The organism is Bernardetia sp. (genome assembly GCF_020630935.1).
Classification (GTDB): Bacteria; Bacteroidota; Bacteroidia; order Cytophagales; family Bernardetiaceae; genus Bernardetia.
Map to the genome: position 1 here is coordinate 1 of NZ_JAHDIG010000021.1, position 57,671 is coordinate 57,671.

Consider the following 57,671-nt stretch of genomic DNA (forward strand, 5'->3'; position numbering starts at 1 on the left):
AGACTATTTAGAACAAGTCGTCTTTGCATAAATCTTTCATGCGTTTACCCTAAAAGTTTATTAAAATACTTGGCTGTAGATTAAAAGTGACAATTAATTATCGTAATATTGCAATAAATTAATACTTTAAATACTAAATACTAAATTCAATGAGTAATTTTGAACGCTATCTAACACTTTGGGTAAGTATCTGTATCGTTGTAGGAGTACTTTTGGGAAAATTTTTTGGAGAAGGTATCTCCGTAATTAGCAACTTAACAATTGCTACTATTAATATTCCTGTTGCTATTTTGGTTTGGCTAATGATTTATCCCATGATGGTGCAGATAGATTTTGACTCTCTTAAAGACGTAAAAAAGAATATAAAAGGTTTATGGCTTACCCTTACCATCAACTGGCTAGTAAAACCTTTTACAATGGCGTTTTTTGCTTGGATATTTTTTGATTATCTCTATCAAGCTTACATAACTCCTCAAGAAGCTACCGAATATTTTGCTGGTGCTGTTCTTTTGGGAGCTGCACCCTGTACTGCTATGGTTTTTGTTTGGTCTTATCTTACTCATGGAGATGCAAATTATACGCTTGTACAAGTTTCGGTAAATGATTTAATTTTATTAGTGCTTTTTATTCCAATCGTACGTTTTTTATTGGGAGTTAATAATATTGAGATTCCTTATAATGTTCTGATTACCTCTGTTGTTATTTTTGTCGTTCTACCTTTAAGTGCAGGCTATTTATCAAATAAATACCTCATCAAAAATAAAGGAATAGAATGGTTCAAAGATGTATTTTTAGCCAAGTTAAAGCCTATTTCTATTGTAGCTTTACTGACAACCCTAGTTTTATTGTTTGCTTTTCAAGGAGAAAAAATTATTCAAAACCCATTCGCTATTTTGCTTATTGCAGTTCCTCTGACTCTACAAACATATTTTATATTTTTTGTATCTTGGACTATAGGCAAATGGATAAAACTACCTCATGCTATCTGTGCACCTGCTGCAATGATTGGAGCTAGTAATTTTTTCGAACTTTCAGTAGCAATAGCAATTTCTATTTTTGGTTTGGACTCTGGAGCATCTTTAGCAACTGTGGTGGGGGTATTGATAGAAGTTCCAATTATGCTTTCTTTAGTAAAACTAGCTAACAAATGGAGTTTTTAATAAAAAAACTACTAAAATAGAAATCATATTTGGATATAAAATTTATTAATCGTAATATTGCAATACAATAATTAATTAAAATGATTTTTGAATATGGGACTTACCAAATCTGATATTTTTACAGAAGAACAAAACAGATTAGCAGACCTTGCTAAAGTTTTGGGACATCCTGCTAGAATAGCCATCTTGCAGCATTTGATAAAAGTAAATGCATGTATTGGTGGGGATTTGGTAAATGAAATTGGACTGGCACAACCTACCATCTCTCAACACCTAAAAGAACTCAAACGAGTAGGTATTATACAAGGAACAATTGAAGGAACAAGTGTTTGCTACTGCATACACCCTCAAAATTGGAAGGAAATACAGCTCTTATTCAATATTTTTTTTAATGACTTTAACTCAAAGATAGATTCTGATTTGTGTTGTTAGAAGAGTAAAGTGCTTTATCACTTATTTTTTATATTATTTAATCGTTAAATTGCAATAAACAAATGAAAAATTCATCAGAAAAAGAAATCAAAAATATGGTTCGTGAGCGTTACGAACAAGTTGCTCTACAAGACAAAAAAGCTAATGCAGCTTCTTGTTGTGGAACTACCGATAGTTCGACAGAAGTTTACAATATCATGTCAGAAAAATATGACAACCTAAATGGTTATAATTCTGATGCAGACTTGGGCTTGGGTTGTGGACTTCCTACACAGTTTGCACAAATTCAAAAGGGAAACACGGTTCTTGACTTGGGTTCGGGAGCAGGGAATGATTGTTTTGTAGCACGAGCAGAAACAGGTAGTGAAGGAAAAGTTATTGGAGTAGATTTTTCTCCAACAATGCTTAAAAAGGCTCGCCAAAATGCTGATAATTTAGGCTATAATAACGTAGAATTTAGAGAAGGAGATATTGAAAATATGCCTGTTTCTGATAATTCAGTTGATGTTGTTGTAAGTAATTGTGTATTAAATCTTGTCCCAAACAAAAAAGCCGTTTTTAGTGAAATATATAGAGTTTTGAAGAATGACGGACATTTCAGTATTTCTGATATTGTACTTTTAGGAGATTTGCCAACAGCCTTACAAAAAGATGCTGAAATGTATGCAGGGTGCGTTTCGGGTGCAATTCAGAAAGAAGAGTATTTGAACTTTATAAAAGAAGTTGGCTTTGAGAATATTACTTTACAAAAAGAAAAGACGATTTTTATCCCAGATGATATTCTTCAGAAATATCTCTCAAAGAAAGAGATAGAAGAGTTGAGGAATGGAGAAACAGGTATTTTCAGCATTACTGTTTTTGCTCAAAAGAATCCTACTCAATCACCTAAACAAACTTTACAAAAAGAGGCTACTTGCTGCCCTCCGAATAGTGGTTGTTGCTAATTTTATTTTTTTTCTATTCAACATATCTCACAATGAAAACTTCAAAATTATTTATTCTCTCATTTTTATTTCTTAGTTGTATGTCTTTCAAATCATCATTTCAAACGGATAAAAATACTTTGTTTCCAAGACTTCAAAGCTATTCGGATGGTTTAGCTTCTAATTTTGAAACCATTGACAAAGAACGCAAGGAAAAACTAAAAGAAATTGGAGACTATATTACCAAAATAAAACAAAAGCAAAACAATGATTCTGAAACGATTGATTTTACTATCATTTGTACTCACAACTCACGTAGAAGTCATCTCGGACAAGTTTGGTTACAAATTGCTGCTTATTATTATGGAATAGATGGTATCCAAACCTTTTCTGGAGGAACAGAAGCAACTGCTTTTAACCCTAGAGCTGTGGCTGCACTTCAAAGAGCAGGTGTAAAACTAGAAAAAACAACTGCTTTTGAAGGAGATGAAAATCCTGTTTATTCTATGTCAGTAGGTAAAAGTTATTCAAAAACAGTTATGTTTTCAAAAAAATATACACATAAACAAAATCCTAAAAAAGATTTTGCTGCAATCATGGTATGTAGTGATGCTGACAAAAATTGTCCCTTAGTATTGGGGGCAGATGCTCGCTTTGCTATTCCATTTGAAGACCCAAAAGTTTCAGATGGTACGCCTAGCGAAACTCAAACTTATGATGAGCGTTGTAAGCAAATCGGAACAGAGTTTTTCTTTGTGATGGATTATGTGAAGAAACAATTATACCAAAATAAAAACTAAACGACACCTAAAAATCGCATCAGTACTGCCCTACGAGAGCAGACTGATAAAAAAGGACAACATAGTTATATTGGTATTAGATAAAAAATAGCTTTCAGAGTTTTCAGTAGATTCAATAAGCACTTTATTTCTATTATTTTCAGAAATAGAGTGCTTTTTCTTAATAAGCAAAAAAACAAAAACATAAAACCTTCATTGTCCGTATCTATAAAATAGAACCTTTGGTTTATTCTAAGAGGGTAATAAGAAAAAATGTAGAAATGAGTTTTTTTAAGAAAAAAAGGATACATATTTTACTTTTTACACAAAAAAATCTTATTTTAAAGGATTAATTCAAAAGACTTATACATAAGTCAGTGTAAGACTTAACATTCAACAAATTTAACTTATCAACTTGTATGAAAGATCACTTTCAGATTGTAAAAGATTATTTATTAGAACTTGGCTACGACATCACAGCAGAAGATGCTGAAGAAGAGCTATTCATTATCAATGATGAAGAAGAAGGCATTCGTAATTTGGTGGTTGACTGTGAAGACCCTATTCTAATTATTGAGCAGTATATCCTTGAACTCAAACACATTGACGAGAAAACGCTCACTCATTTGCTTCAAAAGAACCGAGAAATTGTACATGGCGCTTTTTCATTGGATGAAACTGGAAAAAAACTTCTCTTTAGAGACACACTCCAAATCGAAAACCTAGATTTGAATGAACTTGAAGGTTCTATCAATTCCCTTAAACTACTGATGGCAGAGTATTCAGAGAATCTCTTAGAATTTGCCAAAGCAGGAGCAAGCGCAGTAAAAGCTACTGTTTAAATCTAGTATTCCCAATAGAGAGAAATAAAAATATTACAGAACTTTAAAAAGCAAAATATAATATGTCTATATTCAAACGACTTTTCAGCATGGGTAAAGCAGAAGCCCATAGTGCAATAGATAAATTAGAAGACCCTATCAAAATGACTGAACAGGGTATCCGTGATTTGAAAGGAAACCTCAATGAGAGTCTTCAAGGATTGGCAGAATTGAAAGCATTGGCAATTCGTGCTAAAAGAGACCACCAACAGTTTCTCTCTCAATCTAAAAATTATGAGCAGAAAGCTGTTTTACTTTTACAAAAAGCACAAACTGGAGAGCTAGACCCATCAGAAGCTGACCGTTTGGCATCTGAAATGCTTCGTAAGAAAGAAGAAGCACAACAGCAAGCTGACCGTACTGGAAAAGAAATGGCGATGCACGAGCAAAGTGTTGCTAAGATGAATCAAAACATTCAGACACTAAAATCAAAAGTAGGTTCTTATGAGAACGAACTTCGTACTTTGAAAGCACGCTCTAAGGTAAGTACAGCTACTAAGAAAATCAACAAGCAAATGTCACAGATTGATTCTAGTGGAACGGTAGCAATGCTTGAGCGTATGAAAGAAAAAGTAGCTCAAGAGGAAGCACTAGCAGAATCGTATGGAGAAATTGCTTCTATGAACACATCTGTGGATGATGATGTAGCGAAGGCACTAGGTACAGGTTCAGAGGCTTCATCTTCGGCTTCTCTTTTAGAATTGAAAGCAAAATTAGGTTTGGCTCAGAATGCTTCTCCTAGTTCGGATGCAAGTACAGATTCTTCAACTCCTCCTCCTCCAACACAAGAAGGATAAAACTAACAGTTAGAAGTTTCAAAAAAACCTATTTATTTCTGAAAATAAATAGGTTTTTTTCGTTTTACTACGCAGAAGTTGTTTAAGACCTGAAAGTGAGCGAAGCTAATAGAGAAAAAACAAATTACATTACAATCTGCTCTAACGAGACTGACCTAATAAATCAAGGTCAGACTGACAGGTCAGTACCGATAACTGTACAAAAATACATTCTTAAACAACTTTAGCACACTACATTTTATTCTCCTCCTTTTTTCTTACCCAAACCTCCCCAGTTTTTGAGTTTGTTTTTCAATTCTTCCTTAGCTTTATCTACTGGATTAGTAGATTTGGTAGAATCTGTTTTTGTAGTTTTAGTAGAATCACTCTCTTTATTTCCAAAAAAGTCATTTAAAATTTCTTTTCCTGTTTTGGTAGCTTCATCTTGAAGAGTTTGTTTGGCTTTCGATTTGATTTGTGCTTTTATAGCAGAATTATCCATTGAAATATTAGGACTGTTATATGTTCCTCCAATATTGAAAAGAAGTGGTATATTCTCATTCTCAATCTCTTCTGGCTTTATTTTTATAAAACTACTTACTAAAGAGAGTGCCTCTTCTTTTGGAACATCAACTTCCATGTGAAAATCAATTCCACCATCTAACGATGTTGTTCCACCAACTTTAGATATATAACCTGCAAAATCAAGATTAAATGGTTGAATATTCATCTTTCCATTTTCAATTTTAGTTTGCATCACGACATCTTTGAGGCGAGTATTCTTAAACTTAGGCATATTGGTAAGATTTGCCAGTTTATTGACAGACGGATTTTCCTTCATCATAGCATCTACAATTTTCATGATTCCACCTCCAGAAAGAGTTGCCATATCTGGCATCATATCCGATTTCAAAATACCTGTAACATTGAAGTTGTTGAGTGAGAATTTTCCATCTAGGTGTTCTGCAAGTGGTGCGAATGCTTGAGCAGTAGAGAAAGTTTTAAATGCCTCTCCCAAATTAGCTTCAATAATATCTAAGTCAAATGAAAATACTGGACGGTCTATTTCTTTGCTACTATATAATCCACTTGTACGGAATTTTCCACCCACAGCATCAAAAGTAAGATTATCCATTCTGACTTCTCCATCTTTTACTCTGACAAGTCCACGCATATTGTTGAGTTCCATATTGTCATATAAAACTTTTTCAATATTGGCATTGAATGTAAAATCTATATCTTTCGGTACTTCTACTACTCCAGTTTCGTCTTCTACTGTTGTTGGGTCATCTTCTTCGGTCATCCACTCATCTACATTAAACTGATTGGAAGTCATGTTCATATTTCCACGAATTACAGGAGTTCCATCTTGGAAACCTGCCATTGCAAGAGCATAAGCGATATAATTTGAAAGTCCACCAGTGAGAGCTATATCACTTTTACCTAAAAAACCTTGAAACGAATCCAAAATCATTTGTTGAGGTGTAAAACTTACCTTTGCATTTGTGATTTTCATTCCTTGTGGTAAATCTACGCTAGAAAAAACAAGATTTTGAACAGATAAATCTCCACTTGTAGGAAGCTCTCCATATTTTTCAGCGTCTAAGGCAGCCGTTGAGCCTTTGGTTTCAATGTCTGCTTTTATCAGTCCTGTAACAGTCATATCTTCCAAGGGAACAATTTTGGTAATGGTAGCCAAATCTAATTCGCCTTTTATAGCCAAATCATAAACTAAATTTTCTATGCCTTCGGTATGTCCAACAACTGAAAAAGGTTTTCCATCTACTTGCATCGTAATTTTTTCTAAGTCCACACGAGTATTTTCCATTTGTCCCGTATTATTTTTGGCGTGAGCTTCTACTTCTAAGTTTTCTATGGGAACAGGATAAGCCAATGATTTGACATAACCATTTTTGAGCGTCATATCTGCATCAATGGTAGGAATACGGTTTTGAGCTTCATCATAAATACCTTTTGCCAATAACTTTAAATTGTACATTCCTTTTATTTCTAGGCTGTCCATTGGATAGATTTCTGCTAACTCAGCAAGATTGACAGTAGCATTTATGTTGGCATCAATATCATATTTTTCTAAACCTTGCACTCTAACTTTTCCATTGACAGGATTTTTACCGAGGTTCATTCCAAAAGTCTTGATGTCTATGACAGTATTATTAAGGTCTGCTGTAGTATTGATAACCTGCATATCTACATTTACATTATCAACGGCTGTTGGAAGTTCTGGATATTTAAAATAACCATCTTTTACCAAAAGAGAAATATCAAATTGAGGATAGAGTTCTTTTTCAGAATTAAATTCTCCTTTTGTCATCCCCTTAAATACAAATTCTCCTTTAGCATCTAGTCCTTTATAGTCTTTCAAAAATACTGGAGGAATAAGAGAAAGAAGGCTTTTAAAGCTGGTTTCTGGTGTAGAAAAATTCAAATCCATCAAGATAGATGCTGTATTTTCTGGCATACTTAACCATCCATCCATTTTCAAAGGCAAATCATTGACTTTAAATTCATTTTCTTTGAAGGTAAATTTCATTGCCTTCATATCCATTTCAAGAGTTGCATCTGCCGAAACTGGTCGGTGATCTAAATAAGCTACGTTTTCAAAATTGATATACAAATCTTTGATAGTCGTATTGGTACTCAAATCATATTTATCTGAAGTAATATTTCCACTTCCTGTATGGTTTAGTTCATCGATAATCGCAATCATCTTTAAAGTATCATCTTGATAACGGATTCTGCCATCGGAAATATTCCATTTTTCCAATCCGATTTCGAAGGCTGCTGTGTCGGTTGTTGTGGTTGCTTCCTCTGTACTTCCTTGATAAATATCATAACTTGCTCTGCCATCTTTCAAAACACGTACATTAACAAGAGGCTTGTCAGCATAAATACTATGAATTTCTACTTTATCTTTAAAAACAGACATAAAATTGAGGGCAAGTTCAAAATTTTGTGCTGCTAAAAGTGTATCTCCCTCAAAAGGCTCACGATTGACTACACTAATATTTTCTAACTGTACTGTTAGTTTAGGAAAATGACTCAAAATGGAAATATCAAAATCTCCAAACTTTACATCTGCCAAAACTTGTTCGCTGGCAACTTTTTCAACTTTAGCTTTTAGCTGGTCTTTGAATAAAACAGGAACAAGCAAAACTGCTCCTATCAACAAGACCAACAAAACAATTATAGCAATGGATATTTTTTTTAAGATTTTCATAGTTTTAAAAATGGGTTATCAGTAAAGATACCAATTAGAAAGGTTTGATTTTTTGTAATGATAAGACTGAGCTTATCTGCTTTAAAATTGTATTTTAAACGAAAAGTTTAATCAGAAAGATAAGAAAAAGATAATCAATTTTTTATCAAAATAGTTAGTACAACATCAATATTTTTCCATTTCCAAGAAAATAAGTATAGTTTTGTAGTTTAAAAATTATCAGATTTTCTTGTCAAGCAAACCCAAATTATGGCACTTTTATTTTTTTACGCTTCTGTCTCCATTTTTTTCTCATTTATGTGTTCGATTTTGGAAGCTGTACTTTTGAGTATCACTCCCACCTTTATCAATGTCAAGAAAAAAGAAGGGAAACCTTATGCAACTATCTTAGAAAATCTTAAAAAAGATGTTGATAAACCTCTCATCGCTATTCTTACACTCAATACGATTGCACACACCGTAGGTGCAATTTTGGTAGGCGTTCAGGCAGAAAAATTGCCTTTTCAGATTGATATTTTGGGGGTAAATATAGTCGGCATTGTTTCTACTATCATGACATTTCTGATTTTGGTAGTTTCTGAAATTATTCCTAAAACTATTGGAGCAACCTACTGGAAACAGCTTGCCAACTTTACATCAAAGTCTCTCATCATTATGATTGCACCTTTAAAATACACGGGTATTTTATGGCTTTTACAACTTACTACAAAGGTAATTGGAGGCAAAGGGCATCACGGCTCAGTTTTGAGTAGAGAAGATTTTTCGGCAATGACAGAAATTGCAGAAAAAGAAGGTGTTTTTGAAGAGTCAGAATCTAAGGTGATTAAAAACTTACTCAATTTTAAAAAAATTCAGACTAAGGATATTATGACACCTCGTTCGGTAATGAAAATGACAGCCGAAGGACAAACGATTGAAAACTTTTTTAATGCCAATCAGAATCTGCGTTTTTCACGTATTCCTGTCTATCAAGCCAATTCGGATAATATTACTGGGCAAGTTTTGAAAGATGATATTTTTAAGGAAATGGCAAATGGTAATGGTTCGAAAAAGTTATCAGACATAAAAAGGGCTATTTTCTTTACTGAAAGAGACCGAAGTATTCCAGATTTGTTCGAACAGCTAATAGAAAATAGAAATCATTTGGCGATTGTAGTAGATGAATATGGTTCGGTAAGTGGACTTGTTACGATGGAAGATGTTATCGAAACGCTTCTAGGGTTAGAGATTGTAGATGAGTCAGATGGAGAAGATGATATGCAAGAACTTGCAAGAAAAAACTGGGAAAAGCGAGCAAAACGTTTAGGAATTATAAAAGAAGAAAGAAAGCAGGAAGAAGAAAATATAAATCAATCATCAGAAAATGAATGAAAATGAAATTTTTCCAAAAATTTCTAAAGACAAAAGATTAGAAGTACGTTATGTAGGATATGAAGAACCTAGTAATGGCAGAATGCTTTGGAGAGTAGCTGTTTTTTATGAACAAACAAATTTGAACGAATTTATTTTTCCAAATGGCTGGAACTATCTCAATTTTGATATTTTTGATTGGGAACTAGAAGACCCACAAAATCGTTTTTTCTACCTTCCAGTAGAAACACAAAGTGTCTTAATCAATTCTGAAACACTACAAGTACATAGGCTCAAAAAGCAAAACCTGTCGACGGCTCGCTATGTGTGTAATTTTTTTGAAGATGATTTCTTAGTAGAAATTTATGGAGATACTACAGTCAAAACCAGTTTAAAAACATTGGTTTCGGAAGAGATTAAATATTAGCAATTCGAACCAGTTTTTCCTTGTTCAAAATTCGGATTTCTTTTCCTTTAAGTTCGATAATTTTGTCTGTATTGAGTTCTGAAAGATAACGAATAGCACTTTCTGTGGCAGTTCCGACAAGGTTTGCAATTTCTTCTCTACTCAATCTGACATCAATCATATTAGGTTTATCTTTGTCTTGATAGCGATTGTGTAGGAGCAAAAGCACTTCTGCCAAACGCTCTCTAACTGATTTTTGCATCCAGTTGGTAAGGCGTTTTTCCATATCTTGTGTGTCTTTTGCCATAACTTGCATCATTCGGCGAGGAAATTCATTGTTCTCATTAATCAAATCAGAAAATGTAGAAGTGGGTACAAAACACACAATGGCATCATCTAAGGCTTCAGCCGAAACATTATAAGGCTGTCCACTAAGTAAGGAATTATACCCTAAAATTTCGCCATCTGATGCTATCTTTACAATTTGTTCTTTGCCATCAATACCTAACTTTGTCAGCTTTACTTTTCCTTCATAAATACAATGCACACCAATAGCACGAGAGCCTTCATAGAATAAATTTTGCCCTCGTTTATAAAAATTACAACCTTTGTTGGCAGACATTTCAGCAACTTGCTCTTCCGATAAATCACAAAAAACCGAAGAAACTCGTTTTGGACACGTTTCACACTTTGGAAATTCTACTTTTTTCTTTTTCATAATAATAGTTTTGCTACTGACAGCATAAGTATAGCTTATTTTACTATTATAAAAATAGAAAACAATTTCTGAAAAACCAAGCTAGTGACAATTTATAGGAGCGTTTTGCCAAGCAAAAATCCCCATTCCAAAGAACCAAATCCCCATAACTATAAAAGCATAAGGGTAGATAATTTTTAGTTTTTGAAATATAAAATGCTTTGTATTTATTTTTCTAGAAAGATTTTTTGAGAAGAATAAGGAAGCTAAAAGGAGAGGAAGCGTTCCGATGCCAAAACCTATCATAAAAATTCCTCCTTCAAGTGTTGTGCCTGCTGCTACTGCTCCTAAAAGAGCAAAATAAACTAATCCACACGGCAAAAGTCCGTTCAAAAGTCCAGCAAAAAATAGTCTATAAGGCTTTTCATCGAAGAGAAATTGTCCTATCAAAACAGATACTTTCTGAGAAAGCCATTTTAAAACTGAAATTTTATCTGTAATTCTGTCTAAATTAAAACTAAAAAGTCCAGCCAAAATAAGTGTTCCACCCAGCAAAAAAGCTGCATAACTTTGCCAGTTGGAAAAAAACAAAGCCTGCCCAACATATCCGACTCCCATTCCTAAAATAGAATACATCAAAATTCTTCCTAGTTGGTAGAAAAATAGTTTTTGCACAAACTTTTGTCCTTGCATAAATGCAAATGTAAGAGGAGCGCACATTCCAACGCAATGCAGGCTACCTGTAAGACCGAGAAATAGAGCTGGGAAAAACATTTTTCTAATGAATAATTAAAAATGGACAATGGATAATTCTGAATTTATGCTATGTAGCGACTAGGCTTACCTTATCTGATTAATATTTCATTTTTCTAAGAAAAAAGACGTTGTAGCGTATCTAAAAATGGTTTTTGATGTTCTTGATTAGGATGGTTGTTAAGTTGTGTTTTTAGATTTACAATAGGAATACGCATTGCCTTTTGTGTAAAGTCAGTTAGTATTTTTGTAATGAGCTGTTGATTTTTTTCATCTAATTCTGAACTATATTTGTTCGAAATATTATTTTTAAGGTCTTCTAAAGCTGTTTTGAAAGGGTGTAGCATCAAAATATATTCGTATTCTGTTTTCCAGTTTTGAAAATTTTCTCTTTCCTCTTTCAAAATTTCATATACAGCAGACAACGCCCCTATTCTTTCTTCTCTGACAGCTTTTGTCTGTTCTTTTAAATCATCAATATTATAGACTTTTAAAAAGTTAGTCAGTTTGTGTTCTACACTTCTAGGCATAGAAAGGTCAATAAAACACTGACGACAACTCACATTCCTAACATTTATAGTCAGAGAATTAAAGAAATTAGGCAACGAAACAGAGCTAATGACAATATCAGCTTTTTCTGCTTCTTCAAAAACATCTTTAAAGTCTATCACTTCATAAGCATTTTCAGTCGCTAACATCGCCGATTTTCCAAGAGTTCGGTTGGTAATCTTGACATTTTGGATACCCATTTTTCTTAGATTACGTACTGTGTCTGCACCAATCTTTCCCACACCAACTACTAAAATAGAAGGCATAGAAGAAGGATTGTTTTTTACAATTTTACGTACTAAATCTGCCGTTGCAAAAGAAACAGAAGCTGCTCCACTCCTAAAAACGGTTTGAGACGTAATTTTTTTACTTGCTTTCAAAACAAAGCTGATAAGTTTGTGAAAATATGTGCCAATAGTTTCTAGTTCGTCTGCAAGTTGATAGGCTTGTTTGACTTGATGCGTAATTTGCCAATCGCCAATAATTTGAGAATCTACGCCCACACTTATCTCAAAAAAACGCTTAATAACTTCATCCGAATGAGTGAGTTCTCTAAAACCAGCTTTTATCAATCGTTCAATAGAAACAGATTTTATCTGTGCAAATTTTTCTTTGACAATAGAAATAGCATTTTCTTTTCCATACCAATAGACTTCTGTCCTGTTGCAGGTAGATAAAATAAAGACTTCTTGAATTTCTGTAATGGCTTTTAGTTCAAGAAGTAGTGTTTCGGTTTCTCTTTCTGATAGCGAAAAACGTTCTCTTGTCGGAACACTAGCTTCTTTGTAAGTGATGTAGAAAGTACCAAATGAGTTTTCCATAATTGCTATTATTTTACGATTAGTTGGATGCAACTAATACAGTTTCTTGAAAGAATTTTTTATCATTTTCCGACCACGAGAGTTTTATTCTCCAAAGTCCTTGTTCTATTTTTTTTGTGATGAGTTGTTTGTTTTCTTGTTCTAAATCAATAGGAAGGGTAAAATCTAAATCCTTATCAGAAGGACGAAAAAACGCAATTTCTCCATTTACTTTGCGCTCGCTTTCAGCAGTTGGAAATTTGAGTTCTATATTTCCATTTTCTAATTGTTTTATGGTTGGTTTTTCTGTAAGAGTCGCTACATTTTTTTGCTCTTCAATTTGTGTTTGAAAATCAACTCCTTTTGAATAATAATTTTCTGTAACAAGTTCGATTTTCTGCTGATGCGACATCACTACAAGTGATAACATAAAAATCACAAAAGCTGCATAAAATAAAAATAGCCCTGTTCCCCAATTAAATTTTGCCCAAAGTGTGGTTAATGTATTCATAGTTTTTTGAGTTATTTTTTTACTGTTGTCGGTGAGACACCGACAACGGCAGAGTTATATTTTTTATGAACCGTCGTTGAGGTCAAGACCGTCAACGAGGATTATTTAATTAGCCACAAATGGTGATAAGAATTTGGTTTTTACAGTTTCAATTTTTTCTCCATTAGAAAATATTTGTAAGTGAATATCTTCTCTTTTTGGAGGTAGATTATCTTTCGGAAAGTCTATCAAGACTACACCTTTCATTGTCTGTTCTGGTAATAATTGATAACTTTCTGCTCCAATCATTTGAATTGTGCCGTGTTTTTCTTCTAAATCTATGCTCATATTTAGCGTATCGCTAGTTTTATTGATAAGCAAGACCGTAAACATATTTCTAATATCTCCTTTTTCTGTAGTTTGATACGTTGTTCCTTGCGCTCTCAAAACAATCGTTTCTACCTGTGTTCGGATAGCCAAAAGACTAACCATAGCTGTTATGAGTAAGAATAAAACAACAGAATATGCCCTCATACGAGTTGTGAACTTAAACTTTTGTTTTTTCTCAATTTCATTTCTTGACGCATAACGCACCAGTCCACGAGGTAAATCAAACTTATCCATTATCGAATCACAAGCATCAATACAAGCTGTGCAATTGATACATTCTAACTGTGTTCCATTTCTAATATCAATTCCTGTCGGACAAACCTCTACACACAAACTACAATCTACGCAATCTCCTCTTGGATCTTTTTCTCTTTCTATTGGGTCTTTTTCTCTTTTTCCTCTTCCTCTTGGCTCTCCACGCACTTCGTCATACGCTACTACAATAGAATCATTGTCTAATAAAACACCTTGTAAGCGTCCGTAGGGACAAATTGTAGTACAGACCTGTTCTCTCAAAAAAGCAAACACTCCATAGAAAAGTCCTGTAAAGACAAGTAAAGCCACAAACAAACTCAAATGCTCTGTTGGCGTATCTTCAAAGAGTTGCCAAAGCTCATCTACCCCAACAATGTAGGCTAAAAATGTATGACTTATCAGAAATGAAATCCCAAAAAATATGGAATGTTTGGCTGTTTTTTTACCTATTTTTTCAGCGTCCCACGCTTGTTTGTTTAACTTTTTTTGCGCTACTGCATCGCCTTCAATCAGATATTCAATTTTGCGAAAAACCATTTCCATAAAAATAGTTTGAGGACAAACCCAACCACAAAATAAACGTCCAAAAATGACTGTAAAAATCACTACAAAGACAATAAAGAGAAGCATTCCCAAGACAAACAAATGAAAATCTTGAGGTGTAAAAAGTTGTCCAAAAATCACAAAACGCCTAGAAAGCACATCAAACAAAAGCAATGGATTGCCATTTATTTTGATAAAAGGCGCACCAAATAAAAATGCAAGTAGAAAGGCTGCAACTACTTTCCTGTATAAATGAAACCTACCACTTGGAGCTTTCGGATAAATCCAAACACGCTTCCCAGAGGAGTCTATTGTCGAAATCGAATCTCTAAACCCGTCTTTGTCGTAATCGGTAACTTTATATTTTTTTTCTCTTTTTGGCTTTGGCGTTTCCATAACTTTAATGTATGATTTAATAGTAAGGAAAAGGCGTGCCTTTTCCTTACTATATTTTTTACTATTCTTTTATAGGTTCGTATTTCTCGCCTTGTGGGTCTTTTGCATTCGGTGGGTTAGAACCCTGCAATGACAAAACAAAACTAGCTACTTGCTGTATTTCTTGAGGTGAGAGCTGGTCTTGCCAAGCTATCATACCTTTTGAAGTAACACCATACTTGATAGTTTTATATACCGAACGAATATCGCCACCGTGCAACCAATACTCATCGGTAAGGTTAGGGCCTGAAAGTCCTTCTGCCTTTCCTCCGTGACAGGTTTTACATTTTTTGGCATAAATGCTCATTCCTTTTGTAACACCTGCTACATCAGCCAGCTCTACATTATTTTCATTGATGGCATTTGCCATGTCTGCCAAATATTGAGCTTTCAAAATATTTCCTTCTTGTACGGCTACCTCATATTCTTTAGGAGAATCTAGAGCAATTCCATTTGCATAGACATAGAGATAAATAACTCCCATGACGATAGTCAGATAGAAACCATATTTCCACCACGGTGGTAGGTCGTTGTCTAGTTCTTGAATACCATCGTAATCGTGATTCATCAGAACGGCTCTTTCAGGTTTGGCAGCATTAAACTTTTTCCAAAACCATTCAGTAAAGGACTCTGTTTCTTCTTCCACCACTTCGCCTTTAGCTATTCTATCTAGCCTAAGAACATATTTACTATGATTATATATAGAAATACTAGCCATCAAGACCAATATGACTATAAAAAGTGTAATCGTTGTTAGGATGACAACACCTAGTTCTAAAGGAGTGAAATCAGTAGAAATTCCACTTGTGTCTTGTGAAAAACTGTTTTGGGACATTAAGAAAAATACCATTGTTAGAAAAGCAAGTTTCTTTTTGGGTATATTTTTTTGATTGAATAGATTATATATTTTCTGTTTCATTTGTATGGGTATTTGGAGTAAATGAATTAGAAGTAGCGTCTTCTAAGGGAAGGCTTTCCCAGTGTGCTACATTTGATTTTTTAGCCGAATAGACATTGACAAGCATTATCACAAAGACAGAAAAGAAAATTATCACGCCCATAATTGGATAAATATCAATACCTTCAATGGCTCTTGCTACGTCTTTATACATTGTTTTTATATTTTTTATCCTCAACGACGCTTTCAAGCTCGTTGACGGTTGTGTAAAATAGGTAGAGGTAAACCGTCGTTGAGGCTCAAAATGCAGCCGTCAACGAGGGTTTTTAAAATTATTTTTTAGGCAAATATTGAGGAGCAACTTTCTTTACATCTGTCCCCAAACGTTGCAGATAGGCAATCATTGCAATAATTTCTCGGTCAGATTTGACTTGAATATTATCTTTTGCCAATCGTTCCTGTATTTCAGCTGCCTGTTTTGCCATATCCTCATGAACTTCTTTTTCAAATCCTTTTGGATATGGTACGCCCAACGCTTGCATAGCTTTTATTTTTCTCTCGGTAAGAGATGTATTTAACTGATTTTCAATCAGCCAATAATAGGCTGGCATAATCGAACCAGGTGAAGTAGATTGAGGGTCGTACATGTGGTTGAAGTGCCAAGAGTCTGGCATTTTTCCACCCTCACGCTGCAAATCTGGCCCTGTACGTTTAGAACCCCACAAGAACGGACGGTCATAGACAAACTCACCTGCTTTAGAGTAATCTCCGTAGCGTTCGGTTTCATCTCTGAAAGGTCGTATCATTTGAGAATGACAAACAGCACAGTTTTCACGGATATACAAGTCTCTTCCTTCCAATTCTAAAGGCGTGTAAGGCTTCACGGCTGCAATCGTCGGAACATTTGAACGAATCAAAAATGTAGGAACAAATTCTATAATTCCACCAATAAGAATCGCTACTGTACTCCAAAACAAAAGTTGTATTGGACGTTTTTCAATCCAAGAGTGCCAGTGTCCTCCTTTTTCTTTTTCTTGAACCTTGATAGCTGGAGCAGAGGCTTTTTCTTCTGGAACAAATTTTCCTTGTTGAATGGTCTGATAAATATTATAAATCATAATCAAGACACCAATTACATACAACAAGCCACCAAATGCACGCATATAATACATTGGTAAAATCTGAGTAACGGTTTCTAAAAACTCATATTTCAAGAAGCCAGCAGGTGTAAACTCTTTCCACATCAAACTTTGTGTCCAACCTGCCCAGTAAATCGGAATAGCATAGAACAAAATTCCTAATGTACCAATCCAGAAGTGAACGTTAGCTAGTTTTTTAGAGAAAAGATTAGTACTAAATAGGCGAGGCATCAGCCAATAAATCATTCCAAATGTAAGAAAGCCGTTCCAACCTAATGCGCCAACGTGTACGTGAGCAATTGTCCAGTCTGTGTAATGACTAATTGCATTTACATTTTTAAAAGAAAGCATTGGTCCTTCAAAAGTAGCCATACCATAAGAAGTAAGAGCGACTACCATAAATTTCAATACAGGGTTTTCACGTACTTTATCCCAAGCACCACGCAAAGTAAGAAGTCCGTTGAGCATACCACCCCAAGACGGAGCAATGAGCATCAATGAAAAGACTGTTCCTAACCATTGCGCCCAGTCTGGCAACGCTGTATAAAGCAAGTGGTGAGGACCTGCCCAAATGTAGATAAAAATTAATGCCCAATAGTGAATAATGGAAAGACGATATGAATAAACAGGACGGTTAGCTGCTTTAGGAACGAAGTAATACATCAAACCCAAATACGGTGTTGTGAGGAAGAACGCCACAGCATTGTGTCCGTACCACCATTGAACGAGTGCATCTTGAACTCCTGCGTAAAGCGAATAACTTTTAGTAAGTGAAACAGGATATTCCATTGAATTTACAATGTGTAGAACTGCTACTGTAACGAAAGTAGCTATGAAGAACCAAATCGCTACGTAAAGATGTTGTTCTCTACGCTTGATGATTGTTCCCATCATATTGACACCAAAAACCACCCAAATAAGCGCAATCGCAATATCTAAAGGCCATTCTAATTCGGCATATTCTTTTGCTGTATTGTAACCTAAAAATAATGTCAAGGCAGCAAAAACGATAATCATTTGCCAACCCCAAAAGTGAATTTTACTAAGCAAATCACTAAACATACGAGCCTTACACAGACGAGGAAGTGCATAATATACGCCCATAAAAATACCATTTCCTACAAAAGCAAAGATTACGGCATTTGTATGCACAGCACGAACACGCCCAAAGGTAAAGTATTCGGTAAAATTGAACATTGGATGAGCCATTTGAAGGGCTGCCAGTAAGCCAACAAGCATTCCGACAACACCCCAAAACGTAGTCGCATAAGCAAAATTTCTAACAATCGTATTGTCATAAGAAAAATGCTCTAGCTCTAAGCCTTCCCATTTTTTCTTTTTAGGAGGACTTTCTTGTGTGATTTGATTGGAGGTTTGATTTTCCATAGAGATAAAGTATATATAGATTGAAATACAAAATGTAAAGTTTTCCTGATTGAATAGATTTTAGTTGAGATGTTCGGTTGTGTTATTTTCTCCTGTTTCGGAATCGCTATATGTATCGTCAAATAAAATTCGCATACTTGGTGTGTAAGTGTCTTCGTATTGGTTGTCTTTGACTGACCAAAAAAAAGCAGCCAAAAAGCCTAATGCCACGACCAAACTACACACGACCAAAATTATCAGCACTTGCATATTTTTATTGATTTTAGAGTGATTAAGACAGCAAATGCCATCTTTTTTGGTTTTCTATGTTACAAATGTAGAGGATGAGGAAAGCGAAAAACAGGAGAGTATTCAGATAAAAAGATGACTTTTGACAGGTTTTGGAAATTATTATTTAGCAATAAAAAAAACACCTTCCATTTTTCTGAAAGGTGTTATGATATAAGTCGTCGTTGAGGCACTGACAAGAGCAGAGAATATGAAGCCAACAATGTTATAGCTTTTGAGAAGGTATTTTTTTACTTTCTCAACTTCTGTACTTTTTGAACAATACGTGCAAACGTACCTGTTTGTGTATCTGAAATAACATCTGTATCATTCACAAATCGAATGTTTTCAACAGTATAGAAAGCGTTGGGGTTATGCTTTTGAATGAGCTTGATAAACTTGGTAAGTTCCTTTCGTTTGACCACTGAAAAAAGAATACTTACTTCGCCATGTTTTCCTTCTGCTTCCACATGTGTAAAACGATAATTAGAGTTTTTCAGAGCTTCTGTTAAATTAGTGGCTGTTCGGCTAGTAATAATTCTGACCATTGCCATTCCTAAGGCTATACGCTGTTCCAAGTAAATCCCTAGATAATTTCCCATTGCAAAACCTGTTGCATACGCCAAGTACGACATTACATTATTTAAGTTTTGCATAATTTGTCCGATAGCCAAAAGCCATATAAACGCCTCTACAAAACCAATTATGGGAGCAATATTGCGCCTGCCCATTGTTACTAGCACAATACGTAAGGTAGAAAGACTAACATCGGTTAGCCTCGCCAAAAAAATCAAAAAAGGCAAAATAATATAACCAAATATCCAGTCCCAGTTTTGAGAAAACCAGTTTTCCATAACAAAATGAGTGTTTCTTCAAGTAAAAATTTACGGCAAAGGTCGGTAATTGTCTTTTATTAAAATACCTCAAAAGCTGACAAAGTTCATTTTTTAAGGACTTTTTTAGATATAATTTTGTCATTATCTAAAAACTATCACGTTGAAGTTATGGCAACACTAGCAGCACCTCCACCAGCAGAAGCAGCTCAAAAGGCAAAAGAAGTAAAAGAAAACCACGCTTGTTTTCATTGTGGCGACAAATGTCCTCCTAAGCCTATTTTATACGATGAAAAGGCGTTTTGCTGTTCGGGCTGTCAAACGGTGTATAGTATTCTTTCTCAAAACGGACTAGAAAGTTATTATGCTCTTGAAAAAGCTGGAATTTCTCCCAAACTCAATCAAAATCCAGAACAATTTGCGTATTTAGACAATCAAGAACTGATTGCCCAGTTAGTAGATTTTACCGATGGAAATTTTACTCGTATTACATTTAATCTACCTCAGATTCATTGTGCTTCTTGTGTGTGGCTATTGGAAAAACTACCTCATCTTTTTGAAGGCGTACAGGATTCTAAAGTCAATTTTTTGAGAAGGGAAGCGAATGTTAGTTTTTATGCTGATAAAATTTCCCTTCGAAAGCTCGTCGAAGCTCTTTCTTCGTTGGGCTACACGCCAGATTTAAAATTAGAATCTAAAAACAAGAAGAAAAAAAACACACTACCTCCTAATTTTTTACTGCGTTTGGGAGTGGCTGGATTTTGTTTTGGAAACTTGATGCTACTTAGTTTTCCTGAATATTTGGGTCTGCCGATTGCAGAAGACGAGTTTCCTCGTTTTTTTGGTTACTTGAATATTTTACTTTCTCTGCCTGTGTTGCTTTTTAGTGGGGCAAATTATTTTAAAGATGCTTTTTATGCTCTACGACACAAAACATTAAACTTTGACGTACCGATTGCACTTGGTATTTCGGCTCTTTTTGGGCGAAGTATCTATGAGATTTTGAGCCACACAGGCGCAGGATATTTAGATTCTTTGGCTGCTCTTATCTTTTTACTTCTGATAGGACAATGGTTTCAACGCCGAACCTTTGATAGTATTTCTTTTGAAAGAGATTACCAGTCTTATTTTCCTTTGGCTGCTCTTTTAGAAACGGAAGAAGACCATCAAAAAATTATAAGGTCAGTTTCTTTGTCTGATTTGAAGATAGAGGATATTGTTATTGTAAAAAACGGACAGCTTATCCCAGCTGATGGAGAACTTTTGGAGGGAAAGGCACAGATAGATTATAGCTTTGTGAGTGGGGAAACCAAACCCATAGAGGCAAAACAAGGCGAACGCCTCTATGCAGGGGGAAGGCAGTGGGGCGAACCGTTGCGTATAAAACTTCTCAAAACCGTTTCACAAAGTTATTTGATGCAACTTTGGAACAATGAAGCCTTTGACAAAGACAATAATCATTTACTCAAAAACCTAACACAGCGTTGGGGTAGAAATTTTACCGTTTTTGTACTTGTAGTGGCGTTTTCTAGTGCTGGATATTGGCTTTATGCAGCAGGTTGGGAGGCTGCAATTAATGTTTTCACTTCGGTCTTGATTGTGGCTTGTCCGTGTGCATTGGCTTTGAATGCTCCTTTTGCCTTCGGAAATGCTAGACAGATTTTGGCAAAACATCTCTTTTTCTTAAAAAATACAGATGCCATTGAAGGATTGGCAACGAAAAAAGCTCATTTAGTTTTTGATAAAACTGGAACACTTACTACCTCTACACCAAAAGCCATTTGGAAATCATTAGAACCATCGACAACAGACTTAGAAATAGAAGAAAAACAAATTTTGGCAGCTCTTTCTTCAGCTTCTTTGCATCCAGTCAGTAAAGCAATCTATGAAGCTGTTTCTGATTTTGGAGAGGGAATAATGTATGACTTTGAGGAAAAAATAGGCTTTGGAATTGAAGCAAAAACAAGACAACAGAATCAAGAAACTATATGGAAAATTGGAAATGCAGCTTTTGTAAATTATGAAGCAGAACATCAAAAGGATAAAAATTCAAAAGTTTTTGTAAGTAAAAACGATATCGTAAAAGGCTATTTTGAGCTTTCTAATCCTTTGCGTAAAGATATTTTTGTTTTGTTGGATGATTTTAAAAAACAAAATTTCAATCTCTCTTTACTTTCTGGTGATAACGACTTTGAAAAACTTCGTTTTGTAGATATTTTTGGAACAAAAAATCTTCATTTCAATCAAAAACCAATAGACAAACTTAGTTTTCTTAGAAAATTAACATCTCAAAACACAGAATCTGTCTTTATGATTGGCGATGGCTTAAATGATGCAGGAGCGTTGAAACAATCTGACTTTGGTATTGCGATAAGCGAACACCAAGAACAATTTTCTCCTGCTTGTGATGCCATTTTGAGAGCTGAAGCCTTACCAAAACTAGCTAGGTTTATGAAATATGCTCGCCAAACAATAAATGTGGTGCGTTTTGGGCTTGTAGTTTCGCTATGTTATAATTTGGTCGGACTTAGTTTCGCTGTAAGTGGTACACTATCTCCTTTAGTAGCTGCTATCTTGATGCCTCTTTCTTCTGTGAGTGTGGTGGGTTTGGGAGTGTTTCTGACTTGGTTTTTGAGTAGAAAGCTTTAAATTACAATTTAATTTAAAAACCATCCAAATGTACAAAACTATTCTAGCAGTTCTGCTCACCATTCTGTTATCTAACATTTCACTAGCACAGGTAAATGAGAAAGAAATTGAAGCTGATTTACAGCAGATGATAAATGATATTTCAGATTATTATGTTTATTTAGAAGATAAAAATATAGAATTATCGTGTATAGAAAAAAATTATAAAGAAAAGATTAAGAACATCAAAACTAAGACAGATGTCATCTTGCTGTTTGAGAATTTGTTGAATGAGTTCTACGATAGTCATCTTATTTTAAATACAAACACAAAATCTTCTTATCGTTTGTACTCTCCTATTTACGCTACTTTTCAAAACGAAAAAGCGATTATTACGAATGTATGGCAAACTGAATTAGAAAATATACCTAAAGATATAATTGAAACTCAAATACAAAAAATCAATGGTATTGAGATAGAAAAAGTAATAGCTAGTTTTCCTACTCATTGCCAAGACAAAAAGAACCCTAAGGTAAGAGAATGGATACTCAATAAAATACTAGCAGGAAAATACAATGAACCAAGAATACTTACACTACAAGCAAAAAATAATTCTATCATACATCTTGATTTAGATACACTTCAAACAAAAAAATATACTACTCTAGCAGATAGTTACAAAAAAAACAACATAGGAGTTATCAAGATAAATAACTCGTTAGGCAACAATAATCTCATTGAAGTATTTGATAGTTTGATCAATCAATTAATGGATACAGACGGTCTAATTATAGACCTTAGAAATACTGTTGATGGAGGAAACTCATACGTTGCTCGTGCTATTATGGGAAGATTTATCAATAGTTCACAACCTTATCAAGTGCATGAGTTGGAAGAGCAGTACGATGGCAAAACAAAAGTAGATAGAAAATGGGTAGAATATGTAAACCCAAGAGAAAACCAGTACAAAAAACAAGTTGTAGTTTTGGTAGGAAGATGGACAGGAAGTATGGGCGAAGGCATTACAATAGGTTTTGATGCTATGCAGCGAGGAAGTATTGTGGGAACAGAAATGGAACGTTTGGCTGGGGAGATGTCGTATTTTCCTTTTCAAGATCAAAATTTTGGATACAGACTATCAGTAGCAAAGTTATCTCATACAAATGGAACTCCTAGAGAGAATTATGTTCCTACAAAATATGTACGACAAACCACAACACAAATAGATGAAACGCTGCAAGAGGCAATAAAACTTCTTAAAAAGTAAACTACCTTGATTTCTGATAGAAATCAAGGTATGAAAACATTCTATCAAGTAATTTCTTAGAAAGTATAACCTACATTAATATTCAAAACGTGTTTGAACTGAATGGCTCGTTTGGGTGCTTCTTCGTCGTCCTGTGGAATCAAAACGTCGTGGTCGTAGATAAGCTGTGTAGCAAAACTGGTAGTAAGATATTTATTTATTTTAAAAACAATTAGATTCTCCCAGTTTACGTCTATTTGTGTGAGTGTTTCATAGTTAGCAAAAAGATTGAGAGTAGAGGTAAGTTTTACATTTTCCATCACATCGTATGTCAAGTTGGCATCGAAGTTAGAACCAAATTCTGAGCGAATATTTTGTCCTTCTTCTACTCCAAAAGCTCCAATATTTGCCAAAGAATCATTCATCACAAAAGTAAACTTAGCAGCTACTGGCGAATAACGCATACTAAAAATTTTGGTTTCGTAACGAATACCTGTCGCAAATAGCAAATACCCAGGAGAAAGAAGATTTGAAATGAGCTGTCCTTGTTGTTCTTTTCCTAAAGAATCTCTATCAAAAAAATAACCAGGAGCCATTTGAGTACGGAAACTTACTGATGTTCCACTACTCCAGTTTTTACCTAAGTTGTAGTTATATTTTGAATCAAACTGAAAGTTATCATCTGTTTTCTTAAAGAGATTGAAATCACTTTTTCCAACTCTTGCCATTCCATATTGCACCAGAAGGTTGTTTTCCCAAGACGACTTTTCTGTTTTGCGAGTAGCATTGAAATTAAAAATTCCACCTAAAGCAATAGAACTTTGTCCACCTCCTGCCCAGTTACTCAACCCTACGTTTGAAAACGTAGCAGAGATAGAACCACTTTTTTTCCAAATTTCTACTTTTTTTACAGGAACAGTAGCAATGCCGTCAGTTGTTACATTGGTAGTATCTTGTGCAGAAACAGAATAACAAATAAAGAGAGAAAGTAAAAATACGATAGAGAGCGTGTTGATATATCTCATAAGGAATAGTTAAAATATTAGAAAAATACAATAAAATCATTCTAAGTTTAAATAAGTAAACTAAGAACGTTATCTCAACTATCAAAAACAGTACAGTTTTTTACTTTATTAAGAAAAAATTATTTCTTTTTGCTTTCCGACTGAACTTCAATGACAAGTTTGTCTAAAAATTTGACAAGATTCTCTATATCCTGTGGAGTTTGATTATAAAAAATTTGCTTTTTAGAGCTTTTCCCTTTTGCAATCTCTAAAGTCGTCATGGGAATATCAAACGGACGGTTGAAACCCACAGCATCAGTTTCTAAAAACTTACTTTCAGTGATAAGCTGTTGAAGTTCTTGATAGGCATCATCTGGAAGTCGCATCTGAATGAGTCCAACAACAGAAGTATATTCTTTTCCATTAAAGACTATCATTTGGTTTTCATCAATCTTTAAAGTATAGACAGGACAGCGACCCTTACACGCCGATTTTGAGTAGTTCAACTCAAAGAAATTATCTTTTTTAGAGGATTTACAAGAAAAAAATAAATTACTACAAAGAAATAGTGAGAAAAATAAACTGAATATAAAAAAATAGTTTTTCATTGATTATTGAATTAGGGTTGAAAATTATTCCAAAAAACTATCAGAAGTTTTTTCCAAAGATACAGAAAATCGTTTTTCCAAAAGTGTGTACAGCCAATAAACTAGCCAAGCCATCAAAATTCCTGCTACTGCGCCAGCCAAAATATCACCCACATAATGTACTCCCAAATACACACGAGAATATGCTACAAGTGCAGCCCACACAAGAGAAGCATAACGCAAAACCTTAACCCATTTTTTTTTAGAAAAACGCTTTAACGAAAGAAATACAAACCAAGCAATGCTAAAGGTAGTAGAAGCATGAGAAGAGATAAAACCATACTTTCCACCTCTATAATCTCTCAAAATATGCACTAAGTTTTGAATTTCTGGACTATGAGAAGGACGAAAACGCTCAAAAAACGGCTTGCAAAGCCCTGAAGCAAAATAATCAGATAATCCCACAGCGATAAGAATCCCTACCACAATTTTCCAAAAATGTTTTACACCAAAAAGTTTATAAAAAATAAAAATAAGTCCTAAATAAATAGGAATCCATGTGTATTTTAGAGAAACGTACCACATCACATCATCTAAAAAAGGGTGGTGTAGTCCGTTGAGAAAAAGTAAAAGTTGTTTGTCTAGTTGGTCTAGTTTTTCTAGGAAGGTCATATTTTATATTACGAGTAATTTTTATATAGACTGATTGAATAAGTTAGCTTTAATAGAGTTTGAATTTCTTTTCTGTGCTGTCGTTTATCTTCATTATCAAGACACTGTTATCAAAACGAATAGAATCAATACTTTCTCCGTTTAACAACTCGTCAGATTCATTTTCCTCTTTGTTCATTGCTTCTGAATAACTAAACTTTCCTTTTGAAAGTAAGAATGGAGAATACACTTCATATATTTCGTACTGATTGTAGGCTGGCATTATTCCATAATATGAATGAATTTCGTAATCTTTACTCTCATAAACTGGAAGAGACGTAGAAATAAACAACACAAAAAACCACTTGATAAAATTACCTACTATTGGCACAAAAGACAATATTGGAAAAATAACATACAAAGAAAAATAAGCTGTAATGAAATTAAATGACCTAAAAAAAGCGACTAACCCCACCAATCCACTTCCATAAAAAAGAACTTTTAATCCTATTCTGACATAACTATTCAGTCCAAAGTTGAAACCTATCGTAATGATAAAGTTTACAACTAAAATAAGAAGGATAATAAAATGAAACTTGACAAGCCGATTTTTCATAGAAGTTTGGTTTACTACTACAAAGATAACGCTTATAAAACGTTTACTCGTTGAAAACCGTATCAAACTTTGCTTGGATTTTATCTAATGACAAGTTTCCAATGCTTCCCTCATGCGTATGTTCTACTTTGGTTTGAGCTTCAAATTTTCCTTCCAAAATTTGTTTTCCCAACACTTGATACGCCTCTCTAAAACTCATTCCTTGCATTACGAGTTTGTTTAGATTCTCCACGCTATACATATATTCATACATTGGATTTTCTATGCTTTTTGTATTGATGATAATATTTTCCATCATAAAACGCATCGCTTGGAGGTTTTCCAAACTAACTTCTATGGAATTGATGAGACTTTCCTTGAGTTCTTGAAAATCACGATGATAACCACTTGGTAAGTTGTTGGTAATCAGAGCAATTTCTTGTGGCAGAGCTTGAATTTTGTTGCTTCTAGCACGGATAAGCTCCATTACGTCAGGGTTTTGCTTGTGAGGCATAATACTTGACCCTGTCGTTAGTTCTTTTGGAAAAGATACGAAACCAAAATTTTGGCTCATATACAAACACACATCCATCGCACATTTAGACAGTGTAGAAGCCAATGAAGAAAGAGCAAAAGCAACTGTTTTTTCTAACCTTCCTCTGCTCATCTGTGCAGCCACCACGTTGTAGTGCATCGTAGAAAAACCTAATTCATCAGTAGTCATTTGTCTGTCGATGGGAAAAGAAGTGCCATAACCAGCAGCCGAACCCAATGGATTTTGGTCTGCAATTTTATAAGCTGCATTTAGGAGAATCAAATCATCAATCAGTGTCTCGGCATAAGCTCCAAACCACAAGCCAAACGAGGAAGGCATCGCCACCTGCAAATGCGTATAACCAGCCAGTAGAACGTCTTTGTGCTTCTCACTCAAACCCATCAAAACATCGAAGAGTTGTTTTACTTCGCTTTTTATGTTCCCAAGTTCTGCTTTTACATACAAATGTAAATCGACAAGCACTTGGTCGTTTCTTGAACGAGCTGTATGGATTTTTTTACCAATATCTCCTAGTTTTTCCGTCAAGAGAAATTCAATTTTGCTATGCACATCTTCAAACTGCTCTTCGATAGTAAATTCTCCTTTTTCTATTGTTTCTTGAATGTGATTTAATTCAGTTACTAACTTTTCAAGTTCTGGTTCTGTCAAGATGCCAATTTTGCAAAGCATTTTGGCGTGAGCAATATTTCCCAAAACATCGTATTTAGCGAGTTTCAAGTCTAAAACTCTATCTCTTCCTGCTGTATATTCTTCTACAAACTGATTGATGTTATAGCCTTTGTTCCAAAGTTTCATGGTTTTTTCTATCTAAGTGTAATTCAGACTTCTAGTCTGAATAAAAAATTTTTATTTCATTCTGTAAGTCCAGTCTGGAAGACTGGTGTACGAAAAATGTTAGGTCAAAATATTCCCCAAAAGCTTGATATAATCTTTCAAGCCGTTTTCAAGTTCGTGTAAATAAATAAATTCATCAGCTTGATGCGAACGCAAAGAATCTCCAATTCCTAGTTTTACAGAAGGACAAGACAAAACAGCTTGGTCAGAAAGCGTTGGTGAACCGTAAACGGTATGACCATCTTTTATTCCAGCCTGTACAAAAGGATGTTCTTTCGGAATGCTAGACGAGTTTAATCTAAACGAACGTGCTTTGAGTTCACTATTTGTATTTTTATCAATAATTTCAAAAACTTCTGTGTTCTGATACATTTCATTGATTCTGACATCTACTACAAAATGACAAGACGCTGGTACGACGTTGTGCTGACTTCCTGCATTTATCTGTGTAACACTCATTTTTACTTTTCCTAAAAACTCTGATTCTTTTGGGAATTGATAACTTTTAATCCATTCAATATCTTGTAAGACTTCATAAATGGCATTTTTTGTATTGTTGTGTGCTGCGTGTCCTGCAATGCCTTTTGCGTATCCATCTATTACTAAAAGTCCTTTTTCTGCAATGGCTAACTGCATTTGAGTTGGTTCGCCTATAATGGCAAAATCAATAATTGGTAAATATTTTATCAGTTCACACAAACCATTTTGCCCAGAATTTTCTTCTTCGCCTGTGGCTGCTACGATGAGATTATATTTTAGATTTTCCTGTTCGTAATAATGAACAAAAGTAGCCAAAAGAGCCACCAAAGAAGCTCCTGCATCGTTACTTCCTAAGCCAAATAATTTCCCATCTTCGATAGTTGCCTCAAACGGATTTCGTGTATAGCCTTTGTTCGGACGAACAGTATCATGATGAGAATTTAGCAAAATGGTAGGCTTACTTTCGTCGAAATGCTTATTTTTTGCCCAAATATTATTATATAATCTTTCGGTTTTGATGCCAAACTCTTGTAGCCATTTTTGAATGTGTAGAGCTGTTTCAGCTTCTTCTTCTGAAAAAGACTGGGTTTGGATAAGATTTTTAAGTAAATCAAGTGTTTTTTCTTGTAAAGATTCAATCATAATTTGAGTAGTGTATAAGTTGAATTGTTGAGAGAAAGCATAGACGTATTTCCAATCATCACACGAGTTACGCCCTGCTGCAAGGCTTCAAAAGAGTTGGTAAGTTTTGGAATCATTCCAGTTGAAATAATTTCTTTAGCTTTAAGTTCTCCAAAATCTGTTTCTGAAATAATTGGAATTACAGAATCGTCATCATTAGCATCTAACAGAACACCCTTTTTTTCAAAGCAGTACATCAAGTTTACTTCAAAATTTTCAGAAAGTCCTACGGCAAGTTCTTTGGCTATGGTGTCGGCATTGGTATTGAAAAGCTGTCCGTTTCCGTCGTGCGTAATGGCAGAACAAACTGGAACAATTTTATTTTCCAAGCATAAAGTCAGAAATTCTGTATTTACTTTTTCTACATCGCCTACAAAACCGTAATCAATTTCCTTGACAGGACGTTTTTTAGCTACCAAAATATTTGCATCTGCTCCAGTAAAGCCTAGTGCATTTATTTTTTTTGCTTGTAATTTGGCTACTAATTCTTTGTTCACTTTCCCTGCATAGACCATTGTTACGATTTCTAGTTCTTCTTTTGAAGTGATGCGTCTGCCTTCTATAAGTTTTGATTCAATGCCTAATTTCTCACTAAGCCGAGTGGCTAATTTTCCTCCTCCGTGAACAAGCAATTTAGGAAAAGGCAGTTTTTCGAAATGATTGATAAAACCTTCCATTAGCTCAAGATTATCAACTACATTTCCTCCTATTTTGACGATGTAAAGTTGTTTTTTCATTGTCTTGTTTAAAAAAAATATTTGTGTTCTATTGGTCAAAAAAGATGGTTTAGCATTTTTTATTGTTAGGGAAAAGGCATGCCTTTTCCTTACAGTTAATTATTTTTGATTTAAAATATGGTACAAAACAGTCTGTGCTGAATAAATACGATTTTGGGCTTGTGCCAACACTAAAGAATTTGAAGAATCCAACACTTCATCACTTACCACCACATTCCTACGAACAGGCAAACAGTGCATAAATTTAGCTTTATTGGTCAGTTTCATTTTTTCACCATTAATAATCCAATCTTGATGCTGCGTTCTAATTTGCCCATAATTTTCAAAGGAAGACCAATTTTTAGCATACACAAAATCAGCATTTTCAAAGGCTTCTTTTTGATTATGAATAACAGGCGTATTTTTTAAAATACTTGGGTCTAGGTTAAATCCTTTTGGGTTGGTTACAATGAGTTCGGCATCAGTTTGAGAAACCCATTCTACAAAAGAGTTTGCCACAGCTTGAGGCAAAGCACGAACGTGAGGCGACCACGAAAGCACCACTTTTGGCATTTTGATTTTCTTGTGTTCGGCAATCGTAATGCAATCTGCAAAGGCTTGTAAGGGGTGTCCTGCTGCACTTTCCAAAGAAATAACTGGGACAGAAGCCGACTGAATAAACTTTTTCAAAACAACTTCATTGTAATCTTTTTCTTTGTCGTTAAGGGAGGCAAAAGTACGCAAACCGATAATATCGCAATATTGAGAAAGAACTCCAGCAGCTTCTTTGATGTGTTCTTGAGTGTTACCATTCATCACAGCACCGTCTTCTAATTCCAACGCCCAACCATCTTGATTGAGGTTCATTACCATTACGTTCATTCCCAAATGTTGAGCAGCTTTTTGTGAGCTAAGACGTGTTCTTAGGCTAGGATTCAAAAAAACTAAACCTAATGTTTTGTTTTTACCCAAATGATTAAACTCAAAAGGATTTTTTTTGATAGAAATAGCTTTTTCTACCCATTCATTGACGCTTGAAATGTCGTTAGCAGAGATAAATTGTTTCATTTTTTAAAGTAGTATTTTTTGTAAGGCTTCTACAAAAGGTTTGATTTCTTGTTTGTTGATAGACAAAGGAGGTAAAATTCGAAGTAAATTCGGATTGGCAGAAGAACCTGTCATGATATGAAATTCCTCTAAAAGTTGCTTTCTAATTTCTTTGATAGGAAATTCTAGTTCTACGCCTAACATCAATCCTTTTCCTTTTATTTTTTGAATGGCAGGAATAGATTTTAATTCTTCTCTTAGAAAATCAGAGATTTCTTTAGCATTTATCATTAGATTATCTTTCTCTAAAACTTCCAAAACGGACAAACTAGCCACACTTGCCAAATGATTTCCTCCGAAAGTCGTCCCCAACATTCCGTGTTTGGCTTCAATATGAGGAGCGATAATTACACCAGCGACAGGAAAACCATTTCCCATTCCCTTCGCAGTCGTAATAATATCTGGTCTTATATTTGGATTGCTCTGATGAGCAAAAAAATTACCTGTACGACCAAAACCACTCTGAATTTCATCTAAAATGAGCAAGGCATTGTATTTTTTACAATAGGTTTGTAGCAATTCTAAAAAATCATCAGAAGGATAATCTAAACCTCCCACACCTTGCACACCTTCCACAATGACAGCGCAAATATCATCGTAGGTTTCAAAAGCATTTTGGAATTGTTTTTCATCATTCAAATCTAAAAATACAACAGGAAAATTATCGTATTGTAGAGGAGAATGAATTTTACAGTTGTCTGTAACACAAAGAGCTGCTGCCGTTCTGCCGTGAAAGCTGTTTTTAAAAGCGATTACTCTTCGTTTTTGGGTATGAAAAGAAGCAAGTTTAAGAGCATTTTCATTTGCTTCTGCACCACTATTACAGAGAAATAAATTATAATCTGTGTAGCCACTTAACTCTCCTAGTTTTTGAGCTAGTTCTTCCTGCAAGGGCATTTGCACAGAGTTAGAATAAAAGGCTATTTTTTCAAGCTGCCTTTGTAAAGCATTTACATAATAGGGCTGTGAATGTCCAATAGAAATTACGCCATGTCCACCGTATAAATCTAAATAAGGTGTTTCGTTTTCGTCATAGACATAAACGCCTTTTGCTTTTTGCAGACTAATATCAAATTTGGGATATACTTCAAATAAATTCATAATGATAAATGAGTTGTTGGTGGAGACACCAACAACGGCAAGTTATGCCATTTTTGGTCTCCTGTTATATTTTCGCCGTTGTCGGTGTCTCCACCGACGACCAGCCCATTAAAAATAAGAGGCTTTAAGCTGTAAACCTGTTGTTTGAGGTAAGCCTAATTGTAAATTCATGTTTTGAACAGCCTGTCCTGCTGCGCCTTTCAGAAGGTTATCGATAGCAGAAGTAACCAGTACCATGTCGCCTTTTTTCTGTACTTGAAGCAAACAATAATTTGTATTAACTACTTGCTTTAAGTGAATATCTGCATCGCTAATTTTCACAAAAGGTGAATCTTTATAAAAATCTTGATATAATTTTTTCAGTTCTTTTTCTGAAAGCTCTGTTTGTGTATAGACAGTTGCAAAAATTCCTCTTGTGAAATTTCCACGCATCGGAATAAAATGTAGTTCTTTTTCAAAATCGTTTTGCAGACTGTTTAAAGATTGTTTTATTTCTGTAAGATGTTGATGTTCAAAAACTTTATAGACAGAAATATTTTCATTTCTCCAACTAAAATGCGTTGTGGTTTGATGGCTTTGTCCTGCTCCCGTTGCTCCTGTGATAGCATTGATATGAATATCATTTTTTATGCTTTTAGCCTTTGCCAAAGGAAGCAAAGCCAGTTGAATAGCTGTAGCAAAACACCCTGGGTTGGCTATGTACTTTCCGTTTTGAATTTTATCTTTATTAAGTTCTGGCAATCCATAGACAAACTCTGAATCGTTGTAATTCGCATCTTTTTGAAGTCTAAAGTCTGCACTCAAATCAATAATTTTAGTAGAGTTTGAAAACGCATTTTGTTCTAAAAAACTCTTTGCCTTTCCGTGTCCAGAACATATAAAAATGACATCTACATTCGGATTTATTTGATTTGAAAAAACAGTTTCTACTTCAAACAAGTCTTGATGGATTTTTTGAACTTTCTCTCCTGCATGAGAATGACTTTGAATGAAGTCTAGTTCTATATTTGGATGATGAATGAGCAAACGCAAAAGCTCTCCAGCTACATAGCCACTTCCACCCACTACACCAATTTTGAATTTTTTGTTCATAAGAATTTTATTTTTTGTTTTTTATCGTCGGTGAGGACACCGACAATGGCAGAACAATATCCTAAACGACGGCTTTAGTCCTCGTTTACGGTTGGAAATAAATTTTATTTTTGATTGAGTTGATTAAAAATATGAAGTGGATTAGCTAGTATTTTGGTAAAGCCTTTGACATCATCACCCGACCAAGCTGTATTTTTCTCTCCGTACTGTCCAAACTTACTTTTCATCATATCAAAATCTGATTCAATACCTTGCACAATGAAACGATAAGGGTGAAGTTCTACCATTACCTTTCCTGTTACATTTTGCTGTGAATCTTCTAAAAAGGATTCAATATTTCTCATAACAGGCTCAAAATATTGTGATTCATGAACAAACATTCCATACCAGTTACTTAGCTGTTCTTTCCAATACTGCTGCCACTTTGAAAGAACATGTTTCTCCAACGTATGATGAGATTTGATAAGAATTGTAGCTGCTGCTGCCTCAAAACCTACTCTTCCCTTAATTCCAATAATCGTATCTCCTACGTGTACATCACGACCAATAGCATATTTATTGGCTATTTGTTCTAGTTTTTGAATGGCTTCTAAAGGCTGCATTTTTTCATCATTAATTCCTACACATTCGCCTTTTTCAAAATATATGGTTATTGTTTTCGGCTCGGTTTCAGAAAGCTGACTTGGAAATGCTTCGTTAGGAAGTGCTTGGTGTGAAGTAAGTGTCTCTGCTCCTCCTACGCTTGTTCCCCAAAGTCCTTTATTGATAGAATATTTTGCTTTTTTCCATTCCCAATCAATACCGTTTTGTTTTAAATACTCTACTTCTTCTTGTCTTGAAAGACTTTGCTCACGTATGGGCGTAAGAATTTCTATGTTGGGAATGAGCAGTTGAAATACCAAATCAAAACGCACTTGGTCGTTTCCTGCTCCTGTGCTACCATGAGCAATATAATCTACTGCCAGTTCTTTTGCATATTCTGCCAAACTGATAGCTTGATAAGTTCGTTCTGCACTCACAGAAAGAGGATAGGTATTATTTCTCAAAACATTTCCAAATAGTAAGTACTTGATTATTTTTTGGTAATAAAGCTCACTTGCTTCGATGGTTTTGTGAGAAACTGAGCCTAGATTTTTGGCTTTTTTCTCTATTTCTTGTAATTCTTCTTCTGAAAAACCACCTGTATTAACAATAGCCGTATGGACTTCTAAGCCTAATTCTTTGGCTAAATAGATAGTACAGTAAGAAGTGTCTAAGCCTCCACTAAAGGCTAAAAGGACTTTTTTATTTGTTGTTTTCATTGTAAATAACGTGTTTGAAAATGGGAAAATCTTTTAATTTGCGTTGTAGGCGAATGCTGCGAAGTCGGAGAAAGCGGTTGAAGTTTGTCCAACGTTGATTTTTTTGCTCTTTTTGTTCTTCTTTTGGGTTCTGATAAGTAGAAAGGTCGTACATCATGCCTGTACAGAGACAAAGTTTTCTTTCATTTCTCATCAGAATATCATAATTTTTACAGCTTTGGCAACCTTTCCAAAAAGCATCGTCTTGGGTAATTTCTGAAAAAGTAACAGGTTTATATCCTAAATCGGAATTGATTTTCATAACGGCAAGGCTCGTCGTAATTCCAAATAATTTAGCTTGTGGATATTTATTTTTGGAAAGCTCTAGGGTAGCTCTTTTGATAGATTTGGCGAGACCTGTTTTTCTAAAATCGGGGTGAACAATCAGACCCGAATTAGCTACATATTTTTGATTTTCCCACGTTTCGATATAGCAAAAACCCACTATATTTTCCTCTTGCAAGGCAATAACAGCCTTACCTTCTACAATTTTCTGACGGATATAATTAGGGTCTCTTTTGGCTATGCCTGTGCCACGAGCTTGGGCAGCTTCTTCAATCATTTGGCAAATAGACTCTGCATACGCTTGATGCAAAATACTGGTTACAGAAATAGTTATCATAAGGCAAAGGAAGATAAGGCTCATACAGATGTAAGCAGCCGAAAAACAACCTACAAAACTGCATGTGCAGAAAGGAAAATAAAAAAGAAGGAATATATAAATGGATGACCTATGAAAATATCATAAGTCTAAGAAATCAAAAAGCCTTAAAAGGAGTTTGAATAAACGAGTGGTTTGATAAAGTACGCAACCTTATCAAAAATTATATAGACGCACAAAGGCGAAAAAAGCGTCGTCGTCGTCGGAAAAAATTACGAGATGCTTTCGCAGGTGTTGTAGAGCCGATGTTTTGCTCTTGTAGTGGATAATATGTAGCGTCTAGCTTGTTCATTATAAAAACAAAGGTAGGAATGTTTTTTTATTTATCCAAAAGCAATTTTTTAGAAAGTGGGATTTGATGTAAAAGTTGTTTTGAGAATAGAGATAATATTTATGGTCTGCTCTAATGAGACTGACCTTAATAAACTGAGGTCAAGACAAAAAAATAGGTCAGAAAATGAATTTCTGACCTATTATAAAATAATTAAATCACAATATTAACAATCTTCTTAGGGACTAAAATAAAACGCTTTGGTGTTTTGCCTTCTAGCCATTTTTGTACGACTTCGGTAGCCAACACTTGCTTTTCTATGTCTTCCTCCGGTGTATCTAAAGCAAAAGACATTTTTGAGCGCACCTTGCCATTGATAGAAATTGGATATTCAAACTCACTTTCTTTCAAATACTCTTCGTTGTAGTTTGGATATTCAGCTTTTATGATAGATGTATTTTTTTCTAAAGCAACGTGCCAAAGCTCTTCCGTGATGTGTGGAGCAAAAGATGAAAGAACGACCAAAAATGGCTCTAAGATTTCTTTCTTATGGCACTTCATTGAAGTTAGTTCGTTGGCACAAATCATAAACGTACTCACACACGTATTCATTGAAAGGCGTTCGATGTCTTCGCTTACCTTTTTGATGGTTTTGTGAAGTGTTTTGAACTCGTCTTTTGTTGGTTTTTCATCATTTAAAGCCAAATCGCCATTATCGTGGTAGAAAAGTCTCCACACTTTACGTAAAAACTTCTGTACACCATCAATTCCACTTGTATCCCACGGTTTAGAATATTCTAAAGGCCCAAGGAACATCTCATACAAACGAAGCGCATCGGCACTGTATTCTGAAACTACATCGTCTGGATTGACAACGTTGTGAAGACGTTTCGACATTTTTTCTACTTGCGAACCACAAATAAATGTACCGTTTTCCTCTTTTATAAACTCTGCATTTTCTGTCTCTGGTCTGAATTTTTGATATTTTGCAATATCCAAAACATCATCTTTTACCATACTAACAGGAACATGAAGAGGTGTAATATTAACTTCTGTGTGTGCTGGAATTGCTTCGTGTCCTGCAATCTGATTGATGCCTTCTACTTTCTCAGCATCAGATTTGAGTTTTTTGATTTGCTTATAAATTCCTTCGCTCAAATAAACTTGGAAACCATTAATTCTATAAATCAAAGATGATTTTCCTTGAATCATTCCTTGATTAACTAACTTTTTAAACGGTTCATCAAAATTTAAAAAGCCTTTATCGTGTAAAAACTTCGTCCAAAAACGAGAATACAATAAGTGTCCTACGGCGTGTTCTGCGCCACCTACATATACATCTACTTGATTCCAGTAATCAACAGCTTCTTTGGAAGCAAAAACACGCATATTTTGAGGGTCAGTATAACGTAAGAAATACCAAGAAGAACCTGCCCACCCCGGCATTGTCGTGAGTTCATAAGGATATTTGCCTTGATAGTTGAAGGCTTCTGCACGTCCCAAAGGAGGTTCTCCTTCTGCCGTTGGGCGATAACTATCCACTTCGGGAAGCATTAAAGGCAATTCAGAATCTGGAAGCGAATGAGGAATACCCTCTTTGTAATAAATTGGAATTGGTTCTCCCCAATATCTCTGACGACCAAAAGCAGCATCACGTAATCTAAAATTTACTTTTCCTGTGCCTGCTTTTTTCTCTTCTAATTTTTTAATTGCTGCTTGAATTGCTTCTTTGATAGACATTCCGTTGAGGAAATCAGAGTTTACTATTGTACCTTCTTTTTCTGTGTAGGCTTCTTCTATTTTTCCGTTTTCGTCCGTTTTTGTCTCTTCAATCACTTTAACGATTTCCAAACCAAAATGAGTAGCAAAACGAAAATCACGCTCATCAGAGGAAGGAACACCCATCACAACGCCTGTGCCATAGCCAGAAAGTACATAATCTGCCACCCAAATAGGCGTTCTTTTTCCAGAAATAGGATTGATAACATAACTTCCTGTAAAGACACCTGAAACTGTTTTTACTTCGGCTTGGCGTTCACGCTCCGAACGGTTTTTGGCATAACTTACATAATTTGCTACGGCTGCTTTTTGCTCGCTTGTCGTAAGCTCATCTATAATTTCAAGTTCTGGCGCAAGGGCAATATACGTAACTCCGTAAATTGTGTCTGGGCGAGTAGTGAAGGCAGTAAGTTCTGTTAGTTCCTCACTTTTATTATTTGCTGGGTTTTCTTCAATTTGGAAACTAAGCTCTGCTCCATACGATTTTCCAATCCAATTTCTTTGCATTTCTTTGAGCGCATCCGACCAATCTACTTCGTCCAAACCTTTGAGCAAACGGTCGGCATACGCCGTAGTACGCATCATCCATTGAGGCATTTTTTTTCTTTCGACAGGAAAACCTCCACGTTCTGAAAGTCCGTCCTTTATTTCATCGTGTGCTAATACAGAACCTAGTTCTGCACACCAGTTTACAATCGCTTCTGACTTATACGCCAAACGATATTTTAAAAGAATATCAGACTGTTCTTTTTCTGAAAAACCTTTCCATTCTTCTGCTGTAAATGAAGGTGTATCCTCATCACAAGCTGCATCTACTTTTTCATTGCCGTTTTGCTCAAAAAGTGTGATAAGTTTTTGGATTTCTTCTGCTCTATCTGTTTCGTTATTATAAAATGATTCAAAAAGCTGCTTGAAAATCCACTGTGTCCAACGGTAATAATCTGGATTAGAAGTACGAACTTCTCTTGACCAATCAAATGAAAAACCAATTTTGTTAAACTGTGATTTGAAGGTCTGAATATTTTGCGCTGTCGTGATAGCTGGATGTTGCCCTGTTTCGATAGCATACTGCTCGGCAGGCAAACCAAATGAATCAAAACCCATTGGATGAAGGACATTAAATCCTTTTTGGCGTTTGAAACGACTCAAAATATCAGAGGCGATATAACCAAGTGGGTGTCCGACGTGTAATCCTGCTCCAGAAGGATAAGGAAACATATCTAAGACATAATATTTTGGTTTTGTCTTGTCATTCTCAACTTTATAGACTTCATTTTCTTCCCATTTAAGTTGCCATTTGGGCTCTATGAAACGTGGATTATATTCCATTGGTAGCGTATTTTTACTTGTTTGTTTCTAATTTTCTGTAAGCCAAAGGTTTTTTGACCAATAATAGTTCAAAGGTACTAAGATTTCTTAACATAATAATTTTAGGTGTACGACAAATTTTCCTGTTTACAAAACACTCAATATTTTGTTGGCTGCAACTCTACTTTTCGTGCTGTTTTATTCTATCCAACAGAACTTTGCTCTGCAACTTGTGTTTTACATAAAAGCTAATAAAAATGTATTTTCTATGATAGAAAGTAAAGTAAAAAGTTACAGCGCAACATCATATTTCTAGAATTGATCACCCTAGTTTACTTTAAGATTTGCAACACAACGAAATATAAAAGCTATTTTTTTGATATAAAAAAAAAGGGGATTTTTGTCGTACACCCATTATTTTTTATTAGGCTCAAACTTTTTTTAAAAAATGCTACTATAAAAAAAGAGACTGACCTCTTCGGACAGCCTCTTTACAATTGAAATGATTATGAGAGTATTTTCTTAACAACACTCAGCATCTAGTCCTGTTGGTTGTTGAAAATAGTGTCCTCCTTTTGGACATATGTAATGCCAACAGTCAGGATTGTTTACATTTCCTCCTTTTATTTTTTTTTCTTTTGCTGTTGATATAGCAAATTTTCCGAATTTTTTCTTAAGATTTTTCATTATAGAAAAAGTTGTAAATTAATAATTTGATAAAAATTGTCTTTATTTAGACATTGTAATATTACTACATATAATCACAATATCAAAAATTAAATGTACCTTTTTTTAATTTTAACAAAATTAAAGTTATACATTATTACTCTTTTTAAACTGAACGCCCATTTTTTTTGCTCTCTTGTAAATAGGCTCTCCCAAATGCCCCATATTTGGAATATCAGACATGCAATCTTCCAAGACGATTACTTTTTTAGCAAGTTCTGGTGCATTATCTAAGATTTGTTTTAGACTTGTAGCGACACAGTGTGATTTGGCCTGTCCTGCTAAATAGACATTTTCATACTGATTTAAAGAGTCTAAAAGTGATTGATTGAGCTGTGTTTCTGGTCGGTTGGAGACAGGAATTTGTGCTTGAAAAATACCAAAGTGTTCAGTAAGTGGATATGTTCCCTTCGTAACAGCTTTATATTGTTTATACTTGCCTTGTTCTTTATTTATGGTTATCCATTTTTGGAGAGCTTCTGAAAGTGTTTCATCTAGTGCAGCTCCTTTCGAACCAATTAAGCAATGATGCGTCCAAATAAAATGAGGAAATTCGCCTTGTGCTTCTAGTTTTTTTAGATATTCTTTTGTTTCATTTTCATAGAAATTAGGAATCCATTTGCCTTCCTCTACCTCTTTTAATGTAATTTGAGTAAATGGATTAGGTGGGTTGCCATCTCTGTCTCTCCAAAAAGAAGGATGTGAAATATCATTTACTGGGTGGCTGTCTAGCGTTACGCAAATGTGATTAAGTTCAGTTGCATTTTTTGTAATAAAATCTGAAAGACGTTCAATATCGTGTTCGGCATCTTGAACATATAAAGCTCCATCAGGATTACAAAAGTCGTATTGTGCATCAATTATGAGAAGGGCATTTTTATTTTCCATTATTTTTATAGTTTAAATATTGTTTGTAAAGACACAGACAATGGCTAATTTGAGGTAAACTTATTAGGGATAACGTAAAAAATACACTAAGGTTTGTTTTTTGCCAAAATTTCTCAATAAAATTAGTTTTTTAGTCTAATTGTATGATTTTTGAACTAATTTTTATAATAAAATAAAGTTATTTATTGGTCGTTGGTGGGGACATCAACAACGGCAAGTATTAGCAATATCAAAAAAATAAAATTCCATGAAATTTCAGCCTTCGTCTTTCCTCATTTTTTTTAGAAAAAATTTCTCTTTTTTATTATTACTCGTTTCGTTATTTCTTTTTACTGGAAGTATAACTTCATGCAGAAGCAATAAACAACAAGACCAAGCCAGTGAACAGCAAGGAAAGAAGAAAAAGAAAGCTAAAAAATGTCCTGACCCAACTTGTAAAGTCAGAATGTCGCACTATCACGAAGGTTCAAAGTTTAAGGGCAAACGAGGAAACTTTTTTATACGTCTTTTCACGCCAAAAGAATCAAAATACGGACAAGGAAGACACAGAAATCATGGTTGGAAATCTGGAAAGAAATAAGTTATAAAAGTTCAGTTTGTGGATTCCAAAATATACTTTCAAAGTCTTGAATTTGGTCATTTTCTACTTTTATATTTTCAGTTTCTAAGAGTTCCTGCATTTTGGTAGGCGTTTCAAAATGATGTCTGCCTGTCAGCAGTCCATTGCGATTGACGACTCTATGTGCAGGAATTTTAATATTTCGCTCCTCATTGATTTTGACACAGTTATTCATTACCCAACCGACCATTCTTGCACCTCGTGTGTGTCCTAAAAACTTTGCAATTGCTCCATAAGACGTTACTCGCCCTTTAGGAATTTGCAATACTACATCAATTACATCACTTTGAAAAGTAGATTTCATTATGTTGTTTTTTAGCTAAAACTAATTCCTGCATCAAGCACTTTTTGAGGACGAGTACGAACTCTTGAATCCGTAGCATCAGCTACAATCGTCTGAATAACACGTCTTTCATCAATATTTTTTAGTGCTGCTAGTGAAGTAATTCCTGTCTGGCGAGCTACTTTTTCTATGGCAGGTGCAAAAATACGCAATGCTCCTGTAAGCCCTTGATTAACAGCTAAATCTATCAAGACAGTTATTCCTGCTGCTGAATTGATGAAGTCAGTTACAGGCTCACGGTTTACAGAAACTCCATTTGCATTCAATGAAATTTTAGCTCTCAAGGCTGGTTTTACATACTCTTGTACGGCTGCCAATACTTGCAATTTTGCTACTTCTATATTTTGTCCTGCTCTCACAAACACTCCATGCAAGACTTTATCGGCACGAATATATTTTTCTGCATCTGTTCCTACATAACGCTTGCCATCTGGAGTAAAAACTACCATACTAGCAGGTTCGTATTTGTCATTTTTGTATGTGTATTCTACATCAATACCAAATCTTCCAAAGGCTTCCTCAAAGAGTGATGGGTTTCGGTCTTTGATAAGAGCCATCATATTTGGGAATGTTCCTCCTCCTGTTTCTCCAGCAAACTGTATAAATCCGAAAGAGAAAGCAGCTTTATCGTAGCTATTGATAGCATCAAATTTGCCTTCATTTTTAGAAACAAACTCTAAGGCTTCAGCTAGTTGACGAGAAAGTCCAACGCTTTCATAATACGAAGCTGGAATATCATGAACCACTGTACCTGAATAAGATATTCCGTACGGATAGACACTATAATTACTTCTAACAAAATTGGAAAAACTAACTCTTTCTAAGTTGCCTCTATGGTCTTTATAGGTAATATTGTAAGTAGTATGTTCTCTGAGAAGTTTGTAGGTAACATCATTTGGATTTATAAGTCCTCTGGAATAGCCAGATGCACCAATCAGACTAGATTTACTAGCCCACCAATCAATTTTATTTCTTTGTTGGAATCTATCAATAGCTGAAATAGTTGCTTGAATCTGCGAAAGACCAGCCACAGAAGTCATATAATCTAACTGAACAAAACGGCGTTGCACTTTCTCTACATCTGCTTGACGGTTTGCTCCACCACGTCCAACACTTGCAGAAAGTCCAGAACCAAAAATCTGAACGCCATTTATTGCATCAAGATTGATAACTGCTTTTTTATTTTGTTCGTATTTTGAGAAGTTTCCTGTTTCAGATACAGAAGAAGAAGAATCGCTCTTTCCACTTCCAATACTTGTATCTACATTGCTGCTACTACCTGAACTGTTTGAAGAAGAAGAGCCATAATTTGTTGTTTTAACTTCTTTCGTTATCATAAGACGCTGCCCAAGAGAGAGTGCATTTGAGCTAAGTCCGTTACTTTCCTTTATATCTTGAACCGAAACATTATACGCCATTGCAATACGATAAAGCGAATCTCCAGCCACCACAGTATGATAAATAATTTTTGGTTGTGCTTGTGTAGGCTGTGGATTAGAAACTGGAGCAGCACTAGAAGCAACTTCTGGTTTTTCCTCTAAGTAAAGCATCTGACCAATACGCAGAATATTACTTGTTAGATTATTAATGCTTTTAATATCCTGCACTGAAACACCTACTTTTTGTGAAACTCTCCACATACTGTCTCCTGCTTGTACCACATAACTCGGACGAGGTGTAAAAACTGGAGCTTGTACGACTGTTGGTGAATTGGTTTGAATGGTTGGTGTAGGTGTTACAAACGAACTTCCACCACTTATTTTTAGTTGCTGCCCAAGAGAAAGCGCATTTGAAGTAAGATTATTTAAAGCCTTTATTTCATTGACAGAAACATTATGCTTGGTGGCAATTCTCCATAGCGAATCTCCTGCTTGTACAGTATAATAGGTAGCATTTGGAGAGGAAGCAACAGCCGTATTCCCTCCAGAATAGACAGGAGCAGATACACTAACTTGTAAACGTTGTCCTAAGGATAGGCTAGAGTCTGTCATGTTGTTGAGCCTACGAATATCATCTACTGAAATTTGATATTGCCTAGAAATTCCCCAAAGTGTGTCGCCACTCTGTACTGTGTGATAAGTTGCCATACAAAAATAATGTGGTGCTTAAAAAATAGGAGCTTTATCAACTCTAGTGGTAAGATACATATTTTTTTGTTTTTTGGGAATAGAAAATTAAAAACTTTGTTTTTTTCCAACGATTGACAACCACTTAAACTTTAAAGTTGATATTAAGCCTTCTAATTTTTTAACTATTCCAAAAAACATTTTCCTTTGAGTTAGTTATCTTTGTTTAGACTAAAAAAAATATTCTATTGGTTACTGGTAACTGTTTACTAATGACTGAATAATGATAACTGAAGACTGAAAATGAAATTCCGTATAGATTCTCCCTACAAACCAACAGGTGACCAACCTCAAGCCATTGAAGCTCTCGTAAAAGGCATTGAAAATGACGAACCTTCACAAGTGCTTTTGGGCGTAACAGGTTCTGGAAAAACCTTTACAATGGCAAATGTGATTGAAAAAATCAACCGTCCGACGCTAATCATTAGCCATAACAAAACATTAGCTGCACAGCTTTATGGAGAGTTTAAACAGTTTTTTCCAGACAATGCCGTTGAGTATTTCATTTCTTATTACGATTATTATCAGCCAGAAGCCTATATTTCAGCATCGGATACGTATATCGAAAAAGATTTAGCCATTAATCAAGACATCGAAAAATTGCGATTAAGTACGACGGCAGCCCTTCTTTCTGGGAGAAAAGATGTAGTGGTAGTAGCTTCGGTTTCTTGTATTTATGGTTTGGGAAACCCGAATGAGTTTGCAGAAAATAGTCTCAAAATCAGTACAGGCGACCAAATTTCTCTAAACGGATTTTTATTAGATTTGGTAGCTATTATGTATAGCCGAAGCGAAGAAGAATTTGCAAGAGGAACATTTAGAGTAAAAGGAGACACCGTAGATGTTTATCCTGCTTACGCTGATATTGCATATAGAATTTATTTTTGGGGCGATGAAATTGAGGCAATTCAGCGCATAGACCCAGTTTCAGGAAAGAAAATCAATGACGAAGATTATATGCTTTTGTTTGCTGCCAGTTTGTTTGTAACGAGCAAAGACACCATTACAAGGGCAATGGAACAGATAGAAATTGACTTAGAAGACCGTATTCGTTTTTATGAAAATGATGGAAGATTTGAGGAAGCTGCACGCATAAAAGAACGCACTGAATCAGATTTGGAAATGATGAAAGAACTCGGTTATTGCTCTGGTATTGAGAATTATTCACGTTATTTTGACAACAGAAAAGCAGGAGAACGCTCGTTTTGTTTGTTAGATTATTTTCCAGAAGATTTTTTACTTATCATTGATGAAAGCCATGTAACCGTTCCACAAATTCGTGCGATGTGGGGAGGCGACCGTTCACGCAAAATTGCGCTTGTCGACCACGGTTTTCGTTTGCCTGCTGCTTTAGATAATCGTCCTCTTACCTTCAATGAATTTGAAGCACTCACTCATCAAACTGTTTTCGTTACAGCTACTCCTGCTGATTATGAGCTACAAAAAAGTGAAGGCGTTGTGGTAGAACAAATTATCCGACCTACTGGCTTGCTTGACCCACTCATTGAAGTTCGTCCGACACGTACTCAAATAGATGACCTTCTCAATGAAATTGATGAAACGGTAGCACGAGGAGAGAGAGTATTAGTTACGACCATTACAAAACGAATGGCAGAAGAACTGAGCAAATACTTTGAAAAACTGCAAATGAAAGTGCGTTATATTCACTCTGATGTAAAAATTTTAGATAGGATAGAAATTATTAGAGAATTGCGCTTGGGTGTGATTGATATTCTGATTGGTGTAAATATGCTTAGAGAAGGATTGGACTTGCCAGAAGTCTCTTTAGTAGCCATTTTAGATGCTGATAAAGAAGGCTTTTTGAGAAATGAACGCTCACTTATTCAAACTATTGGACGTGCTGCACGTAATTCCAACGGACACGTAATTATGTATGCTGATAAAATCACGCCTTCCATGCGCCTTTCGATAGATGAAACTAACCGTCGCCGTAAAATTCAACAAGAATATAATGAAGCCAACGGCATTACACCAACAACTGTTTTCAAATCGAAGGAGGCAATTATGCAACAAACTTCGGTAGCTGATGCCAAATCGTTACCTAAGGAGTTTTATGAAGAAACCAAAATGTCTGTTGTGATTGACCCAATTATTAAGGCAATGGATGTAAAAGAACTCACAAAAGTCATTGACCAAACCAAGAAGAAAATGGAAAAAGCAGCCAAAGAACTCAACTTTATGGAAGCTGCAAGACTCAGAGACGAATGGCAAGAATTGCAGAGTTTGAGAGAGGAGAAAGTGAATGAAGGGTAATTATTTTATTCTATCTCTTCATAATCATAAGGCTTTAATTTTCTCCCTTTTGGTGGTTTTATTTTGTAGCGTTTCCTTATCGTGTCTGTTTTTGTATAGATATTGACTTGAAAGATAACTGGTTCTGTAGAGTTTTTGTTGTAAGACAATTTCCAATAGTAATCCTGTTGTATATTATCATCAGCTGATTGAATTGTACATATAGGTTCTTTCGTATGATGAAGAAATGGAAATCCTGTTGGCTGTAATGCAAAAGTTGTATCACTTGACTTCCTCACTAAATTTATATTAAAGCCACATAGAATACCACCATATAATAAATCATGGTGGTTGTATAGATGTTTATAATAAAACTGATAATTTGCTACTGGATGAATCTGCTTCAAAATTTCATTCTCTCCTCTGTACTTCCCTATTAGTTTTGGTAACCCTCTTAAAGCATATTGATTCCACTTATCTTGAAAGCTTTTATATAAAAAAGGCATTATTACTTCAGTTTGAATTTCTCCATTTTCAAACATAGAATCTATCAAAACTCTACCCATCTCTATTGTGTCTTGTACTTTTCTATATCTAGGATGATTTCTAAAAACATTTATATGCTCTTCGGCATTGTTAATTTCTTTATCATAATATTCTTTATGTGTATTCAACACAATCATCTTCGTAATAGCAATAGCTTTTAACTCTTCCTCTTGATTTTCTAAAGAATAAGAAACTATCAAAATTATGAAAGTGAGCCATAAAAAAAGCGATGTGTATAATTTAGTTTTCATATTCTTCTTTGTAATAATAAGTAGTATCTGATTCTGAACAATTAATTCTAACTCCTATTTCAGAGTTTCTATTTCTTAGTGAAGAAGGAATTATCAAATGTCCCTTTTTATCAAATTGAGTTATTACTTCCTTTGGAAAAACAATTCTTGTATGAAGCGTATCAAAGGGAAAAGTTATGTGTAGGTATATCTCTCCAGTCTTATCTCCTATATAAGGAGCGATATGAGGATTACTTGTTTTTTCTTTTATTATTTTCTCAATACGATGCCTTATTAATAGTTCGATGTCATCATGATACATTTTTGCTAACTGCATTTTAAATCTAGCCAAATGATACATACTTTGTACACTGTCATGAGAAAAATAAACTTGATTGATTTCTTTATCTGAAAGTCCATGTTCTAATTCAAAATTTTTATACTTTTCTGCTAAGAGAATATCTAGCTTTTTAGCTTCCTCAATATAAGATTCAAAGACATGCTTGATAGGTATTTCTTCTGAAAAATTAATATCATAAAAGTTTTCATCAACAAGTTTATTCACAAAATCACCCAACTTTTTTCCTCCTCCTCCAATTTTCACATACGACCCTCTCAAACAATATTCATATTCAAAGTCCCAACTCATATTACGTATCAGATTGTAAGCATCACTATGGTACATTGCATACAAGCCTTCAACTCCTCCAATCGCATCACCAAAATACATTTTCTCTTCTTCCGTATATTTCTCCTTAAAAAAACTATCGTATCCTATCCAAGCAAAAGCAATCAGTAAACATAAAGATGGCAAAATGGGGTGTAAAGGATTTAATTTTTTAATAAATTTCATGAAGTATTTATTTTAGGTGTATCACCAAGATAACAAAAAGCAACTTAGGCAGAAAAAAACAAAATATTTTTCTATAAGCAAATAGATAATCAAAAACCACATAACTAACTGTATTTTAAATACTTACACAAACTTTTGATATAAAAAATTGTTCGCTTACTTATTTAAGCGAAATTATTATAAGACTCAGAGACGAATGGCAAGAATTGCAGAGTTTGAGAGAGGAGAAAGTAAAGGAAGGGTAATTAACAAGTTTTAAGTTACTGAAAACTAGGGGCAAGGTGTTTTTATTGTCGTCGTTTGAGTAAAGATTCATAATTAACTCAAACATCAAAACAATGAATACTTACCTTTCTCATCTAGCAAAACATAAAAACTCCTTTGCTTCTCTTTATCAAGTAATGGTCTTCTCAAAGTTTAGCCATTTCAAATCTATATGCTTTACACTATTAGCTTTGTTGTTCATAAACCATACTGCAAAAAGCCAAACCCTTACCCAAACGATTAGTGGAAAAATAACAGAAGAAGCTACAGGACAGTCTGTTCCTTTTGCTAATGTCATTGTTGTAGATATAAAACCTCTCATGGGAGTTACGACAGATAGTGCAGGAAATTTCAGAATCGAAAATGTGCCTATTGGTCGCCATGTTTTACAAGTAAGTTATGTAGGTTATCAAACTCGCCAAATGGAAATTATTCTTACTTCTGTCAATGAAACTGTCGTAGAGATGCGTTTGAAAGACGGAGGAACAGAACTGGAAGGTGTTGTAATTACAGCACAAGAAGAACATGGTACTCCCCAAAATGCGATGGTATTGTCTGGAGGAAGAACATTGAGCATGGAAGAAGCTCGTCGTTATGCAGGGGGATTTGATGACCCAGCTCGTTTGGCATCAGCCTTTGCAGGAGTCGCCACCAGTGAAATAGATAATAACGGCATTGTAGTACGTGGAAATAGCCCTAAGGGAATGCTTTGGCGAGTAGAAGGAATAGAAATTCCTAACCCAAACCACTTTGCAGACTTAGAGACTTTTGGGGGAGGAGGACTGACAGCTTTAAGTAGTCATTTGATTGCTAATTCCGATTTTCTTTTAAGTGCTTTTCCTGCTGAATATGGAAATGCTTTGTCTGGTGTTTTTGATTTGAATATCAGAAATGGTAAAACAGATAAAAGAACTCATGCTTTTCAAGTGAGTGCCTTGGGGGTTGATGTGGCTTCTGAAGGAGCTTTTGTGAAAGGAAAAGAGGCATCTTATATTTTCAATTATAGATATTCTATGTTAGGATTACTTGCCCCCATATTGCCCGAAAATGCAGGGGGTACAAATTATCAAGACTTGACTTTCAAAATTAATATTCCTACCAAAAAAGCTGGTACATTTTCACTATGGGGGATTAGTGCTTTAGATAACTCAGGACAATTTGCTAAAGAAGACTCTACGGAACGTGAATATAAGAGTGATTTTGAAGAAGCTGAAAATAAGCAATATATGGGAGCAGTAGGTTTAAATCACCGTATTAGTCTAGGAAAAAAAGGATATTTGAACTCTACTCTTGCAAGTTCTGGAAGTGGAATTTCTATAAAGACAAGTGTATTAGACCAAAAACAGATTTTACAGCCTGAATCAAACATAAAAAATAACCTTTTCAAGCATACATTTTCTAGTTATGCCAATTTTTTAGTTGGAAAACGACACATCAATCGTACAGGAATCATTACAAATCTATTACAATATGATATTGAACTGAAGCAAAGACAAGAAACAACAGCCTTAGAAACTTTAGTCAAAACGAAAGACCAAGCTCTTCATTTTCAAGCCTATACACAGTCTTTAATAGACCTAACACCCAATTTTACCATAAATATTGGTAGTCATTTTCAATATTTAGCCATCACAGAAAAATTCAGTATTGAGCCTCGTTTGTCAATGGAATATAGACTACCTAAAAAACAAAGTCTTACCTTCGGATATGGGTTGCATAGCAGAGTTGAACCTATTTACATTTACTTGATAAAAAACAGAAATACGTCCGAATATCTGAATAAAGATTTAGATTTTACAAAAGCTCATCACCTTACTTTAGGCTATCAGAAAATGCTTTCTTCTACCTTACGCTTAAAAGTGGAGACCTATTACCAAGAGTTATTTAATGTGCCTGTGATTGAAAACAGCTCTTTTTCTTTGCTCAATTTGAATCAAAGTTGGTTTATTGATGATAAATTTCTCAATGAAGGAAAAGGCAGAAATTATGGTATAGATATTACGGCTGAAAAGTTTTTAGATAAAGGATTTTTCTATTTATTTACGCTTTCTCTATTTAACTCTACTTACCAAGGAGGCGATAAAGTTTGGCGTGATACACGATTCAATCAGCAGTTTCTTGGCAATCTTTTAGTAGGAAAAGAATGGAATGTTGGTAAAAACAACAATAATGTATTAGGACTAAGTGTAAGAATTGCCTACCAAGGAGGACAGCGCATTATGCCAGTAGATTTTGATACTTCTATCAACAACCAAAAAATTATTGAAGATGAAAGTCGTGCCTTTGAAGAACAAAAGCCAAATCCATTCCTTACTCATTTGTCTCTCAATTATCAGAAAAATAAAAAGAAACATCGCAGTATATGGTCTTTACAAGTTCTGAATGCTTTAGGAGCTGAAGAGTTTTATGGCTATGAATATAATTTCAGAACCAATACGGTAGATAAGAGCAGGCAAACCTTAGTCATTCCAAATATTGCTTACAAGATAGAGTTTTAAGTATTCTTTATGAAGAGATAGAATAATTTAGAATCTGGACATCAATAGAAATTTACTGTTCTGTAAATCACAGAATAGTAAAAAGTACCGTTCGTTGGCATTTTAGTGTAGCGATACCAACAACTTTTTATCTCATGTCATACTCTAAGAATAATTATAATATTTTGTCTCTTCATATTTTTTACATATCAGCCATCAAACCAATCGCAGCAATGGATTTTCTTGTAAGTGCCAAAAGAAATTATGGTCTTGATAGTTGTCTGGAAAAGAAACAAGTTCTACTAGCGTTTTTTTATTGCATTTTGAAATAGAACTTATGAGTTGTTTGACGTGCATCGTTTTTATTTCAGCCTGTGCAATGCCATCTTTCCAGTCTTTTATATCTACTTTAGATTTATCTTCCGACTGGTAGGTAATAATTATTTTTTCTACTTGGTTATAATGAATCGTTGCTTTTTGTCTTCTCTCTGAAAAATAAATAATTAATTCACTTTCTCCTATTCCCAACATAGCTTTATCTGTATTGGAGGAATAGACTAAGTTGATATAATAGCGAGCCAAAACTAACAAAACAGGCGAACTAATAATACCAAAAAATCCAGCAGAAACGCCAAATGTCGTCATTATAAAAACATAAACAAATATTGCTAAGAGTAAGATTAGTCCTGTGCCTTCTTTCTCATTGTGAACAATCACATTATTTTCTATTTTTTCATACTGACTTTTCCAAGAACTATTTTTAGTGAGTTTTCTAAACTTTTTAAATGATTTTGCACCCTCCAAAGGAAAAAAAACGGTTTGTTGTTTTGCCTTTACAAGCACAAGACTTTTTCCGAAGGTAGGATGTTTTAGTGTTCTTCTTTGATGACAATGCTTTTTGCCTAAATACTCCCATGTGTCTTTCAAAAAAGCAGACTTACAACTCGCACAAAAAACAACCTCATCGCCTTCCTCTATCAAATCGCCAGTAATAGGGTCTTGACGCTCTTCTTTTAAAAACTCTGAATGAATTTGACTATCTATTTTATGGATATGCATATCATTTAATTTTATCTTATCAATCTTTCTTTAAACCTATTTTTCAGTAGTATAGTTTTGATTGCTACTATTTATAGTTGTTAAACTCTCTTTCAGTATTTACCTTTGTAGTTATTTAGAGCTATATCAAAATAGATAAATATTTTTTTTAGATTGAGAATAAAACAATTCTGACTTCTAAAATCTAAATTCTTAATTTAATTTATGACACCAGACCAACTCCGTGCCTTGCAAAGCAGAACAGAAGATTTGCGAGGCTATCTTTGACTACGAAGCAAAAAAGGCTCAAATTGAAGAAGAACAAGCCAAAACATTAGAGCCAGACTTTTGGAACAACCCAGAAGAAGCTGAAAAGCTACTCAAAACCATCAAATCTAAGAAAATATGGACAGACAGATTTGAAAATCTATATGCTCAACTAAGCGATTTAGAAGTTTTATACGAATTTTATCAAGCAGAAGAAGCTACTGAAGCCGAACTCAACAAAGAAGCTCAAAAAGTTACTAAAACGTTAGAAGATTTAGAGTTTCAAAAAATGCTTAGTGGTGAGGAAGACAAGCTAGATGCTATTTTAGAAATCAATTCAGGTGCAGGAGGAACAGAAAGCCAAGACTGGTCGGAAATGCTCCTTCGAATGTACAGAATGTGGGCAGAAAAAAATAATTACAAATACCAACTCATAGACCTTGTCAATGGCGATGTAGCTGGCATAAAATCGGTTACAATTCGTATTAGTGGCGATTTTGCGTATGGTTATCTCAAATCTGAAAACGGCGTGCATCGTTTGGTTCGTATTTCTCCATTTAATTCGGCTGGTAAGCGTCAAACTTCTTTTGCCTCTGTTTATGTATATCCGTTGGTGGATGATTCTATCGAAATTGAAATTAACCCTGCCGACATAGAACGCCAAACGTATCGTTCTGGGGGTGCTGGAGGGCAGAATGTCAATAAAGTAGAAACAGCTGTTCGTTTGAAACACATTCCAACAGGAATCGTAGCCGAATGTCAGCAAGAACGCTCTCAACTTCAAAATGCAGAACTAGCAATGGAAATGCTCAAGGCAAAACTTTATCAGATAGAAATTGAAAAGCGAAATGCTGCACGAGACGAAATAGAAAGTTCTAAAAAAAGCATTGATTTTGGTTCACAAATTCGAAACTATGTTTTGCATCCTTACAAGCTCATCAAAGATGTACGTACAGGATATGAACGAACTGACGTACAGGCTGTTTTGGATGGCGACCTTACCGAATACATGAAAGCCTTTTTGATGGAAAATTAGACAGATTTTCTTAATTTTGTAGTAATTATAATTATCAAAAACAATAATTTAATCCTCGGTGACGGCTGCATTTTGAGTCTCAACGACGGTTACTTAAAAAATATAGAAATGGGAAGAGCATTTGAATATCGTAAAAAAGCCAAATTAGCACGCTGGGGCGCAATGGCTCGTAACTTTACTAAAGTAGGACGAGAAATTGCGATTGCAGTAAAAGAAAGTGGCGCAGACCCAGACACCAACCCACGCCTTAGAACAGCCATACAAAATGCTAAGGGCTTCAATATGCCCAAAGATAGAATTGAGGCAGCTATAAAAAGAGCCTCTTCGAAAGAAGATGGCGATTTTGAAGAAATTGTCTATGAAGGCTATGCTATGCACGGCGTTCCTGTGGTGGTAGAGTGTGCTACAAATAACTCTAATAGAACCGTAGCCATGGTAAGAATGCACTTTACACGCTGTGGAGGAAATCTTGGAAAGACAGGTTCACTAGAATTTATGTTTGATAGAAAGGGGGTTTTTGAAATCGAAGCTGACAAAATTGATATGGATGAGTTAGAACTTGACCTTATCGATGCAGGAGCAGAAGACATTACAACTGAAACTATTGAAGTAGAAGAAGGTGTAGAGCAAGAAATCATCGTCGTTCACACACAATTTGAGGACTTTGGTCAGATGCAAAAATTCTTGGATGAAAAGGGTATTGAACCAAAAAAATCAACTATTCAGCGCATTCCAAAAAACACACAGTCGCTCACAGATGAGCAGGAAGAAGAAGTAATGAAACTCATCGACAGACTAGAAGAGGAAGATGACGTTCAAGCTGTGTATCATAATGTTGAATAATAAGTTGTCGGTGGGGACACCGACAACGGCTAAAATTTGTGTATAAAAGACTTGTCTTTAACACTTCATGAAAAGAAAAAACCTAAGAGTTTCAAATCTTCTTAGGTTTTTTTAATGCTTATTTAGAAACAGAAACCAAATAATAATTCTTCTTTCCTCTCTGAACAAGCAAATATTTGTCTTGTAGTAAAGCAAAATCAGCTTCCATTACTGGGTCAGCAATTTTTGCTTTATTGATGCTTACGCCCCCTCCTTTTATCATATTTTTGGCTTCACTTTTAGAAACAAAAATTCTGTTGTCTGTAACAGTAGATAAAAGCTCGGTTACATTTTCTGCTTGATGATACTCATCTAAAGAAATTTGAATTTGTGGTACTCCTTCAAAAATCTCTAAAAGTGTTCGTTCATCAATTTGTTGAAGCTCCTTTACCACATCCTTTCCAAATAATACTTGAGAAGCTGCTACTGCATTATCATAAGCCTCTTCACCATGTACTCGCTTGGTTACATCTTCGGCTAGAGCTTTTTGTAAAATACGCTGCCCTTTGTCTTTTTCGTGTTCAATTTCTAGGCTTTCGATAGTTTCTTTATCTAAAAGCGTAAAGACACGAATCAAACGAGGTGCAACATCATCATCTGCATTGAGCCAAAACTGGTAAAATTTGTAAGGTGAGGTAAGATTTGGGTCTAGCCAAACGTTTCCACTTTCCGATTTTCCAAACTTAGAACCGTCTGCTTTCGTAACTAACGGACACGTAACAGCAAAAGCTGATTCTCTTGTATCGTCGTTGTTATCACTTTCAGCATTGCTTATTCTTCTGATAAGTTCTGTTCCAGAGGTAATATTTCCCCACTGGTCAGAGCCCCCCATTTGAAGTTTTACACCATGGTTTTTGTATAAGTAGTAAAAATCGTAGGCTTGGAGAAGTTGGTAAGAAAATTCTGTAAAAGAAATTCCTGTTTCTAGGCGTGTCTTGACAGAATCCTTTGCCATCATATAATTGACAGACAAGTGCTTTCCTACATCTCTTAAAAATTCTAGGAAGCTAAACTCCTTAAACCAATCGTAATTGTTTACCAAAACGGCAGCATTTTCTCCTTCAAAGTCTAAAAACTTTTTGAGTTGCTCGCCAATACATTTTTCGTTGTGGCGAAGTGTTGGCTCATCTAAAAGATTTCTTTCAGCCGACTTTCCAGAAGGGTCGCCTACCATTCCTGTTGCACCACCTACAAGCGCATACGGTGTATGTCCTGCACGCTGCAAATGCACCAAAAGCATAATGGTTGCTAAATTACCAATATGTAAAGAATCGGCAGTAGGGTCAAAGCCGATATAACCTGAAATTTTGTTTTCAAGTAAGTATTTTTCTGTATCTGGCGTAGAGTCTTGTAACATGCCTCGCCAGCGAAGTTCTTCAATGAGATTAGGTATTTGTTTTTCCATAGTACAAAAATAGAAATTCAGAAGATTAAGTTCCTATTTTTTTTAAAAATATCAGAATAATAAATTGTGACACATAAAAAAAGAGACTAATTCTTTTCAGATAGTCTCTTGATTTTCTTAACAACTGATAGCTAGATGTTAGTCAAGCTTACCTTGCTCTGCTTTGCGCTTTAAATCATCATTAGCTACGATAACTACTTCTACACGACGGTTTTTTGCTCTACCAGCTTCTGTTTCATTACTGGCTACAGGAGCAGATTCTCCATAGGCTGTTGTATTAAGTCTTCCTCCCTTTACACCGTTTGCAATCAAATAATCACGTACAGCATCTGCACGTCTTGCTGAAAGCTGCCTATTGTAATTCTCATCGCCTTTGTCGTCTGTATGTCCTTGAATCGTAAGGCGTGTATCTGGATATTCATTCAATATGCGCCCTAGTTTAGCAACATTTTCTTTTGCGTTTGCATTCAAATCAGATTTATCAAATCCAAAAAGAATCCCCGAATCGAAGGTAACATCAATACCTTCTTCTATACGCTTTACTTCTACTCCTTCTACTTCTTCTTCAATATCTTTTGCTTGTTTGTCCATATACGCTCCAATGGCTGCACCTGCTGCACCACCAACGGCTGCACCAATAATAACACCTGCTGCTGGATTTTTCTTTGAAGCAACTCCTCCAAGAACTCCTCCTGCTGCGCCTCCAATGGCTGCACCTTTGCCTGCATTACTCCAAGAAGCACATGAAGAAAGTCCAAAAGAACCGACAGATAAAATAAGGGTATACACTAAAAGTGTTTGAAGTTTTGTTTTCAGATTTTTCATAATAAAATGTGGTTTAGAAAAAAATAGTTTAAAAAGTGATATATATTTTGAACTAGACACAAAACGTATCTTGTATTCTAAAATCATATTTCTACAAAACACAAAACAAGCCAACTTGTTTTGAACCTCCCTTATTTTAGTACTAATTTTCTATCTAAAATGTAGTAAAAACAAAAGAGTTCTTGCTTCTCTAACATTTAGGAACTTTATTTGTATAAGATATAACTAAACAATCCTAGCCAAATAGATTAAAACGATTTTGTAAATTGTATTCGTATAAAATAAGGGTTTATTTTTTTATAAATTCTATACTCATTTTACATTAGAATAAAGGTTATCACGGTTTTTTACAAGTCTGACTGTTAGGATAGAATTGGGTTTACAAACCCAACCCTATGGAGAAATGAACTTCACAAAATTAACCGTGATAAGGTTTAATAAAAGAATTAATTTTTTACTAAAAATTATTGGTAAATATATGTCTGTTTCTGCATCCCCTTTTCTTGTCTCTCCTTCTTTACATATTTCAGCTCCCAAACTCAATCTTGAAGGTGAAATATCACTACCTTCTTCGAAGAGTGAAAGTAATCGTGCCTTAATTATTGAGGCTCTCTGCGAAAAAAAATGCAACCTCATGAATCTTTCTGCTGCTAGAGATACTGAAATTCTTCAAGGACTTTTGGCAAAGTTTAGAGAAATAGAAGCACAAGAAGAAACTATTAGAAACCAGACCAAAGGTAAGCATACAAACGATGCTACTTTAGACCTTACCCTAGATGTGCAGGATGCAGGCACAACCATGCGTTTTCTGACTGCCTTCTGTACCATAAAAAACCACCCAACACTTCTGAAAGGAACAGCAAGAATGCATGAGCGTCCGATAAAAGAATTAGTGTTGGCACTTCGTGAGTTAGGAGCGCAAATTACCTACGAAGACAAAGACGGATTTCCACCTCTTTTTATACACGGTTTTAGTCCACATGCTCAAAAACAATCGGTTTCAATCAATGGCAGCATAAGTAGTCAGTATATTTCGGCTGTATTGATGATTGCCCCTCTGTTGCCTAAAGGGATTTTGCTAGAAATTGTTCCTCCTGTATCTTCTGAGCCTTATATCAAGATGACTTTAGAACTCATGCAGCATTTTGGTATTTTGCATTCTTGGACAGAAAATAGAGTTATCATACCTCATCAGCAATACAGTGCTAATCAGTACAAAATAGAATCTGATTGGTCAGCAGCCAGTTACTGGTACAGTATGGCAGCTATTTGCAACAAATCTGATGTTTTCTTAAAGGGACTTAGACAAAAGTCGTGGCAAGGAGATAGTCAAATTGCAACAATGATGAAAAAATTGGGAATCAAGACTCTTTTCGAAAAAGATGGAGTTCGCTTACAAAAAACATCATCCAAACGTTCTCCTTTCAAATATGATTTTACTCCTTGTCCAGATTTGGCACAGACTATGGCTGTTTTGTGTGTAGCTTTGGGAGTGGAGGCTCACATGACAGGACTCCATACTTTAAAAATCAAGGAAACGGATAGATTGATGGCACTAAAAATTGAACTAGCCAAGTTTGGTGCAGAAGTAGAAATTATTGATGATAATGCACTGCATATTCCTATTACAGAACTTCACGCTCCTACAGAACCTTTACAAACCTATCACGACCACCGTATGGCAATGGCATTTGCTCCCTTAGCATTACTGTTTCCTATTACCATTGATAGCCCAGAGGTAGTTCAGAAATCATATCCTAGTTTTTGGGAAGATATGTCAGATATGGGCTTTAGGGTAAAGTAGAGTCTGTTATTTACTTTCAAAGTCTATCTGGTATGTGTCTAAATGAATTTGATAATCTGTATTAAGATCACTTTTGATAAATTTAAACCCTAATTTTTCAAGCGTTTTTCTTGAAGCTATATTTTCTTTCATTATCACTCCAAAAATAGAAGAGTGTTGTAGCTGATTCTTTACAAAGTCAATAACTGCTTGTCCTACTTCAGTAGCAAACCCCTTACCTTGTGCATTTTTTGAAATTCGAAAACCAAGATGAAAGGCTTCGTCTGAACCCAAATAAGGCATTACTCCTATTGTTCCGATATATTTTTGTGTTTGTTTTTCTCTTATGACCCAGTAGAATAAATGCCCTTCTTGGGAACGTACTCTTTTATTTTCCAAAAAATCTGCATATTCGTTGTTGGAAAGATTTTGAAGATGCTTTGTGTATTTTACTGCTCCTTCTTCTCTGAATGACTTTATAACCTCTGAAAAATCTTTTTTCTCAATTAGATTGAGATGTGTTCTAGTTGTTGTAAGCATTGAGGTTTCCTGTACTTTAAAAATTTATATTATACTCTAAATTTAAACATAAATTATCGGATTTCAATTCTTGAAAATACAAATGATAGAATTATAACCTTTTACTAAAGACAATTTGACTTATTTAAGAGTTGGACAGATAATGAGGAAGAACTTGTCCAATTTGGAGGATAGATGTTTAGTTTTCCTCTGACAAATGAGCAATTAGAAAACTATATTGCAAAGAACGATATATAACCCTTTAAAGTAGTTTGGACAGCTACAGAAGAAGTCATTGGACATTGTGAACTCAATTACCCAGATGGAAATCGACGACTTTCACGTATCTTGATTGGAGAAGAAAAGTGGAGAGGTAAAAAAATTGGAGAACAGATTGTCCTCCAAATGGTAGAATTATTTTTTAAAGATACGACTACAAGAAAAGTAGATTTACACGTCTTTGATTGGAACAAAGGAGCTATTAAATGCTATGAGAAAGTCGGCTTCAAAGTTGTTCCAGAAAAAACTACTTCTATAAAAGTGGGTCAGAAAACGTGGACACGCCTAAATATGG

At 34.9% G+C, this 57,671-nt stretch carries 51 protein-coding genes and 1 pseudogene (1 of these 52 running past the window's edge); 17 read left to right on the forward strand and 35 right to left on the reverse strand.

Annotation, left to right across the window (positions count from 1 at the left end; genetic code table 11):
* Positions 1–149: 149 nt before the first annotated feature.
* The 6 genes from arsB (at position 150) to QZ659_RS07680 (ending at position 4,972) form a co-directional block, all read left to right on the forward strand.
* The gene (gene arsB / locus QZ659_RS07655) at positions 150–1,160 is read left to right on the forward strand and encodes an ACR3 family arsenite efflux transporter (protein ID WP_291724403.1); all 1,011 of its coding nucleotides are present in this window, start codon (positions 150–152) and stop codon (positions 1,158–1,160) included.
* Between the two features lie 93 nt (positions 1,161–1,253).
* Positions 1,254–1,592 carry an ArsR/SmtB family transcription factor gene (locus tag QZ659_RS07660; protein WP_291724407.1) on the forward strand — a complete coding sequence of 113 codons (339 nt, stop codon included), beginning with the start codon at positions 1,254–1,256 and terminating at the stop codon, positions 1,590–1,592.
* A 62-nt stretch (positions 1,593–1,654) separates the two neighbouring features.
* Entirely contained in the window at positions 1,655–2,536 is an 882-nt protein-coding gene (locus tag QZ659_RS07665) for an arsenite methyltransferase (protein ID WP_291724410.1), read from the forward strand.
* Positions 2,537–2,568: 32 nt separating this feature from the next.
* The gene (locus QZ659_RS07670) at positions 2,569–3,315 is read left to right on the forward strand and encodes a protein-tyrosine-phosphatase (RefSeq protein WP_291724413.1); all 747 of its coding nucleotides are present in this window, start codon (positions 2,569–2,571) and stop codon (positions 3,313–3,315) included.
* Between the two features lie 398 nt (positions 3,316–3,713).
* A complete protein-coding gene (locus tag QZ659_RS07675; protein ID WP_291724416.1) occupies positions 3,714–4,136 on the forward strand; it encodes a molecular chaperone Tir in 423 nt (140 codons plus the stop codon).
* Positions 4,137–4,198: 62 nt separating this feature from the next.
* On the forward strand, positions 4,199–4,972 hold the full coding sequence (locus tag QZ659_RS07680; protein ID WP_291724419.1) for a PspA/IM30 family protein: 774 nt from the start codon (positions 4,199–4,201) through the stop codon (positions 4,970–4,972).
* Positions 4,973–5,210: 238 nt separating this feature from the next.
* Here the strand turns inward: QZ659_RS07680 and QZ659_RS07685 are convergent, their stop codons facing one another.
* Positions 5,211–8,189, reverse strand: a complete 2,979-nt coding sequence (locus QZ659_RS07685; protein WP_291724421.1) for an AsmA family protein — start codon at positions 8,187–8,189, stop codon at positions 5,211–5,213.
* A gap of 249 nt (positions 8,190–8,438) precedes the next feature.
* Here QZ659_RS07685 and QZ659_RS07690 point away from each other — a divergent pair, with 249 nt between their 5' ends.
* Both QZ659_RS07690 and QZ659_RS07695 read left to right on the forward strand, forming a co-directional pair.
* Positions 8,439–9,560: a CNNM domain-containing protein gene (locus tag QZ659_RS07690; protein ID WP_291724424.1), complete on the forward strand. Its 1,122-nt coding sequence runs from the start codon at positions 8,439–8,441 to the stop codon at positions 9,558–9,560.
* A complete protein-coding gene (locus tag QZ659_RS07695) occupies positions 9,553–9,966 on the forward strand; it encodes a hypothetical protein (RefSeq protein WP_291724427.1) in 414 nt (137 codons plus the stop codon). The genes QZ659_RS07690 and QZ659_RS07695 overlap by 8 nt, the downstream gene beginning before the upstream one ends.
* On the opposite strand, the gene QZ659_RS07700 is transcribed toward QZ659_RS07695, so the two are convergent.
* From QZ659_RS07700 to QZ659_RS07745, 10 genes are all read right to left on the reverse strand, one after another.
* The gene (locus tag QZ659_RS07700; RefSeq protein ID WP_291724430.1) at positions 9,956–10,663 is read right to left on the reverse strand and encodes a Crp/Fnr family transcriptional regulator; all 708 of its coding nucleotides are present in this window, start codon (positions 10,661–10,663) and stop codon (positions 9,956–9,958) included. The genes QZ659_RS07695 and QZ659_RS07700 overlap by 11 nt on opposite strands.
* Positions 10,664–10,744: 81 nt before the next feature.
* Positions 10,745–11,416 (reverse strand): sulfite exporter TauE/SafE family protein, encoded by a 672-nt coding sequence (locus QZ659_RS07705; RefSeq protein WP_291724433.1) that lies wholly within the window; start codon positions 11,414–11,416, stop codon positions 10,745–10,747.
* A gap of 95 nt (positions 11,417–11,511) precedes the next feature.
* Positions 11,512–12,765 carry a glutamyl-tRNA reductase gene (gene hemA, locus QZ659_RS07710; RefSeq protein ID WP_291724436.1) on the reverse strand — a complete coding sequence of 418 codons (1,254 nt, stop codon included), beginning with the start codon at positions 12,763–12,765 and terminating at the stop codon, positions 11,512–11,514.
* 19 nt (positions 12,766–12,784) lie between these two features.
* Positions 12,785–13,255, reverse strand: coding sequence for a FixH family protein (locus QZ659_RS07715; RefSeq protein WP_291724439.1), 471 nt, complete (start codon positions 13,253–13,255; stop codon positions 12,785–12,787).
* Positions 13,256–13,360: 105 nt separating this feature from the next.
* On the reverse strand, positions 13,361–14,818 hold the full coding sequence (ccoG, locus tag QZ659_RS07720) for a cytochrome c oxidase accessory protein CcoG (protein WP_291724442.1): 1,458 nt from the start codon (positions 14,816–14,818) through the stop codon (positions 13,361–13,363).
* Positions 14,819–14,879: 61 nt separating this feature from the next.
* On the reverse strand, positions 14,880–15,776 hold the full coding sequence (locus QZ659_RS07725) for a cbb3-type cytochrome c oxidase N-terminal domain-containing protein (protein ID WP_291724445.1): 897 nt from the start codon (positions 15,774–15,776) through the stop codon (positions 14,880–14,882).
* A complete protein-coding gene (locus QZ659_RS07730) occupies positions 15,757–15,969 on the reverse strand; it encodes a cbb3-type cytochrome c oxidase subunit 3 (protein ID WP_291724448.1) in 213 nt (70 codons plus the stop codon). The genes QZ659_RS07725 and QZ659_RS07730 overlap by 20 nt, the downstream gene beginning before the upstream one ends.
* Positions 15,970–16,087: 118 nt before the next feature.
* Positions 16,088–18,280, reverse strand: coding sequence for a cytochrome-c oxidase, cbb3-type subunit I (ccoN, locus tag QZ659_RS07735; RefSeq protein WP_291724451.1), 2,193 nt, complete (start codon positions 18,278–18,280; stop codon positions 16,088–16,090).
* A gap of 60 nt (positions 18,281–18,340) precedes the next feature.
* Complete coding sequence (ccoS, locus tag QZ659_RS07740) at positions 18,341–18,529, reverse strand: cbb3-type cytochrome oxidase assembly protein CcoS (RefSeq protein ID WP_291724454.1); 189 nt, start codon at positions 18,527–18,529, stop codon at positions 18,341–18,343.
* Positions 18,530–18,798: 269 nt separating this feature from the next.
* Positions 18,799–19,401 (reverse strand): DUF2179 domain-containing protein, encoded by a 603-nt coding sequence (locus tag QZ659_RS07745; RefSeq protein WP_291724457.1) that lies wholly within the window; start codon positions 19,399–19,401, stop codon positions 18,799–18,801.
* 150 nt (positions 19,402–19,551) lie between these two features.
* On the opposite strand from QZ659_RS07745, the gene QZ659_RS07750 reads away from it, so the two are divergent.
* Together QZ659_RS07750 and QZ659_RS07755 are read left to right on the forward strand one after the other, a co-directional pair.
* Complete coding sequence (locus QZ659_RS07750) at positions 19,552–22,029, forward strand: heavy metal translocating P-type ATPase (protein ID WP_291724459.1); 2,478 nt, start codon at positions 19,552–19,554, stop codon at positions 22,027–22,029.
* A gap of 28 nt (positions 22,030–22,057) precedes the next feature.
* Complete coding sequence (locus QZ659_RS07755) at positions 22,058–23,275, forward strand: S41 family peptidase (RefSeq protein ID WP_291724462.1); 1,218 nt, start codon at positions 22,058–22,060, stop codon at positions 23,273–23,275.
* 56 nt (positions 23,276–23,331) lie between these two features.
* On the opposite strand, the gene QZ659_RS07760 is transcribed toward QZ659_RS07755, so the two are convergent.
* From QZ659_RS07760 to QZ659_RS07835, 16 genes are all read right to left on the reverse strand, one after another.
* A complete protein-coding gene (locus QZ659_RS07760; RefSeq protein ID WP_291724467.1) occupies positions 23,332–24,279 on the reverse strand; it encodes a DUF3078 domain-containing protein in 948 nt (315 codons plus the stop codon).
* 119 nt (positions 24,280–24,398) lie between these two features.
* Positions 24,399–24,764 carry a DUF6438 domain-containing protein gene (locus QZ659_RS07765; protein WP_291724470.1) on the reverse strand — a complete coding sequence of 122 codons (366 nt, stop codon included), beginning with the start codon at positions 24,762–24,764 and terminating at the stop codon, positions 24,399–24,401.
* Positions 24,765–24,890: 126 nt separating this feature from the next.
* Entirely contained in the window at positions 24,891–25,517 is a 627-nt protein-coding gene (locus QZ659_RS07770; RefSeq protein ID WP_291724473.1) for a phosphatase PAP2 family protein, read from the reverse strand.
* Between the two features lie 49 nt (positions 25,518–25,566).
* Positions 25,567–26,112, reverse strand: a complete 546-nt coding sequence (locus QZ659_RS07775; protein WP_291724476.1) for a hypothetical protein — start codon at positions 26,110–26,112, stop codon at positions 25,567–25,569.
* 43 nt (positions 26,113–26,155) lie between these two features.
* Entirely contained in the window at positions 26,156–27,442 is a 1,287-nt protein-coding gene (gene argH / locus QZ659_RS07780) for an argininosuccinate lyase (protein ID WP_291724479.1), read from the reverse strand.
* Between the two features lie 99 nt (positions 27,443–27,541).
* Positions 27,542–28,603, reverse strand: coding sequence for a M20 family metallo-hydrolase (locus QZ659_RS07785; protein WP_291724483.1), 1,062 nt, complete (start codon positions 28,601–28,603; stop codon positions 27,542–27,544).
* A complete protein-coding gene (argB, locus tag QZ659_RS07790) occupies positions 28,600–29,379 on the reverse strand; it encodes an acetylglutamate kinase (protein ID WP_291724486.1) in 780 nt (259 codons plus the stop codon). The genes QZ659_RS07785 and argB overlap by 4 nt, the downstream gene beginning before the upstream one ends.
* Positions 29,380–29,478: 99 nt before the next feature.
* Entirely contained in the window at positions 29,479–30,426 is a 948-nt protein-coding gene (locus tag QZ659_RS07795) for an N-acetylornithine carbamoyltransferase (protein ID WP_291724489.1), read from the reverse strand.
* A gap of 3 nt (positions 30,427–30,429) precedes the next feature.
* The gene (locus tag QZ659_RS07800) at positions 30,430–31,566 is read right to left on the reverse strand and encodes an aspartate aminotransferase family protein (protein WP_291724491.1); all 1,137 of its coding nucleotides are present in this window, start codon (positions 31,564–31,566) and stop codon (positions 30,430–30,432) included.
* Between the two features lie 108 nt (positions 31,567–31,674).
* On the reverse strand, positions 31,675–32,658 hold the full coding sequence (argC, locus tag QZ659_RS07805; protein WP_291724494.1) for an N-acetyl-gamma-glutamyl-phosphate reductase: 984 nt from the start codon (positions 32,656–32,658) through the stop codon (positions 31,675–31,677).
* 104 nt (positions 32,659–32,762) lie between these two features.
* Entirely contained in the window at positions 32,763–33,959 is a 1,197-nt protein-coding gene (argG, locus tag QZ659_RS07810) for an argininosuccinate synthase (protein ID WP_291724497.1), read from the reverse strand.
* Entirely contained in the window at positions 33,943–34,644 is a 702-nt protein-coding gene (locus QZ659_RS07815) for a GNAT family N-acetyltransferase (RefSeq protein ID WP_412728040.1), read from the reverse strand. Before QZ659_RS07815 ends, argG begins: the two co-directional genes overlap by 17 nt.
* Positions 34,645–34,822: 178 nt before the next feature.
* Positions 34,823–34,951, reverse strand: coding sequence for a hypothetical protein (locus QZ659_RS07820; protein ID WP_291724501.1), 129 nt, complete (start codon positions 34,949–34,951; stop codon positions 34,823–34,825).
* Between the two features lie 192 nt (positions 34,952–35,143).
* Positions 35,144–38,038: a leucine--tRNA ligase gene (locus tag QZ659_RS07825; protein ID WP_291724504.1), complete on the reverse strand. Its 2,895-nt coding sequence runs from the start codon at positions 38,036–38,038 to the stop codon at positions 35,144–35,146.
* A 501-nt stretch (positions 38,039–38,539) separates the two neighbouring features.
* Positions 38,540–38,704, reverse strand: a complete 165-nt coding sequence (locus QZ659_RS07830; protein WP_291724507.1) for a hypothetical protein — start codon at positions 38,702–38,704, stop codon at positions 38,540–38,542.
* 126 nt (positions 38,705–38,830) lie between these two features.
* Positions 38,831–39,631, reverse strand: a complete 801-nt coding sequence (locus QZ659_RS07835; protein ID WP_291724510.1) for an isochorismatase family protein — start codon at positions 39,629–39,631, stop codon at positions 38,831–38,833.
* 247 nt (positions 39,632–39,878) lie between these two features.
* On the opposite strand from QZ659_RS07835, the gene QZ659_RS07840 reads away from it, so the two are divergent.
* A complete protein-coding gene (locus tag QZ659_RS07840; protein ID WP_291724513.1) occupies positions 39,879–40,211 on the forward strand; it encodes a hypothetical protein in 333 nt (110 codons plus the stop codon).
* Position 40,212: 1 nt separating this feature from the next.
* Here QZ659_RS07840 and QZ659_RS07845 read toward each other — a convergent pair whose 3' ends face one another.
* A complete protein-coding gene (locus QZ659_RS07845; RefSeq protein WP_291724516.1) occupies positions 40,213–40,554 on the reverse strand; it encodes an MGMT family protein in 342 nt (113 codons plus the stop codon).
* Positions 40,555–40,565: 11 nt separating this feature from the next.
* On the reverse strand, positions 40,566–42,680 hold the full coding sequence (locus tag QZ659_RS07850; protein ID WP_291724520.1) for a LysM peptidoglycan-binding domain-containing protein: 2,115 nt from the start codon (positions 42,678–42,680) through the stop codon (positions 40,566–40,568).
* Positions 42,681–42,962: 282 nt separating this feature from the next.
* On the opposite strand from QZ659_RS07850, the gene uvrB reads away from it, so the two are divergent.
* A complete protein-coding gene (gene uvrB, locus QZ659_RS07855) occupies positions 42,963–44,993 on the forward strand; it encodes an excinuclease ABC subunit UvrB (RefSeq protein ID WP_291724523.1) in 2,031 nt (676 codons plus the stop codon).
* A gap of 5 nt (positions 44,994–44,998) precedes the next feature.
* On the opposite strand, the gene QZ659_RS07860 is transcribed toward uvrB, so the two are convergent.
* Both QZ659_RS07860 and QZ659_RS07865 read right to left on the reverse strand, forming a co-directional pair.
* Positions 44,999–45,769: a hypothetical protein gene (locus QZ659_RS07860; protein ID WP_291724527.1), complete on the reverse strand. Its 771-nt coding sequence runs from the start codon at positions 45,767–45,769 to the stop codon at positions 44,999–45,001.
* Positions 45,759–46,601 carry a hypothetical protein gene (locus QZ659_RS07865; RefSeq protein WP_291724530.1) on the reverse strand — a complete coding sequence of 281 codons (843 nt, stop codon included), beginning with the start codon at positions 46,599–46,601 and terminating at the stop codon, positions 45,759–45,761. The genes QZ659_RS07860 and QZ659_RS07865 overlap by 11 nt, the downstream gene beginning before the upstream one ends.
* Before the next feature lie 338 nt (positions 46,602–46,939).
* Here QZ659_RS07865 and QZ659_RS07870 point away from each other — a divergent pair, with 338 nt between their 5' ends.
* The gene (locus QZ659_RS07870) at positions 46,940–49,363 is read left to right on the forward strand and encodes a TonB-dependent receptor (RefSeq protein ID WP_291724534.1); all 2,424 of its coding nucleotides are present in this window, start codon (positions 46,940–46,942) and stop codon (positions 49,361–49,363) included.
* Between the two features lie 195 nt (positions 49,364–49,558).
* On the opposite strand, the gene QZ659_RS07875 is transcribed toward QZ659_RS07870, so the two are convergent.
* The gene (locus QZ659_RS07875; protein ID WP_291724536.1) at positions 49,559–50,401 is read right to left on the reverse strand and encodes a hypothetical protein; all 843 of its coding nucleotides are present in this window, start codon (positions 50,399–50,401) and stop codon (positions 49,559–49,561) included.
* 204 nt (positions 50,402–50,605) lie between these two features.
* Here QZ659_RS07875 and prfB point away from each other — a divergent pair.
* Together prfB and QZ659_RS07885 are read left to right on the forward strand one after the other, a co-directional pair.
* A protein-coding gene (gene prfB / locus QZ659_RS07880) for a peptide chain release factor 2 (RefSeq protein WP_291724539.1) occupies positions 50,606–51,683 on the forward strand; the annotation gives its coding sequence in 2 pieces (ribosomal slippage) (positions 50,606–50,659 and positions 50,661–51,683; 1,077 coding nt in all).
* A gap of 108 nt (positions 51,684–51,791) precedes the next feature.
* Positions 51,792–52,526: a YebC/PmpR family DNA-binding transcriptional regulator gene (locus QZ659_RS07885; RefSeq protein WP_291724542.1), complete on the forward strand. Its 735-nt coding sequence runs from the start codon at positions 51,792–51,794 to the stop codon at positions 52,524–52,526.
* Positions 52,527–52,644: 118 nt separating this feature from the next.
* On the opposite strand, the gene tyrS is transcribed toward QZ659_RS07885, so the two are convergent.
* Both tyrS and QZ659_RS07895 read right to left on the reverse strand, forming a co-directional pair.
* Positions 52,645–53,970 carry a tyrosine--tRNA ligase gene (gene tyrS / locus QZ659_RS07890; RefSeq protein ID WP_291724545.1) on the reverse strand — a complete coding sequence of 442 codons (1,326 nt, stop codon included), beginning with the start codon at positions 53,968–53,970 and terminating at the stop codon, positions 52,645–52,647.
* Positions 53,971–54,108: 138 nt separating this feature from the next.
* Positions 54,109–54,795 carry an OmpA family protein gene (locus tag QZ659_RS07895; RefSeq protein WP_291724548.1) on the reverse strand — a complete coding sequence of 229 codons (687 nt, stop codon included), beginning with the start codon at positions 54,793–54,795 and terminating at the stop codon, positions 54,109–54,111.
* A gap of 478 nt (positions 54,796–55,273) precedes the next feature.
* On the opposite strand from QZ659_RS07895, the gene aroA reads away from it, so the two are divergent.
* Positions 55,274–56,599 carry a 3-phosphoshikimate 1-carboxyvinyltransferase gene (aroA, locus tag QZ659_RS07900; RefSeq protein ID WP_291724551.1) on the forward strand — a complete coding sequence of 442 codons (1,326 nt, stop codon included), beginning with the start codon at positions 55,274–55,276 and terminating at the stop codon, positions 56,597–56,599.
* 6 nt (positions 56,600–56,605) lie between these two features.
* Here the strand turns inward: aroA and QZ659_RS07905 are convergent, their stop codons facing one another.
* The gene (locus QZ659_RS07905) at positions 56,606–57,118 is read right to left on the reverse strand and encodes a GNAT family N-acetyltransferase (RefSeq protein WP_291724554.1); all 513 of its coding nucleotides are present in this window, start codon (positions 57,116–57,118) and stop codon (positions 56,606–56,608) included.
* A gap of 255 nt (positions 57,119–57,373) precedes the next feature.
* Here QZ659_RS07905 and QZ659_RS07910 point away from each other — a divergent pair.
* A pseudogene (locus tag QZ659_RS07910) lies at positions 57,374–57,671 on the forward strand (GNAT family N-acetyltransferase) (its annotated part continues 17 nt past the right edge of the window); the annotation flags it as partial.

Bases quoted from the DNA above. Each gene is read 5' to 3' on its own strand.
- QZ659_RS07675 (WP_291724416.1), top strand. From the start codon at position 3,714: ATGAAAGATCACTTTCAGATTGTAAAAGATTATTTATTAGAACTTGGC.
- QZ659_RS07755 (WP_291724462.1), top strand. From the start codon at position 22,058: ATGTACAAAACTATTCTAGCAGTTCTGCTCACCATTCTGTTATCTAAC.
- QZ659_RS07875 (WP_291724536.1), bottom strand. From the start codon at position 50,401: ATGCATATCCATAAAATAGATAGTCAAATTCATTCAGAGTTTTTAAAA.
- QZ659_RS07695 (WP_291724427.1), top strand. From the start codon at position 9,553: ATGAATGAAAATGAAATTTTTCCAAAAATTTCTAAAGACAAAAGATTA.
- QZ659_RS07815 (WP_412728040.1), bottom strand. From the start codon at position 34,644: ATGAGCCTTATCTTCCTTTGCCTTATGATAACTATTTCTGTAACCAGT.
- QZ659_RS07895 (WP_291724548.1), bottom strand. From the start codon at position 54,795: ATGAAAAATCTGAAAACAAAACTTCAAACACTTTTAGTGTATACCCTT.
- hemA (WP_291724436.1), bottom strand. From the start codon at position 12,765: ATGGAAAACTCATTTGGTACTTTCTACATCACTTACAAAGAAGCTAGT.
- argC (WP_291724494.1), bottom strand. From the start codon at position 32,658: ATGAACAAAAAATTCAAAATTGGTGTAGTGGGTGGAAGTGGCTATGTA.
- QZ659_RS07715 (WP_291724439.1), bottom strand. From the start codon at position 13,255: ATGAATACATTAACCACACTTTGGGCAAAATTTAATTGGGGAACAGGG.
- QZ659_RS07865 (WP_291724530.1), bottom strand. From the start codon at position 46,601: ATGAAATTTATTAAAAAATTAAATCCTTTACACCCCATTTTGCCATCT.
- QZ659_RS07820 (WP_291724501.1), bottom strand. From the start codon at position 34,951: ATGAACAAGCTAGACGCTACATATTATCCACTACAAGAGCAAAACATC.
- QZ659_RS07905 (WP_291724554.1), bottom strand. From the start codon at position 57,118: ATGCTTACAACAACTAGAACACATCTCAATCTAATTGAGAAAAAAGAT.
- ccoN (WP_291724451.1), bottom strand. From the start codon at position 18,280: ATGGAAAATCAAACCTCCAATCAAATCACACAAGAAAGTCCTCCTAAA.
- QZ659_RS07700 (WP_291724430.1), bottom strand. From the start codon at position 10,663: ATGAAAAAGAAAAAAGTAGAATTTCCAAAGTGTGAAACGTGTCCAAAA.
- QZ659_RS07840 (WP_291724513.1), top strand. From the start codon at position 39,879: ATGAAATTTCAGCCTTCGTCTTTCCTCATTTTTTTTAGAAAAAATTTC.
- QZ659_RS07795 (WP_291724489.1), bottom strand. From the start codon at position 30,426: ATGAAACAATTTATCTCTGCTAACGACATTTCAAGCGTCAATGAATGG.
- QZ659_RS07745 (WP_291724457.1), bottom strand. From the start codon at position 19,401: ATGGAAAACTGGTTTTCTCAAAACTGGGACTGGATATTTGGTTATATT.
- QZ659_RS07660 (WP_291724407.1), top strand. From the start codon at position 1,254: ATGGGACTTACCAAATCTGATATTTTTACAGAAGAACAAAACAGATTA.
- QZ659_RS07785 (WP_291724483.1), bottom strand. From the start codon at position 28,603: ATGATTGAATCTTTACAAGAAAAAACACTTGATTTACTTAAAAATCTT.
- QZ659_RS07680 (WP_291724419.1), top strand. From the start codon at position 4,199: ATGTCTATATTCAAACGACTTTTCAGCATGGGTAAAGCAGAAGCCCAT.
- QZ659_RS07850 (WP_291724520.1), bottom strand. From the start codon at position 42,680: ATGGCAACTTATCACACAGTACAGAGTGGCGACACACTTTGGGGAATT.
- QZ659_RS07770 (WP_291724473.1), bottom strand. From the start codon at position 25,517: ATGACCTTCCTAGAAAAACTAGACCAACTAGACAAACAACTTTTACTT.
- argH (WP_291724479.1), bottom strand. From the start codon at position 27,442: ATGAAACTTTGGAACAAAGGCTATAACATCAATCAGTTTGTAGAAGAA.
- aroA (WP_291724551.1), top strand. From the start codon at position 55,274: ATGTCTGTTTCTGCATCCCCTTTTCTTGTCTCTCCTTCTTTACATATT.
- QZ659_RS07860 (WP_291724527.1), bottom strand. From the start codon at position 45,769: ATGAAAACTAAATTATACACATCGCTTTTTTTATGGCTCACTTTCATA.
- QZ659_RS07690 (WP_291724424.1), top strand. From the start codon at position 8,439: ATGGCACTTTTATTTTTTTACGCTTCTGTCTCCATTTTTTTCTCATTT.
- QZ659_RS07775 (WP_291724476.1), bottom strand. From the start codon at position 26,112: ATGAAAAATCGGCTTGTCAAGTTTCATTTTATTATCCTTCTTATTTTA.
- uvrB (WP_291724523.1), top strand. From the start codon at position 42,963: ATGAAATTCCGTATAGATTCTCCCTACAAACCAACAGGTGACCAACCT.
- QZ659_RS07825 (WP_291724504.1), bottom strand. From the start codon at position 38,038: ATGGAATATAATCCACGTTTCATAGAGCCCAAATGGCAACTTAAATGG.
- QZ659_RS07870 (WP_291724534.1), top strand. From the start codon at position 46,940: ATGAATACTTACCTTTCTCATCTAGCAAAACATAAAAACTCCTTTGCT.
- QZ659_RS07845 (WP_291724516.1), bottom strand. From the start codon at position 40,554: ATGAAATCTACTTTTCAAAGTGATGTAATTGATGTAGTATTGCAAATT.
- ccoS (WP_291724454.1), bottom strand. From the start codon at position 18,529: ATGCAAGTGCTGATAATTTTGGTCGTGTGTAGTTTGGTCGTGGCATTA.
- QZ659_RS07705 (WP_291724433.1), bottom strand. From the start codon at position 11,416: ATGTTTTTCCCAGCTCTATTTCTCGGTCTTACAGGTAGCCTGCATTGC.
- QZ659_RS07885 (WP_291724542.1), top strand. From the start codon at position 51,792: ATGGGAAGAGCATTTGAATATCGTAAAAAAGCCAAATTAGCACGCTGG.
- QZ659_RS07670 (WP_291724413.1), top strand. From the start codon at position 2,569: ATGAAAACTTCAAAATTATTTATTCTCTCATTTTTATTTCTTAGTTGT.
- tyrS (WP_291724545.1), bottom strand. From the start codon at position 53,970: ATGGAAAAACAAATACCTAATCTCATTGAAGAACTTCGCTGGCGAGGC.
- QZ659_RS07830 (WP_291724507.1), bottom strand. From the start codon at position 38,704: ATGAAAAATCTTAAGAAAAAATTCGGAAAATTTGCTATATCAACAGCA.
- QZ659_RS07685 (WP_291724421.1), bottom strand. From the start codon at position 8,189: ATGAAAATCTTAAAAAAAATATCCATTGCTATAATTGTTTTGTTGGTC.
- QZ659_RS07725 (WP_291724445.1), bottom strand. From the start codon at position 15,776: ATGAAACAGAAAATATATAATCTATTCAATCAAAAAAATATACCCAAA.
- arsB (WP_291724403.1), top strand. From the start codon at position 150: ATGAGTAATTTTGAACGCTATCTAACACTTTGGGTAAGTATCTGTATC.
- QZ659_RS07760 (WP_291724467.1), bottom strand. From the start codon at position 24,279: ATGAGATATATCAACACGCTCTCTATCGTATTTTTACTTTCTCTCTTT.
- QZ659_RS07665 (WP_291724410.1), top strand. From the start codon at position 1,655: ATGAAAAATTCATCAGAAAAAGAAATCAAAAATATGGTTCGTGAGCGT.
- ccoG (WP_291724442.1), bottom strand. From the start codon at position 14,818: ATGGAAACGCCAAAGCCAAAAAGAGAAAAAAAATATAAAGTTACCGAT.
- QZ659_RS07835 (WP_291724510.1), bottom strand. From the start codon at position 39,631: ATGGAAAATAAAAATGCCCTTCTCATAATTGATGCACAATACGACTTT.
- argG (WP_291724497.1), bottom strand. From the start codon at position 33,959: ATGAAAACAACAAATAAAAAAGTCCTTTTAGCCTTTAGTGGAGGCTTA.
- QZ659_RS07750 (WP_291724459.1), top strand. From the start codon at position 19,552: ATGGCAACACTAGCAGCACCTCCACCAGCAGAAGCAGCTCAAAAGGCA.
- QZ659_RS07800 (WP_291724491.1), bottom strand. From the start codon at position 31,566: ATGAATTTATTTGAAGTATATCCCAAATTTGATATTAGTCTGCAAAAA.
- QZ659_RS07730 (WP_291724448.1), bottom strand. From the start codon at position 15,969: ATGTATAAAGACGTAGCAAGAGCCATTGAAGGTATTGATATTTATCCA.
- argB (WP_291724486.1), bottom strand. From the start codon at position 29,379: ATGAAAAAACAACTTTACATCGTCAAAATAGGAGGAAATGTAGTTGAT.